At 66.7% G+C, this 55,553-nt stretch carries 35 protein-coding genes and 1 tRNA gene; 13 read left to right on the top strand and 23 right to left on the bottom strand.

The genetic code is table 11. The features are described 5' to 3' along the window. Nucleotides 1-111: 111 nt before the first annotated feature. Nucleotides 112-648: a sigma-70 family RNA polymerase sigma factor gene (locus EPN33_05280; GenBank protein ID TAN23315.1), complete on the bottom strand. Its 537-nt coding sequence runs from the start codon at nucleotides 646-648 to the stop codon at nucleotides 112-114. 90 nt (nucleotides 649-738) lie between these two features. On the opposite strand from EPN33_05280, the gene EPN33_05275 reads away from it, so the two are divergent. Both EPN33_05275 and rpiB read left to right on the top strand, forming a co-directional pair. Further along, nucleotides 739-2,235: a M20/M25/M40 family metallo-hydrolase gene (locus EPN33_05275; protein TAN23314.1), complete on the top strand. Its 1,497-nt coding sequence runs from the start codon at nucleotides 739-741 to the stop codon at nucleotides 2,233-2,235. 50 nt (nucleotides 2,236-2,285) lie between these two features. After that, nucleotides 2,286-2,738, top strand: coding sequence for a ribose 5-phosphate isomerase B (rpiB, locus tag EPN33_05270; GenBank protein ID TAN23313.1), 453 nt, complete (start codon nucleotides 2,286-2,288; stop codon nucleotides 2,736-2,738). 2 nt (nucleotides 2,739-2,740) lie between these two features. Here rpiB and EPN33_05265 read toward each other — a convergent pair whose 3' ends face one another. After that, the gene (locus tag EPN33_05265) at nucleotides 2,741-3,520 is read right to left on the bottom strand and encodes an ArsR family transcriptional regulator (protein ID TAN23312.1); all 780 of its coding nucleotides are present in this window, start codon (nucleotides 3,518-3,520) and stop codon (nucleotides 2,741-2,743) included. 73 nt (nucleotides 3,521-3,593) lie between these two features. On the opposite strand from EPN33_05265, the gene EPN33_05260 reads away from it, so the two are divergent. The 3 genes from EPN33_05260 (at nucleotide 3,594) to EPN33_05250 (ending at nucleotide 7,134) form a co-directional block, all read left to right on the top strand. Then, complete coding sequence (locus EPN33_05260) at nucleotides 3,594-4,013, top strand: NIPSNAP family protein (protein TAN23311.1); 420 nt, start codon at nucleotides 3,594-3,596, stop codon at nucleotides 4,011-4,013. 75 nt (nucleotides 4,014-4,088) lie between these two features. Beyond that, nucleotides 4,089-4,427: a PadR family transcriptional regulator gene (locus tag EPN33_05255; protein ID TAN23310.1), complete on the top strand. Its 339-nt coding sequence runs from the start codon at nucleotides 4,089-4,091 to the stop codon at nucleotides 4,425-4,427. Further along, nucleotides 4,420-7,134 carry an ABC transporter permease gene (locus EPN33_05250; GenBank protein TAN23309.1) on the top strand — a complete coding sequence of 905 codons (2,715 nt, stop codon included), beginning with the start codon at nucleotides 4,420-4,422 and terminating at the stop codon, nucleotides 7,132-7,134. The genes EPN33_05255 and EPN33_05250 overlap by 8 nt, the downstream gene beginning before the upstream one ends. 124 nt (nucleotides 7,135-7,258) lie before the next feature. On the opposite strand, the gene EPN33_05245 is transcribed toward EPN33_05250, so the two are convergent. The 7 genes from EPN33_05245 to EPN33_05215 all read right to left on the bottom strand — a co-directional run bounded on the left by EPN33_05245 (nucleotide 7,259) and on the right by EPN33_05215 (nucleotide 19,075). Next, a complete protein-coding gene (locus tag EPN33_05245) occupies nucleotides 7,259-7,813 on the bottom strand; it encodes a dihydrofolate reductase (protein ID TAN23308.1) in 555 nt (184 codons plus the stop codon). A gap of 32 nt (nucleotides 7,814-7,845) precedes the next feature. Continuing rightward, the gene (smc, locus tag EPN33_05240) at nucleotides 7,846-11,706 is read right to left on the bottom strand and encodes a chromosome segregation protein SMC (protein TAN23307.1); all 3,861 of its coding nucleotides are present in this window, start codon (nucleotides 11,704-11,706) and stop codon (nucleotides 7,846-7,848) included. A gap of 125 nt (nucleotides 11,707-11,831) precedes the next feature. Further along, a complete protein-coding gene (locus EPN33_05235; protein ID TAN23306.1) occupies nucleotides 11,832-12,287 on the bottom strand; it encodes an RES domain-containing protein in 456 nt (151 codons plus the stop codon). After that, entirely contained in the window at nucleotides 12,287-13,039 is a 753-nt protein-coding gene (locus tag EPN33_05230) for a DUF2384 domain-containing protein (GenBank protein TAN23305.1), read from the bottom strand. The genes EPN33_05235 and EPN33_05230 overlap by 1 nt, the downstream gene beginning before the upstream one ends. After that, the gene (locus EPN33_05225; protein TAN23304.1) at nucleotides 12,769-15,954 is read right to left on the bottom strand and encodes a hypothetical protein; all 3,186 of its coding nucleotides are present in this window, start codon (nucleotides 15,952-15,954) and stop codon (nucleotides 12,769-12,771) included. The genes EPN33_05230 and EPN33_05225 overlap by 271 nt, the downstream gene beginning before the upstream one ends. Beyond that, on the bottom strand, nucleotides 15,938-18,529 hold the full coding sequence (locus EPN33_05220; protein ID TAN23303.1) for a hypothetical protein: 2,592 nt from the start codon (nucleotides 18,527-18,529) through the stop codon (nucleotides 15,938-15,940). The genes EPN33_05225 and EPN33_05220 overlap by 17 nt, the downstream gene beginning before the upstream one ends. 27 nt (nucleotides 18,530-18,556) lie before the next feature. Further along, nucleotides 18,557-19,075 carry a hypothetical protein gene (locus tag EPN33_05215; protein TAN23302.1) on the bottom strand — a complete coding sequence of 173 codons (519 nt, stop codon included), beginning with the start codon at nucleotides 19,073-19,075 and terminating at the stop codon, nucleotides 18,557-18,559. An 87-nt stretch (nucleotides 19,076-19,162) separates the two neighbouring features. Between EPN33_05215 and EPN33_05210 the strand changes: the two genes are divergently transcribed. The 5 genes from EPN33_05210 to EPN33_05190 all read left to right on the top strand — a co-directional run bounded on the left by EPN33_05210 (nucleotide 19,163) and on the right by EPN33_05190 (nucleotide 27,902). After that, nucleotides 19,163-22,771: a choice-of-anchor D domain-containing protein gene (locus EPN33_05210; protein TAN23301.1), complete on the top strand. Its 3,609-nt coding sequence runs from the start codon at nucleotides 19,163-19,165 to the stop codon at nucleotides 22,769-22,771. Between the two features lie 57 nt (nucleotides 22,772-22,828). Continuing rightward, entirely contained in the window at nucleotides 22,829-23,419 is a 591-nt protein-coding gene (locus tag EPN33_05205) for a sigma-70 family RNA polymerase sigma factor (protein ID TAN23300.1), read from the top strand. Nucleotides 23,420-23,538: 119 nt separating this feature from the next. Continuing rightward, entirely contained in the window at nucleotides 23,539-26,052 is a 2,514-nt protein-coding gene (locus tag EPN33_05200) for a serine/threonine protein kinase (GenBank protein TAN23299.1), read from the top strand. Between the two features lie 41 nt (nucleotides 26,053-26,093). Beyond that, nucleotides 26,094-27,182 carry a c-type cytochrome gene (locus tag EPN33_05195; protein ID TAN23298.1) on the top strand — a complete coding sequence of 363 codons (1,089 nt, stop codon included), beginning with the start codon at nucleotides 26,094-26,096 and terminating at the stop codon, nucleotides 27,180-27,182. Between the two features lie 9 nt (nucleotides 27,183-27,191). Then, complete coding sequence (locus EPN33_05190; GenBank protein ID TAN23297.1) at nucleotides 27,192-27,902, top strand: class I SAM-dependent methyltransferase; 711 nt, start codon at nucleotides 27,192-27,194, stop codon at nucleotides 27,900-27,902. Between the two features lie 263 nt (nucleotides 27,903-28,165). Here EPN33_05190 and EPN33_05185 read toward each other — a convergent pair whose 3' ends face one another. Together EPN33_05185 and EPN33_05180 are read right to left on the bottom strand one after the other, a co-directional pair. Next, complete coding sequence (locus EPN33_05185) at nucleotides 28,166-30,286, bottom strand: VWA domain-containing protein (protein ID TAN23296.1); 2,121 nt, start codon at nucleotides 30,284-30,286, stop codon at nucleotides 28,166-28,168. A gap of 4 nt (nucleotides 30,287-30,290) precedes the next feature. Then, a complete protein-coding gene (locus EPN33_05180) occupies nucleotides 30,291-33,572 on the bottom strand; it encodes a carboxypeptidase regulatory-like domain-containing protein (GenBank protein ID TAN23295.1) in 3,282 nt (1,093 codons plus the stop codon). 176 nt (nucleotides 33,573-33,748) lie between these two features. Here EPN33_05180 and EPN33_05175 point away from each other — a divergent pair, with 176 nt between their 5' ends. The 3 genes from EPN33_05175 to EPN33_05165 are packed head-to-tail and all read left to right on the top strand — an operon-like array spanning nucleotide 33,749 to nucleotide 41,712. Then, nucleotides 33,749-37,696, top strand: a complete 3,948-nt coding sequence (locus EPN33_05175; GenBank protein ID TAN23294.1) for a DUF3857 domain-containing protein — start codon at nucleotides 33,749-33,751, stop codon at nucleotides 37,694-37,696. After that, a complete protein-coding gene (locus EPN33_05170; protein ID TAN23293.1) occupies nucleotides 37,693-41,526 on the top strand; it encodes a DUF3857 domain-containing protein in 3,834 nt (1,277 codons plus the stop codon). Before EPN33_05175 ends, EPN33_05170 begins: the two co-directional genes overlap by 4 nt. A gap of 3 nt (nucleotides 41,527-41,529) precedes the next feature. Continuing rightward, nucleotides 41,530-41,712, top strand: coding sequence for a hypothetical protein (locus EPN33_05165; protein ID TAN23292.1), 183 nt, complete (start codon nucleotides 41,530-41,532; stop codon nucleotides 41,710-41,712). Between the two features lie 34 nt (nucleotides 41,713-41,746). Here EPN33_05165 and EPN33_05160 read toward each other — a convergent pair whose 3' ends face one another. From EPN33_05160 to tuf, 12 genes are all read right to left on the bottom strand, one after another. Beyond that, nucleotides 41,747-42,796 (bottom strand): hypothetical protein, encoded by a 1,050-nt coding sequence (locus EPN33_05160; GenBank protein ID TAN23291.1) that lies wholly within the window; start codon nucleotides 42,794-42,796, stop codon nucleotides 41,747-41,749. Nucleotides 42,797-43,119: 323 nt separating this feature from the next. Further along, nucleotides 43,120-47,322, bottom strand: a complete 4,203-nt coding sequence (gene rpoC, locus EPN33_05155; protein ID TAN23290.1) for a DNA-directed RNA polymerase subunit beta' — start codon at nucleotides 47,320-47,322, stop codon at nucleotides 43,120-43,122. 133 nt (nucleotides 47,323-47,455) lie between these two features. Further along, the gene (rpoB, locus tag EPN33_05150) at nucleotides 47,456-51,775 is read right to left on the bottom strand and encodes a DNA-directed RNA polymerase subunit beta (GenBank protein TAN23289.1); all 4,320 of its coding nucleotides are present in this window, start codon (nucleotides 51,773-51,775) and stop codon (nucleotides 47,456-47,458) included. A gap of 107 nt (nucleotides 51,776-51,882) precedes the next feature. After that, nucleotides 51,883-52,266 (bottom strand): 50S ribosomal protein L7/L12, encoded by a 384-nt coding sequence (locus EPN33_05145; GenBank protein ID TAN23288.1) that lies wholly within the window; start codon nucleotides 52,264-52,266, stop codon nucleotides 51,883-51,885. A 123-nt stretch (nucleotides 52,267-52,389) separates the two neighbouring features. Further along, nucleotides 52,390-52,920: a 50S ribosomal protein L10 gene (locus tag EPN33_05140; GenBank protein TAN23287.1), complete on the bottom strand. Its 531-nt coding sequence runs from the start codon at nucleotides 52,918-52,920 to the stop codon at nucleotides 52,390-52,392. Nucleotides 52,921-52,933: 13 nt separating this feature from the next. Next, the gene (locus EPN33_05135; protein TAN23286.1) at nucleotides 52,934-53,641 is read right to left on the bottom strand and encodes a 50S ribosomal protein L1; all 708 of its coding nucleotides are present in this window, start codon (nucleotides 53,639-53,641) and stop codon (nucleotides 52,934-52,936) included. Nucleotides 53,642-53,778: 137 nt separating this feature from the next. Continuing rightward, nucleotides 53,779-54,207, bottom strand: a complete 429-nt coding sequence (gene rplK, locus EPN33_05130; GenBank protein ID TAN23285.1) for a 50S ribosomal protein L11 — start codon at nucleotides 54,205-54,207, stop codon at nucleotides 53,779-53,781. Between the two features lie 9 nt (nucleotides 54,208-54,216). After that, on the bottom strand, nucleotides 54,217-54,768 hold the full coding sequence (gene nusG, locus EPN33_05125; GenBank protein TAN23284.1) for a transcription termination/antitermination protein NusG: 552 nt from the start codon (nucleotides 54,766-54,768) through the stop codon (nucleotides 54,217-54,219). Nucleotides 54,769-54,774: 6 nt separating this feature from the next. After that, complete coding sequence (gene secE / locus EPN33_05120; GenBank protein ID TAN23283.1) at nucleotides 54,775-55,029, bottom strand: preprotein translocase subunit SecE; 255 nt, start codon at nucleotides 55,027-55,029, stop codon at nucleotides 54,775-54,777. 45 nt (nucleotides 55,030-55,074) lie between these two features. Continuing rightward, nucleotides 55,075-55,150, bottom strand: a tRNA-Trp gene (locus EPN33_05115). 110 nt (nucleotides 55,151-55,260) lie between these two features. Beyond that, the gene (gene rpmG, locus EPN33_05110; GenBank protein ID TAN23282.1) at nucleotides 55,261-55,413 is read right to left on the bottom strand and encodes a 50S ribosomal protein L33; all 153 of its coding nucleotides are present in this window, start codon (nucleotides 55,411-55,413) and stop codon (nucleotides 55,261-55,263) included. Between the two features lie 10 nt (nucleotides 55,414-55,423). Beyond that, nucleotides 55,424-55,553, bottom strand: a 130-nt coding sequence (gene tuf, locus EPN33_05105; protein TAN23281.1) for an elongation factor Tu, incomplete at its 5' end; no start/stop codon positions are given.

The raw sequence follows: 55,553 nt of genomic DNA, 5'->3' as shown, positions 1-55,553 counted from the left end.
TCGCTGAGCGCGGCTAGCGGAGCCGGGGCGTGGGGCCCCCGGCGCAGCGGCTTTGCGGGCTTGGAGAGCGGGCCGCGCGGCGTAGCCGCGCTGGGTGCCCGCGATTAATCATTAGCTGCAGGCCAACTGGGTGAGGCGCTGGCGGGCACGGAAGAGGCGGCACTTGAGGGTGGAGGGTTTGCAGCCCAGACGGGCGGCGGCCTGGGCGCAGCTCAGGCCGCGGAGCTCGCACAGCACCACCGCCTGGCGCAGCGGCTCCGACAGGCGGCCGAGAAGACGGCGCAGGCGCTCGTGACGCTCGCGGTCGAGGCAGTGGGCCTCGGGGCTGGGGTGATGATCGGCGAACTGTAAGCCGGCGTCGGTGACTTCTTCGAGCGAGGAGGCCGGACGGGCGCGGCGGCGGCGCTGCTGGCCGCGGGCAGCGTTGATGACAATTCGGGTCAGCCAAGTGACCAATTCGGAGCGGCCCTGGAATTGATCGCGATGGCGGTAGGCGAGCAGGAGGGCTTCCTGCAAGGCGTCCTGGGCATCTTCGGGGTTACCCAACTGCCGCAGCGCGATACGGTACAAACGGCTGTGGTAGTGGCTCACGATCGCGTCAAAGTCCGGAAAATCCTTCCGTAAAGACGTAAATGTTGCGCTTTCCATGTCTCGCTCCCTGAATAATGTGTTCCTCTGCGGGACTCACTGCTATGTCTGTTGCAATTGGCAGGCCAAATCATCGGCTATCCTAAGCCCATGCAAATGCGGGGATTGTGGATTTCGGGCTGGGCGCTGGCACTCGGCTTGTGTGTAGTGGCACAGCGGGCGCAGGGAAACCGCCAGGCACTAGCGACGGTGATGGGCGAGGGGCTGCTGCATTCCCAGGCCAACCAAAAGCTGGAATACCTGACTGACCAGATCGGCGAGCGGCTGACGGGCACGGCGGCGGCGCAGCGGGCTATCGCCTGGGCGCTCACGGACATGCGCGGGATGGGGTTGCGCAATGTCCATAAAGAGGACTGGACGATGGCGCATGGCTGGACGCGCGGGCCGATTGCTGTAGACGTCATCGGCCACGGGCATGAGCACCTCGAGGCGGCGGCCATGGGCTGGACGGGGTCCACCCCTAAAGGCGGGGTGAACGCCGATGTCATTTCTGTGAACGCGTATGACCTCAAGGGGGCAGCGGCTCAGGCCGAGGCGAATCCGGGCGCCTGGCGGGGCAAGGTGTTGCTGGTGCGGACGCAAGGAGCGCCGCCGGCGCACTACAACCCGCTGGATTCGTTCCTGGAGCTGACGCCGTTTTTGCGGGCGGCGCACCAAGCCGGAGCTGTGGCCGTGATTGCCGGACAGGGCGCAGGCGCATCGCAAGGCATGAACCTGACGCATACGGGCGTGCTGGGGTTCAACGTGCTGTTCCAGGTTCCGGTAATTAACCTGACGCGCGAGGACCAACTGCTGCTGGAGCGGCTGCTCGATCATGAGTACGGCACGCCGGTGCGGCTGCATGTGGATGTGGAAAACCAGGCGACCGGCCCGGTGACGGCAAGCAACGCGGTGGGTGACATTCCGGGAACAGAATTCCCGAAACAGATGGTGATCGTGGGCGGGCACCTGGATAGCTGGGATTTGGCGCAAGGGGCGACCGACAACGGCACCGGCGCCGTGGCATCGCTGGCAGCGGCACGGGCTATCATGCAAAGCGGCTACCGGCCGCGGCGGACGGTGCGGGTGGTGCTGTTCACCGGCGAAGAAGAAGGGCTGCTGGGCTCGCTGGCGTATTGCGAACAACATAAAGCCGAGATGGCCAACACGATTGCCGCGCTGATCCTGGATGAAGGCCAGGGGCCGATCGCCACCCTGCAGGTGGGCGGGCACGATGCCGCGCTGCCGAAGCTGGAGCCGCTGGCGCAAGCGCTCGAGGCCTTCCCTGCCCCCAGGCTCGAGGACACGAGCAGCTTCGATACCGACACCGGGCCGTTCATCCTGGACGGCGTGCCGGGCATCAACCTGTCGCAGAACTCGCCCAACTATCGCTACACGCACCACTCGCCGGTCGACACCTTCGATCACGTGCGGCAGGATGTGCTGGTGCGCAATGCCGCCGAGATGGCGGTGATGGCGTACTACATTGCCGATCTGCCGGAGCGGCTCGATGCGCCCTGGACGCCGGCGCAGGTGGAGGCGAAACTGAAAGGGCAGGGGCTGGAGGCGGAACTGAAGGCGTTCGGGCTGTGGAAATTCGGGGAGTAGTTGTCAGTTGTCAGTTGTCAGTTTCACAGACGCGGAATTTTCGGAGGCGCATGATTATAGCTTTGGCTTGTGACCACGCGGGGTTTCCGCTGACGGCGAGGATTCGGAAAGAGATTGAAGCGGCGGGGCATACGGTGCTCGATCTGGGGACGGATTCGACCGCGCCGGTCGACTATCCCGACTATGCGCTGAAGCTGGGGCTGGCCGTGCGCGAAGGGCAGGCCGAGCGCGGAGTGCTGGTGTGCGGCAGCGGCGTGGGGGCGTGCGTGGCGGTGAACAAGATTCCGGGCATCCGCGGCGGGCTGTGCCACGACAGTTTTTCGGCGCGGCAGGGCGTGGGCGACGACGACTGCAACGTGCTTTGCCTGGGCGCGCGCGTGATTGGGCCGGAGCTGGCCGCGGATTTGGTGCGCATTTTTCTAGACGCGAAATTTTCCGGCGCCGACCGGCACCGGCGGCGGCTGGAAAAGATTCACGGGCTGGAAACGCGGAGTTGGAAGTAAGCCTAAAGCGAGATTCCGAATTGGGCGAAACGGCGGCGGCCCGCAGGGGTGATTTCGAGAGCACGGGAATCGAGCTCGCGCCGCAGCCAGCGCTGCCGGAGACAGGCGGCGAGTAAGGCCGAGCCCAGGGCTCCGGCCAGATGCGGACGGCGTTCGCTCCAGTCCAGACAGGCAAAGGCGAAGCGGCGGCGAGACGGGGACGTGATCGCGATATCCACGCCCCACGAGTGCAGTCCGGCGCGGCCCGCGGGGGTGAGCTGGTAGGCGGCAAGCCAGCCGCGGGCGAGGAGGCGGTCGTGCAGCGCGACGCCGAGACGGCCGGCGATGTGGTCGTAGCAGGTGCGGGCCAGGCGCAAGGAATCGGGAACGCGCGCCGCCGGAGGTGGCTCGCCACTTTTTGCCCTGGTCGCTCCCGTTGGTCGCTTGGAGTGCGGGCTTCGATTGCCGGCAGGGTCCGACCGCTGGCGCTCAGGGCTCCTCCAAGCTGCCGCCAGCTGCGGAGCGCCGGCAAGCACGCCGAGCGCTTCCAGTGCGCGGGCGGCACCGGCGCCGGCGAGGCGAAAATACCGGTGCTTGCCCTGCACGGCGCGCGTGACCAGACCGGCCGATTCGAGGCGATGCAGGTGGGTGCTGGCAGTGGAGGGCGTGACGCCGCCAGCCAGCGCCAGCTCAGTTGCGGTGCGGGCGGAGCCATCGAGGAGCAGGTCCAGCATGCGCACGCGCGCCGGCTCGGCGATCGCCTGCGCGGTGGCAGCCACGGCGTAACTCCACGCGGTAGGCATAGTTTGATGATAATCGAAGCGTAGGTGAAGCGGGATGGCGATGCTGGAGCGCATGGCTCACGACACTGCTGCTATGAACCGCCGCACCGCCCTCGCCACGCTGGGCACGCTCGCCGCCGCGTCGGCACTGCCCGCCGACCCCGAACCCCTCCGGCGCGAGGCCTGGACCATCACCTGCATCATCCGCTACCAGATTGACCCGTACCAGAAAGAGGCCTTCCGCCAGTATGCCGCGGCGTGGGGGCCGATTATTCCGCGCTGTGGCGGACGGCTGATCGGCTATTTTCTTCCCTACCAAGGCACCAACGACATTGGCTGGGGGCTGATCGCGCTGCCCTCGCTGGCGGCGTACGAACAGTACCAGGCGCGGCTGCGGCAGGATGCCGAGGCGCGCGCGAACTTCGCGTTTGCCCAACAGAAGCGATTCATTCTGCGCGAGGAGCGAAACTTTGTGGAGGGCGTCGCGGGGACGCTGTGCCTGCCGGAGGCTTGAGGGTGGTGAGCCATCAGCCATCAGCCACTTAGATTTGACAGCGCCGGAGCCATGACATATATTGTCTAGCAATATATGACTACGTCAGGGTTTGAGCGGGAACTGAAGAAGGGCAGCGCGGAACTGCTGCTGCTGTCACTGGTGGAGCAGCGGGCGCGGCATGGGTACGAGATCGGCAAGCTGATCGAGACGCGCTCGCGCGGGGCGCTGCGGTTCAACGTGGCATCGCTCTATCCGCTGCTCTACCGGCTGGAACGGCGGGGCTGGATCGCCGGCCGCTGGGTGGAACGCGCCGGCGAGCGGCGGCGGCGGTACTACAAGCTGACGCACGAGGGGCGGAAAACACTTGCGGAGCAGCGCAGTGCGTGGGTGAATTTCGTCGCCGCCATGCGGCAGGTGACCGAACATGCTTGACTGGCGTGCGGAGGTGCAGGCGCGCGCGGGAAATGATGTTGCCGCGGACGTTGCCGAAGAAATGGCGCAGCATTTGGAGGCGCACTATGAGGAGCTGCGGGCGGAGGGGATGACGGCTGCGGCGGCGCGGACGGCGACGCTGGCGGAGCTGAACGGCGGGCGCTGGGACGAGTTGTGGCGCGGGGCGCGGGAGCGCATGGAGGAGGAGTTGCCGCGCCGCGGGTGGGCGGGCGTGGGACGCGACCTGCGCTACGCGCTGCGGCGGCTGCGGCGGAGTCCGGGATTTGCGGTCGCGGCTATCTTGTCGCTGGCGCTGGGGATTGGCGCCAACGCCGCGATTTTTCAACTGCTCGACGCCGTCGCCTTGCAGACGCTGCCGGTGAAAGACCCCGGACGACTCGCGGAGGTGCAGGTGGTGGCACGCTCGCGCACCGGGGACAGCGTCGGCTACCCGGCGCAGCTCACCTACGCGCTCTGGCAGCAGGTGGCAGCGCAGCAGAAGGGATTTTCTGACCTCGGCGCCTGGTATGCCGACAATGCGCACGCGGGCGAGGGGGCGGGGCGGCGCAACGTGCGGGCGCTGCTGGTGAGCGGCGGATTTTTCTCGACGCTGGGCGTGGGGGCGGCACGCGGGCGGCTGCTCGGGCCCCAGGACGATCCGGCCGGGTGCCGCGGCTTTCATCTGGCGGGCGTGGTGCTGAGCTACGCCTTCTGGCAGAGCGAGTACGGCGGCACGCCGGTGCTGGGAAGGACGCTAGCGGTCGAGGGCCGTGCACTGCCGATTCTGGGCGTGAGCGCGGCGGGGTTCACGGGGCTGAACGTGGGGCGGAGTTTTGACGTGGCGCTGCCGCTGTGCGCCGAGCCCCTGGTGGACGGGCCGCCGCCGCTGCTGACGAACGCGGAGGGCTGGTGGCTGGCGGCGGTAGGGCGGCTCAAGCCGGACTGGACGCGGCAGCAGGCTTCGGCGCAACTGGCGGCGATAGGGCCGGCGATTTTTGCCGCGACCCTTCCTGCGATGTACAGCGCGCGCGACCGGGCGACCTACCTGCAGGACAAATTGGCCGCCACGCCGGCGGCTACGGGAGTGTCGCAATTGCGGCGGCAATACGAGGAGCCGTTGTGGCTGCTGATGGCGCTGGCGGGAGTGGTGCTGCTGATCGCCTGCGCCAACCTGGCGAACCTGATGCTGGCACGGGCGGGGACGCGGCGGCGGGAGATGGCGGTGCGGCTGGCGCTGGGCGCCTCGCGCGCGCGACTGGTGCGGCAACTGCTGGCCGAAAGCGTGTTGCTGGCGATCGCGGGAGCGTTGACCGGCGCCGCCCTGGGCTGGGGCGCCAGCCGCGCGCTCACGGCCTTCATGAGCACCGCGGATGCGCGCGTGGTTTTGCACATCGCACTCGACTGGCGCGTGGTGGCGCTTTTGGCCGGGCTGGCGATGGCCGCTTGCATTCTGTTCGGCCTGGCGCCGGCGCTGAAGGCCAGCGGCGCCGCGCCCGCGGAAGCGCTGGGGGCGAGCGGGCGCGGCCTCGCGGCGGGCGGGCGTTCGCCGCTGCGGCGGGGGCTGATGATCGCGCAGGTGGCACTGGCGCTGCTGCTGCTGGTGAGCGCGCTGCTGTTTGCCGGAACGCTCGGAAATTTGCTGGGCGTCGACCCCGGCTTCGACGCGACCGGTGTGACCGTGGGCTACCCGGACTATTCCCAGGTCGCGTCCGCGCGCCTGGCGCAGGAGCAACGGGCGATGCTCGCGGCCATGCGCCAGTTGCCAGGGGTGCGGGCGGCGGCAAGCGCGTCCATTCTGCCACTGTCGGGCATGGGGTGGAACAATTGGGTGGCGATCGACGGGGCGGCAAAGCATCAACACGTGGTGGATCTCAATGCGGTGAGCCCGGGGTATTTCGGCACGCTCGGGATTCCGCTGGTCGCCGGGCGCGATTTCACTACCGCCGACGCGAAGACCGCGCCGGGCGTGGCGATTGTGAACCGGGCCTTCGCGCGCAAGTATTTGCAGGGCGCAAGTCCGATCGGCCACACCCTCCAGATTGCCGGCGGCCGCGGGGTGCTGGGGCCGCCGTTCACCATCGTGGGTGTAGTGGGTGACACCAAATACTTCACGTTGCGGGAACCGTTCGTGCCGATCATCTATCAATGTGTGGCGCAGGATGCCGCAGGCGGCCCACCGGGGCTGGTGCTGCGCAGTCTCCTGCCCCCCGGCGCGGTGGCCGCGGCGGCCCGCACGGCGGCGGAAAAAATCGACCCCAGCATATCGCTGACGCTGCAGGGGCTGGGCGCGGGCATCCGCGAGGGCTTGCTGCGGGAGCGGCTGATGTCGGTGCTGGCGGAATGCTTTGCCGGCCTGGCGGTACTGCTGGCGCTGATCGGCCTCTACGGGGTGATTGCCTACATGGCGGTGCAGCGGCGGCGCGAGATGGGCATCCGGCTGGCGCTGGGCGCGCCCGCAGGCAGTGTCGTAGGGCTGATCTTGCGCGAGGCCTGGCTGCTGCTGGCGATTGGCCTGGCGGCCGGGCTGGGGCTGGCGCTGGTAGCGGGACGGGCGGCGCGGGCGCTGCTGTTTGGGGTCACGGCCAGCGACCCGCGCACGCTGGCGGCAGCGGTCGCGACGCTGGCAATCGCCGGGACACTGGCAGCGCTGGTGCCCGCGCGGCGGGCCGCCGCGGCCGACCCGGTGCGCACGCTGCGCGAGGAGTAGCCGTCAAGAGTGGCTCGCCACTTTTTGCCCTGGTCGCTCCCGTTGGTCGCTTGGAGTGCGGGCTTCGATTGCCGGCAGGGTCCGCCCGCTGACGCTCAGGGCTCCTCCAAGCTGCCGCCAGGCGTTAGGGGCGCACGTAATGGAGCGCAACACAACCGGATCGTAAGGGCTTCGATTCAACCAGCCGCAGCTTCATCGTCTGCGGCAGACTGGCGCCGTCCAGCAGGCGTCTGCCGCCTCCGGCCAGGACGGGTGCTACCACAAAGCGGAACTCATCCACCAGGCCCAGCTCGATGAGTTGGGACGGAAGGCTTACGCCGCCGACCAGAATGCCGGAGCCTGGTTCTTGCTTCAGGGCCGCCATTTCGTCGCGGAGATTTCCGCGGAGGAGGCGCGTGTTTTTGTCTTTGATGGCGCTTAGGGACCGGGAGAAGACCGCTTTGCGGGCGGCGTCAAACGCGTCGGCAAAGTCGTTCTCCGCCTGGGATTCAGAATGGGTTCGGGCGATATCGGGCCAATAAGGAACCATCAATTCATAGGTTTTACGCCCGTAGGCGAGCAGGCTGGCGCCGCGCACAAGCTGCGTATAGTAGGCAAGCAGCTCGTCGTCGGCAATCCCTTTGGTGTGGTCGCAGCAGCCATCCAAGGTGATGTTGATGGCGTAGATTACCTTCCGCATGGGGCCTCCGTAGCGCGGCCGCCGTGCGTCGCTTAGCTGGCGGCGGCTTCGGCTTGTTCTTCCATCATCACCGAGACCAGGCGGGAGCAGCCGGGCTGGGGCATGGTGACGCCGTAGAGGGTTCCAGCGGCTTCCATGGTGCGCTTGTTGTGGGTGATGACGATGAACTGGGTCTCGGCGCTGAGGCCGCGCACCATGTCGGCGAAGCGGGCGACGTTGGCTTCGTCCATGGGGGCATCGACTTCGTCGAGCAGGCAGAAGGGGCTGGGCTGGTAGCGGAAGATCGCCAGGAGAAGCGCCATCGCGGTCATGGCTTTTTCGCCGCCGGAGAGCAGCAGGGCGTTCTGCAATTTTTTGCCCGGGGGCTGGGCGACGATATCGACACCCGGTTCATTGCTTGGCGCGGGCCCCAGCGCGGCTGCGCCGCGCGTCCCGCTTGTGCTCGCGCCGGGTTGGGGGCCCTCTTGCCCCAACCCGGCGCTGCGCCGCCCCTCGCCGGAGTCGTACTCGCTCATGCGCAGGAAGCCCTGGCCACCGCCGAAGAGGAGGCGGAAGCTTTCCTGGAAATTCTCGTTGATGCGCTCGAAGGCTTCGGCGAATTTCTGGCGCGAGATGGTGTCCATCTCCTGGATGGCTTTTTGGGTGTCGGCGATGGAGTCGAGCAGGTCGCGGCGCTGGGTTTCCATGAACTCGTGGCGCTGGCGGGCCTCTTCGTACTCTTCGAGCGCCATCATGTTGATGGGGCCGAGATTTTCGATGCGCTGGCGCAGGGCGCGGACGGATTCTTCGAGGGAAGAAAGGTCTGTCGGTGCTTCGGCCGCGGGTTCGGGTTCGGCGAGCAGGGCTTCGAGCTCGCAGCTCAGGTCGTCGCGGCAGGTCTGGCGGAGGTGCTCGGCTTCGGTTTCGAGGCGGGCGTTGGCGACTTGATTTTCGGCAAGTTCGGCGCGGCGGGCGTCGAGCGAGGCGCGTTGCGCGTGCAGGGCGGCATCGCCGGATTGCGTGGCGGCGCGCGCGGTGGCGAGCGCTTCGGCTTGCGCGGCCTGGGTTTGCTGGGCGGCGGTGAGCGAAGCTTCGAGCCCGGTGGTGCGGGCGAGGCCGGCCTCATGGGCGGCAAGGCGCTGCTGGCGGCGGGCGGCAAGGTCTTCGCCTTCACGCTGCAACTGCTGCAGGCGGGCGTGCAAGTCTCCGAGAAGCTGCTCCAGGCGCTCGGCGGTGGCGGAGGCGGCGCGAGCGCGCTCATCGACGCGGGCCTGCTCGGCTTGGGCGGCGCCCAGGGCTTCGGCGGCGGCGGTGCGGGCGGCTTGCGCGGCGGCGGCCGCCTGCTCGGCCTGCTGCTGCGCGGCGGCAGAATCGGTCTGCTGCCGGCGCAGGGTTTCAGCTTCGGCCTGCGCCGCAGCGAGGCGGTCGCGGGTCGAGGCCTGGGTGGCGCGGGCGCGTTCGGCCTCAAGCTGCGCCTGGGCGAGGCGGGCCTGGGCGCGGGCTTGCTCGTCTTCAAGCTGGCGCACGGCCTGGGCGCTGGTGAGGCGGCGGGTGTCGAGCTCGTGCAAAAGCTGGCGCTGGCGCTCGCGGTCGCGCTGCGCGGTTTCCGATTCGCGGGTGAGCAGGGCGGTTTGCTGCTGATGCCGGCTCAGGGCAGCGGCATCATCCTGCTCCTGCTGACGCAACTCGCGCAACTCGCGCTTGAGGCTGAGGGGGCCGGCACCGCGTCCGGCGCCGCCGGTGAGGGTGCCGCGGTGGTAGCAGGCTCCGTCGGGAGTGAGGAAATAGGCGTGGGGATGGCGCTCGGCAAGCGCGCGGGCTTGTGCGGCATCGGCCACGGCGTAGGCGTCGCGCAAGCGCGGCAGCAGCGCGCCCAGACCGGAGTGAAAGCCGTTGAGGGCTTTCATGTGGTCGAGCAGCGGCGTGGCGCCGCTTTCCTGGACGGCGATGGACGCGGGCACGGCAGCGACTTCGTCAGCCTTCTCGTGCACGAGGAAGGTGGCGCGGCCGCGCTGCTCCTGGCGGAGGAGAGCGACACCGGCTGCAGCAGCGTCCCAGTCGCCGACGACGACGTAGTTCAGCTCGTCGTGCAGGAACTGCTCGACCAGGCGGTCGTAAGGCGCCTCGGCTTCGATGAATTCGCCCAGCACGCCGGTGGAGGCGACGCCGCTGCCGCTGAACAGGCGCTGCACGGCTTCACTGCTGTAGCCGTGGCCGGCGACGATTTCATCGAGCGAGCGGCGGCGGGCTTCGGCGCCGGCGAGGTGGGTGCGGACCTGCTGTTCGGCGTCACGCTCGGCGGTGAGAGCCGCGGCGAGGCGGGCGCATTGCGCCTCGAGCGCCTCGACGCTTTCGCGCAGGCGGCCGGCTTCGGATTCCTGCTCCTGAAATTCGAGAGCAAGCTGGCCGCGGCGGGCGCCGCTGGCGTCGAGCTCGGCGCGGGCGGCCGCGTCGTCGCGGCCGAAGCGCTCGAGCAGGCGGTCGAGTTCCTCCAGGCGCGTCTGCTCCTGGGTGGCGGTGGTCGTGGCCTGCGCGGCACGCTGCAACAGGTCCAGGCCCTGGCGGCGGGCGGTGGCGCTGGCCGCGGCCGCGGCCGATTCGTCCGACTGCGCAGCGGCGTAGGCCTGCTGCCGGGCGTCAAGCGCTTGCTGCGCTGCGGAGCGGGCTTGGGCGGCCGAGGCACGGGCGGCTTCGGCCTGGGTGTGTTCGGCGTCGAGTTGCCGGCGCTGCTCGCCCGCCTGCGCCTGCGCCGCCTGGTTTTCGACCGCGCGGGTCGCGAGGTCTTCGGCCTGCTGCGCATCGTAGGCGGCTTGCTGGCGTGCGGCGTCGGCTTCGCGGCGCAGGCCGGCGGCGGATTCGGCCGCGGCGCGCAGCTCGTCTTCGAGCGTCTGGCAGCGGGCGAGCGCGGCGGCGCGGGCGGCCTCGAGCGCGTCAACTTCGGCCTGGGCGGCGGCGACGGCAGCGTCGAGTTCGGCGCGGCGCGCAGCCAGATCGCCGGCGGCGGCGGCGAGCGCAGCGGCGCGCAGGCGCAGGAGCTGGCGCTGCTGCGCGTCGTATTCCTGCTTGTACTGGCGGTAGCGCTCGGCTTTGGAGGATTGGCGCTTGAGCGAGGCGACCTGTTTGGTGACTTCTTCGAAAATGTCGTTGATGCGGGCCAGATTCTGGCGGGCGGCTTCGAGGCGCGCTTCGGCCTGGCGGCGCTTGGCCTTGTATTTGCTGATGCCGGCGGCCTCTTCGATGATGGCGCGGCGGTCGTAGGGCTTGGAGCTCAAGATTTGGCCGATGCGGCCCTGTTCGATGATGGCGTAGGACTCGGGGCCGAGGCCGGTGCCGAGAAACAGCTCCTGGATGTCGCGCAAGCGGCAGGGGCGGCCGTTCATGAGGTACTCGCTTGCGCCATCGCGGAAGAGGCGGCGGGTGACCTGGATTTCGCCGCGCCGGTTGCGGGCGCGGAACTTGCGGCGTTTGCGAAAGGTGAGAACGACAGGGGATAGGGGCGAGGGGCCAGGGGTCAGGTCGGGCTCGGGGGCGTCGTCGGACTCGGGTTCGGAGACGGCCTCGGAGGGTTCGTCGCCCCAACCGGGGGTCATGATCTCGGCTTCGGGTTCTTCTTCGCCGGCTTCGGCGACGCCGAGGGCGTATTCGGCGGGATCGACGAGCGTGAGGCTGACTTCGGCCATGCCGGTCGCGGCGCGGTCGCGCGTGCCGGCGAAGATGACGTCCTCCATACGGCCACCGCGCAGCGACTTGGCTGACTGCTCACCGAGAACCCAACTGATGGCGTCGGCAATATTGGATTTGCCGCAGCCGTTGGGTCCCACGATACCCACCACACCGGAGCCGGAAAACTGGACCTCCGCGCGTTCGTAGAAGGATTTGAAGCCCTGGAGTTGCAGTTTTCGTAATTTGAGCACTCAGACCCCCTCCAACTACGTTGGATCACTCTCTTGGAGGCATGTTATCCGGCACTTGACCTCGAATCAAGAGAATAAACCAAACAGGGAGTGTGTGATAGCAAATGACCACTACATCTAGTGGTCTAGGAGCGGGCAAACATGCGGGGGTCGAAGCGGAACGGAACCGGGCGGTGGGGGTGGAAGCGGCGGAAATCGGGGTGGGCGGGGTTCAGCAAGACATTCCATTCACCCAGGACGGCGGCGGACGGGACGCGTAGAGCAACGCTGCTGGCACGGCGAACCCAATCGTCGCCGAGCGCTTGCAGATGCTGCGAGGACGACTCCAGCCAGCGCGGAGGCAGGAGCGGCGTTGCGACAGCAACGTCGTCATCGAGGTCTCCCGAGCAGGCTTGCAAATCGTCGGGCGCGGAGACGGGATCGAGGTGCACGAAAAACTCCATCGCCGCGAGCGCGAGCGTGGTACTGGTGTAGACGATACGGACATGGCGCGAGTTCCAGCGCGCGCCGAAGCGCCAGGCGCCTTCGCCGGTCCACATGTCGGCGGCGAAGCGCGCCGGACAGATGCGAAACAGGCGCACTAGCTGTAGCCACCGTACGCGATGCGGCCGAGAACATCTTCGACACCGATGGCGCCGGGATCAGTGTCAAGCTGATCGAGCGGGCGGGCGCCGCGCAAGGCGCGATTTTCGCTGCGCAACCAGGTCACGGCTTTGGCTTCGTCGCCGATGGTGGCGACGGCAATGGTGAAGACGCGCGCCAGGCGGGCGGCGCGATCGGATTCGGCGGGCGTGAGGCGCGAGCGGCTGCTGAGGCGGCGGCTGAAGGTGCGCGGCGCGATGCCGAAGGCTTGCGCGGCGGCGCGGTGATCCAGAGCGAGGCGCCCGGCCAAGCCGCGCACACTGGCGGCGGGAAGACCCTGGCGAATGAGCGCGGTGAGATCGTCGCCCGTGCGGACGATGCGTCCGAGCAGTTTCGCGCCGCCCAAGGCCTCGGCGGTGGCCTGGGCGGGAGTGAGAAGGGCACGTGCGGGTGTCGCCATATGGCAATTATAGTTTGCGGTTATGGCTGCCAGGAGAGAAAAGAGGAGAGGAGGGGGAAGTAGAGAGCGCAGTGGACGGAGTGCAAGGGGTCCAGGGAGTATAGAAAAGCGCCATAGGCATTGAGCTGCGGCTGATAGCGCAACTTTTCCTGAAACAGGAATGCCTCGAGACGTGTCCCTTGGTGGGTGGAGAGCTTGTAGTCGATGATCCAGCGGATACCGTTGGCGAGGAAGCTGCGGTCCAGGATGGCGTGCTGAAGCGCACCGCCGCTCAGGCCGCTCAGAGTCCATTCGGTGTGTGCGTCTTCGTGAGGGGAAAGAATCCAGCGGCCCTGCTCGTCGGCCAGAGTGCGGTCGAGCGCGGCGGCGGCCTCGGTGTGGGCGGCGGCGAGGTCCGCGGTGGTGACACCGGCGTTGCGGAGGCAGAGGTCGAGGCGAGCGGGGTCCCAGGCGAGGGGTTCGACGTCGGCCATGGCTTGCAACATGGCGTGGACGGCGACGCCGATGCGGCGCGAGAGTGCGCCGGCGACGTGCAAGGCTTGCGGCGCTTCGGACGGCGGCGTGGCCCCGGATACGGCGTGCCAAGGCAGGTCGGCGGGCAGCGTTGGGCGCCAGCCGGCGGCCACGCGGCGCAGAGCGGACGCGGGCGCGGCGGCGGGAAGTTGATGCGCGGCGGCGAGTGCGGCAGCGGCAGCTTGCGGATCAGTGAGGAAGGGACGGTGCGGAGCGAGAAATTGATCTCTCACCGCGTGCCAGACGCACGCCAGAGGCGAGCGGGAATCGGGCTGAGGATCTTGCTTGGCGTGCGGTGGCAGGGCCGCGAACAGGTGCAGCCGCTGGCGGGCGCGGGTGGCGGCGACGTACAGAAGGCGGAGCTGCTCCTGCTGTTTCTGGCGGACGCGGCGGCGGCGTACGAACTCGACGTGGCGATTGTCGCCGCCGCGTGCCGCCTGCGCGGCGAGCAGAAATTGGCTGGCGGCCTCGCGATGCGCGGGCGCCGGGCAGTCGATCCAGTCCAGCAGACGGAGGTCGTCAGGACGGGAGTAGCGGGTCAGCGAGGGCAGGAGAACGACGTCAAACTCCAGGCCTTTGGCCTGATGTACGGTCATGATTTGCAGGCTGGCGTCGGCGCGGGGATCGGGCGGTGCGTAAAGATTCGCCAACGATGCTTGCAGGGCGGCCGGCTCGAGGCCGCCGGGAGTGCGCCCGGCCAACTCTAGTTGATCGAACACCGCAGCGGCATCGGCGGAATTGGCACGCGCGGCACAGGCCGGACCGCCGAGTTCCCGCCAGCACCAGGCGACCAGCGCACGCATCGAGATCCGGCCGCGCTGGGCGGCGGCCGCGGACACAATTTCGCAGACGCGCGCGGCGCGCGTCTGGCCGTCGGGGGACAAATGGGCGCGGCGCGCGTGCCAGAGTTCGGCGACGGTGGAGGCGGCATCGTCCTGACAGAGGTCGTGCAGGTCGGCGAGGGTGAGGCCGCACCAGGGCGCGCGCAGCAGGGCCAGCCAGGCGACACGATCGGCGGGATCGAGCACGGCCTGGGCCAGCGCCAGGATATCGGTGGCCACCGGGCTTGCGGCGAGCGGCGCCAGGCGCACGCCCTGGGGATGCAGACCGCGCGCGGCGAGCGCGGGCAGGAGGGCGGCGGCATGGTTGCGGTTGTGGACGAGAATGGCGATGGAGGCGTCCGGATGCGCCGCACGCTCGCGGGCGGCGACGGCGGCGAGTTCCTGGGCTTCCAGTTGCGGATCGGAGGCGATTAGCGGATGCAGGATTGCGGCGGCCTCGAGCTCGGGGTGGACGGCACTGGCGTGGGTGGCAAACGTCGCATTGAACCACTGCACCAGACCTTGGTGGGAGCGGAAATTGGCAGTGAGATCGAGGGTTTCGAGTCGAATCGCGCCCAGGCCGTGCGTCGCCGCATGCTCGAACAAATCGGGACGGGCGTGGCGGAAGGCGTAGATGGACTGCATCGGGTCGCCCACCAGGAAGAGTGTGCGGCCGTCGTCCGGCTGCCAATCGCTCACCAGCTTGTGCAGCAGGGCGAACTGCAAGGCGGAGGTGTCCTGCACTTCATCGACGAGCAGATGCTGGAGGCGTCCGTCAAGAGCGAAGGCGAGCACGGACGGGTTGCCGGCTTCGCCCAGGGCGGCGAGCGCGGCCAGTGTGCACTCGGTAAAGTCGCAGGCGCCACGGTCGCGGAAGACGAGCTGGAGTTCGGCCGCCGCCAAAGGCAGAAGCTGCAACAGGTCGCGCAGGCGCTCCCAGGCGGCGTCATCGAGCGGCAACGGCTGCAGGCGGCGCGTACGGTGCAAGGCCTTGCAGGCGGGCTCGCTGAGAATGCAGGCGGGATTGCGCTTGCGGAGGGTGCCGGTTTTGGTCAGCACGCTCTCGGCCAGGAGCTGCCACTCGGGCAGCGCGGCCACCGCAGCCGCGGGAAGTTGCGGCGGCGCACCGGGATCGGCCGCGATGCGGGCGCGAGCGTCGGCGAGGTCGAGTTCAAGCTGATCCTGAAAGGCCTGCTCCAGACGCTGGCGGGCATTGGCCGCTCCGGCATGGGCGGTGAGGGGCAGCCACTGCTCGCGGCTGGCGAGCAGTTCGGCGAGCAACTGCACGGCGCGCTCAAGATTGTTGTCCAGCCGCAGCAGCAGCGAGCGGATCGCGGCGGCGACCTCGCTGCCCGGTTCCTCGTCCAGGCGCTGCAGCAGGGCACGGGCGGCAGCGCGATAGAGAGGCGCGGCGTCTTCGGTGGGCTGCGGCGGCGCGCCCAGGCGCGACAGCCAGGGCATGCGGCCGGCGAGCGATAGGGCCAGCGAATCAAGCGTCATGACGCGCAGGCGCGCGGGGGTGGCGGCGAGATCCCAGCCCCGCGCGCGCGCCTGCGCCTGTGCGGCAGCGGCATAACGCCACGTTTGGCGCTCGTGAGGCGCGGCGGGTTCCGGGCCGCTGGCGGCGGCCAGGGCGGCCAGCACGCGCGCGCGCATCTCGGCGGCCGCTTTGCGGGTAAAGGTGACCGCGAGAATGGCCTCGGGCTCATGCACGACGGCGAGCAGCGCCAGCACGCGCTGGACGAGCAGTTCGGTTTTGCCCGAACCGGCAGGAGCGCGAACGAGCAAGGAACGGTCGACGGCGAGGGCGGCCGCGCGGGCCCGATGGTCGGGCGGCAGGGCGGCAGTGGGAGCTTCAGCCGGCTGCGGCATCCGCTTCCTCCTCCTCGCCGGGATCCGGCGCCCGGCGCTCGCGGATGCGGCAGAGGGCGTGGAGATCACAATGCTCGCAACTGGTGCGCTGGCGCGGCTCAACACGGGCTTCGCCGCGCAAGTATTCCTCCGCCAGCGCGTGCAGCTCACGATCCCAGCGTGCGCGCTGGTCTTCCCAGGAAAGCATCCATTTCGGATGCGCGAACGGTTCGGACAACAGCGTGCCGGGGGAACGCTCGACACCGACCAGCGCCATGTCGCCGCTGCGAACTTGCGCGAAGGTGATCGCAGCCACCTGCGCGCGCCGCGGCTCGGTTACCAGATAGAGCGGCAATTGCGGCTGCTCGGGATAGGGTCCGGCCCAGGCGCCGGTGGAGCACTCACCGGATTTGTAGTCGAGCAGGACAAGGCTGCCCATGGCGCTGCCGTCTTCCAGCTCATCGATGCGGTCACGGCGCAGATGCAGCTCCAGGCCGGCGAAGGCGGCGGTGAGGCAATCCTCGGTGGCCAGGACGTGGAAGGGCCGGCGCTGGCGCTCGATCGCGCACCATGCGAGCACGGCGGCAGCCAGCCGTGCGCCTTCGGTGGCGGCGAGGCCCGGCCTGCCGGCGAGGCGACGCTCCGCCGCGACAGCGGCAGCGGCCAGGCGCTCGATGCGCGCGGCGGAAAAGTCGCCCGCATCCGGCCCAGCCCAGAGATCGCACAAGACGCGATGCAGCAGCGCGCCGCGAACGGTCGCGGGCAGACCAACGGCGAGCGCGGGCGCAGCGCGGGCGTGCAAACGCTGGTGGGCAAAGGCGCGGAAAGGGCAGGCGGATTGATCGAGAAAAAGTCCCGAACCGGCGCGGCGCTCGGGCTCCGTCGCGGGCGGAGCGAGATGATCGTCCAGGGTCTCCTGGTCTGCGGTTTGGGTGGCAGGGAGGACTGCGGGGGAGTGGCGGAGCGGCAGCCCAGCCAGCAGCGGGCTGGGCAACTGCGGGCGGCCCTCGCCATCGGAGGCGGCAAAACTCGCCTGCACATCCGGGCTGCTGCAGAGCAAGCGCTGCCACAGGCGCTGCGCCACTTCGGCCTCGCGCGCCGCGCTGGCATGCGGCAGGTTGCGCTCGCGCTGCAGGGCGAGGGGCAGGAAGGGATGCGGGTGCGGCGGCGCGGGCAACGTTTGCTCGTCGAGACCGCAGATCCAGAGGTGCGTGAATTCCAAGCCGGAGGCTTCAAGCCAGCCCAGAATCTGCACCGGCGCAGGCGCGGCCTGCGGCTGTAAGGGGCGTGCCGCGGCGGCGCGGCGCAAGCGGGTGAGCGCCGCGGCGCTATCGACCGGCGCCGGGGCGACCTGATCGAGGCGGCCGAAGTCGTCGAGCAGGCGCTGCCAGGCGGCGATGGTTTGCCAGCCGGCACTCTCGACCGGGCGCTCGCCCGGCCAGCCGAGCGATTCCCACAACGCGGCCCACGATTCGGCCCAGGGTTGATGCGCTTGCCGCTGCGGCCAGCGGCGGACGACGGCACGGGCGCGGCGAAGACTCGCAGCGAGTGCCGGACCGTGGCGGGCGGTGAGACGCGCGAGATCGTACCAGCGCCAGAGCTCGCGCTGCTGGCCGCGGATCTCCTGCTCGAGGCGGGCGCGGGCGGCGGTTTCGGTCTCGCTCCCGGCAAGAAACGGCGAGCGGATCCAGGCGAGGGCGGCGGACGATTCGACCAGACCGCGCGTGGAGAAAAGCTCGACCAACTGCAAGGCCGCAGCGATGGCGGGAGCCTCGGCGAGGGGTGGGCCGAGGGAAAGATGAAAGGCGCGGGGCGCGTCATCCCAGGGCGGGCGGCGAGGATGGAAAACCTCAAGAAAGATGCGCTCGACGGTCGAGCGGTGGGCGGCGAGGCCGGGAACGACGACGCCGATGTGCGCCGCCGGGTTTTGCTCGACGAGGTTGCGCGCCCAGGCGGCTACGGCTTGCAGCTCGGCACCGGGATCGGAGAACTGCGTGACCTCCGGGCAGACTGGCTCGGCGCTTGGTGTTGCGACATCGACGCTGACACCGGCGGTGCGGAGGGCGCTCACGAGTTCGTGCAACTGCGGCGAGAGTTCGTCGAAGCCGACCCATTGCATCGCGGCCGGCAGTGCAGCGGCCGGCAAACGCGCCGCAATGGTGGCGGGCAGTCCGGCGGTGGTGATCCATTCCTGCCGCCGGCAGGCACGCTGAAACTCCTCTGCCCAGACCGAAAAGGCGGCGGTCTCTTCCCTTTCCTGGCACGCCTCGCCGGTGAGCGGCAAGTTCCAGTGCTGCGCCAGGCGCCAGGCGTCGGCAGCCGCGGCTGCGGTGGCATCGAGATCGAGCAGCTCGCGACCGGCAGCGTGGGCGGCGATGATCTGGTGCCAGAGCAACTGTTCCTGCAGGTTGGTGAGCAACATGCGGTCGCCCCCCGTTGCCCAGAGGCGCTCGAGCCAGGCGTCCAGCGTAAAGATGGGCGCGGTGGGCCAGCTTTGGCGGCCGGCGGCGCGCTGACGCTCGTCGTAAGCCGCGCGCAGACTGTGCGCCAGGCGGGCGTGAGCGCAGAGCGTCAGCGGGAGCGAGGGCACGTCCATGGCTATTCAGTTTAGAACCGGAAGCAGTCAGTGGGCACACTGCGTGCGCGCGGCGGGACCGAGATGCTGGAGCTGGGTGACCAGTTCGGCGTAAGTCGTGCCGCTGGTCTCGATCAGCAAATCCCACGCGCCTTGGGCGGCCGCGTTCGGCGTGCAGTGCAGGGCAGCGGCAAACGCGCGCTGGATGACGGCGGCGCGGGCTGCGGGAAATCGCTCCAGAAAAAGTCGCTGCTGGCGCACCAGCGCCTGCTCGGTCTGCACGCGGGGGTCGTTCGCCGGCACGGCAAGCCAATAGCGCAGCTCGTCTGGGCCGGGCGAACGGCCTAGAACCTGCTGGAACGCCTGCTCGACCAAGGCACGGCGTCCTGGCTGCTGCGCCAGTGGCTCGCCACTTTTTGCCCTGGTCGCTCCCGTTGGTCGCTTGGAGTGCGGGCTTCGATTCCCGGCAGGGTCCGCCCGCTGGCGCTCAGGGCTCCTCCAAGCTGCCGCCAGCAGAACCACGGCCAAGGCCAGACCCAGCAGGGTCAGGACACACCTTTTCCCCATGTTAGAGAACGCGCAAATGGCCGCCGCAGGCTGCCAGTGGCAGCCTTTCGCGGCGGAAGCCGCGTTAGTGGAGTGAGAGGGAAACTTATGACCCGTAGCTTCCACCCCCTGAACTGGCTGGCGCCCGCCGTGGCACTGGCCATTGCCTTGCCCTTAGCCGCGCAGCAGATTACGGTGAAGACCGTCGCCGGCGGCGGGCCGAACAATATTCCGGCAACCGCTGCCAGCCTGAGTCGCCCCGGCAACGGGGCGGCGGATGCGTCCGGGAACTTTCTGTTCCGGGATGAGCAGCACGTGTTCCGGATTGACTCGAAGGGAATCATTACGATCATCGCGGGTACAGGGGCATCCCTGGAATGTGGTGCGAACGGGGATGGCCAGCCGTGTCCGGACAATGGCGACGGCGGTCCAGCGACGGCGGCAACGCTGAGCGATATCTTCGGGATGGCGGTGGATGCGGCGGGCAACATTTATGTCGCCGATTGGGGCAATGGAACGGTGCGGAAAATTGATGCCTCGACTGGCGACATCAGTACCGTAGCCGGTGACGGCACGGTGGGGTTGGCAGGCGACGGCGGACTGGCGCTGAAGGCGGAACTACAGGATCCGGAAGGCCTGGCCGTAGACAGCAGCGGCGATATCTTCCTGGCCGATGAGGCTGGCGGCCGGGTGCGGGAAGTATCGGCGGCGACCGGCAACATTTCGACTATCGCGGGTGGCGGAGGGAGCGGTACGCAGGCGCTGGCGTATGCGTATAAGGAGCCGTCTGCGCTGGCCCTGGATCCCAGCGGCAAGAACCTGTATGTAGCCGACTACATCAACGGCAATATCACGGAAATCAATCTCAGCAACGGCAACGATACCGTGATTGCCGGCGGCGGAAGCGGCGCGGCGGCGGCGGGCATGGCGGCGACCGCGCCGGCGATTACGGGCATCAGCGCCCTGTACGTGGATGCCGCCGGCGACCTGTACTTCGGCGCCGACTCGAGCAGCGGGCAGGTAGTTTGGGAAATCAAAGCGGGGGGAAACACGCTCACCGCGGCGGCGTCGGGGGCCAATCTTGGGACGCATACGCTATACAACATCCGCGGCATATTCGTGGATGGCCATGGGAATCTGGATATAACCGACAACGATGGCCCTTACGTGTACCAGATCCCTGCCGGAGGAACGGCGACGATTCTGGCGGGAAACGGACATTTTTTCAATTCGTTTGTTCACACAGGGGCATCGGATCCGACCTACACGGCGCTGGACTCGGCCATCAACTCCACCGGGGTGTGGCCGGATGGGAGCGGGAATTTGTTGCTGGCGGTGGAGGGCAGCGGCGGCGGCGTGGACGAGATGACAGCGGATGGAAATATCCACAGTATTGCGAGCGACACGGGCACCGGAGCGAAACTCAATGATCCGGAAGACGTGGTCGAGAACGCGGCGGGCGATTTGTTTGTGGGCGACGGCAGCGGCTGCGCGGTCGAGGAGATTACGCCCGCGGGCAGCCTAAGCCTGTACGCCGGAACCGGCACCTGCGGCTATGGCGGTGACGGCGGGCCAGCAGCCAGCGCGGAAATCCATGGTGCTTACGGGTTGGCGATCGATAGCGCGGGCAATCTCTACATTGCCGACTCGAACAACTACCGAGTGCGCCGGGTGGACGCCAAAAGCGGCGTGATCACGACGGTAGCGGGCAACGGGACGTATGGCTTCAGCGGGGATGATGGCGCAGCCACGAGCGCCGAGCTCCTGGGCCCGAACACGATCGCGGTGGACGCCAGTGGCAATTTGTATTTGGCCGACAGCGACGGCGGCACCGACGACGAAGGAATGACCACCGACGTGAAAGGACGCATCCGTGAAGTGAGCGCCAAGAGCGGGGTCATCACCACCGTCGCCGGCTGCGGCTGCGGGACTGCGGGCGCGGGCGATGGCGGTCTGGCCACGGCGGCGACGCTGACGTTTACCGACGGCATCGCGGTCGACGGCGCGGGCAATATCTACGTGGCCGACTCGGGGGCAAGCCGGGTGCGGGAGGTGATCGCCGCGACGGGAAATATCGAAACGCTGGCAGGAACCGGGGTGGATGACTATAGCGGCGAAGGCGGCGCGGCCAGCAAGGCGCACCTCGGCGATCCGGAAACCATACGCCTCGACAACAGCGGCAATTTGTTTGTCGTCGATAACAGCTCCGACCGGGTGCTGGAGATTGTGAATGCGGCCGGGCTGCCCGTACCGGCACCGGCAAGCCTGAGTTTCAGTGCGCAGGCGACGGCGAGTACGAGCGCGGCGGAAACGGTGACGCTGACCAACCCTGGGCTGGCGGCGGAGACAATCACGAGCGTCGCCGCAACTGGGGATTTTGCCGCAATCAATACCTGCGGAGCGTCGCTCGCGGCGGGCGCGAGCTGCACCGTTTCGGTGACGTTCAAGCCCACCGCGACGGGCTCGCGGACCGGCACGCTTTCGGTGCAGACCAATATTGTCACGAATGCAGTGACCGTGGCGCTGAGCGGGACGGGAGCGGCGCCGGCGACGGCAACGCCTTCAGCCACGTCGCTCACGTTCGCCGCACAGGCGACAGGCACGACCAGCGCGGCCCAGAGTATCACCCTGACCAACAGCGGCGGGGTGGCGCTGGCGATCAACTCGATCGCCCTCACCGGACCGTTCGCCCAGACCAATACCTGCGGCTCGAGCGTGGCTGCGGGCAAGACGTGCAGCTTCGCGGTGACGTTTGCGCCCACGGCGACCGGTGCGGCCTCGGGCACGCTCACGGTGAACGACAGCGCCGCCGGTTCGCCGCAGTCGATTGCGCTCAGCGGCACCGGCGTTCTTTCGCAGTTGACGCTGTCGCCCTCGTCGCTGACGTTCAGCGGCGAGCTGGCCGGCTCTACGGCCGCGGCGCAAACCATCACGATCAGCAACGCGGGCAGCGCGGCGATTCCGGTGACCGGCATCACCGTCTCGGGCGATTTTGCCGAGACCAACACTTGCGGCAGCTCGGTGGCGGCAAGCAAGACCTGCACGGTTGCGGTGACGTTTACGCCTACGGCAACCGGCAGCCGGACGGGCACGCTGACGGTGAGCTTTACCGGCAGCGGCTCGCCGGCGACGGCGGCGCTGAGCGGGACCGGAACGGATATGACGGTCGCGGCGGCGAGCGGGTCGGCGACCTCGGCCAGCGTGACCGCGGGCAACTCGGCCAGCTATAGCCTGCTGTTCACGCCGCTCGCAGGCGCCAGTGGCACCTTCAACCTGACCTGCACGGGGGCGCCACAGGGAGCGACTTGCGCGCCCGTACCCAACAGCTTCGGGCTGGGCAGCACCGCGGTACCGGTGAGCGTCAATGTAACCACCCAGGCGCGCTCGGGCGGGCTGATCGCGCCGCCGGCGTCACCAGCACCGCCGGCAGGCTGGCCGGAGCTGGATGGGCTGCTGGCGGCACTCGCCCTGGGCTTACTGGGCGCGGGCTGGCGCGGGCTGGCCGGCCGGCCGCGGGCGCGGCGCTGGCTGGCGGCCGTGGCGGGCATGGGCGCCCTGAGCCTGATGGTAGCCTGCGGCGGCAGTAGCCCCATTCTCGGACCGACGCAACCGACGAGCTCACCCTCCGGCACGCCCGCGGGCACCTACACGCTGACGCTGACGGCAACGGGCACCACCGGAAGCCGGTCACAACAACTCACTCTGACTGTCAATTAGCCGTGGGACAACTCCGGGGCCTCAGTCAGTGTAGAATGCTGGCGAGAGGCCCCCGGAATGAGCGCGGAAGCCGGCGAAATCACGCTGCTGTTGCGCGCCTGGCAGCAAGGCGAGGAGGGCGCGTTCGACCGCCTGGCGCCGCTGGTGTACGAGGACCTGCGGCGCATTGCGCAGCGGGCGCTGCGGGGCGAGCGCGCGGCGCCGACGCTGCAGGCGACGGCGCTGGTGCACGAGGCCTTTCTGCGGCTCAGCCGCCAGAGCGCCGTGGACTGGCAGGAACGGCAGCAGCTCTATGGCGTGGCGGCGCACATGATGCGGCGCATTCTGGTGGATCATGCGCGTGCGCGGCGGGCGGCGAAGCGCACCGCGCCCGAGGCCTGGACGCTGAGCGAATCGAGCGTGGCGCCGCGCGGCGCCGATCTGCTGGCGCTGGACCTTGCCCTGCAAAAACTGGCGGCCATGGATGCGGAGAAATGCCGGCTGGTGGAGCTGCGCTACTTTGCCGGCCTGACGGTCGAAGAGGCAGCAGAGGTGCTGGGCATTTCGTCGCGCAGCGTGGCGCGGCAGTGGACCTGGGCGCGGGCGTGGCTGTACGGGGAGCTGGAGGGCGGCTGCAAAGCGGCTGCAGCCGAAGGCGATGCCGGATGAGGTGAGCGCGGAAGTCCTGTTGGCTGAGCTGGTCGAGCTGGCGCCGGAGGAACGGGTGCGGGGGCTGGCGAGCGCGCCGGCGGCAATCGCACGCGAAGTAGCGCGGCTGCTGGCGTGGCATGATGCCGCGGGCGCTTTTTCTGGAGCCGGCGCTGCCGCCGCGCATTGGACCCTACCGGCCGATTGCCGAGCTGGGGCGCGGCGGCATGGGGGTGGTGTACCTGGCGCTGCGCGCCGATCCGCCGCTGGAGCGCCCCGTGGCGCTCAAGCTGCTGCCGCGGCTGTCGGGCGCGCGCAGCGCGGAGGCGCGGGCGCTGGCGCGGCTGGAGCATCCCCACATCGCCCGCTTTCTCGACGCCGGCACGGCCGAGGACGGCCGCGGCTATCTGGCGATGCAATACATCGCCGGCATCCCGATCGACGCCTGGTGCGAGGAACAGCGGCTGAGCGCGCCGGAGCGGGTGAAGCTCTTCCTGAAGGCGTGCGCGGCCGTGAGCTACGCGCATCAGCAACTGGTGCTGCTGTGCGATCTGAAGCCGGCGCACATTCTGGTCGATGCGGCGGGCGAGCCGCAACTTCTGGATTTTGGCATTGCGCGGCTGCTGGACAGTCATGCCGCAGGCGAGGGTGGCGGCGGGCTGGCGGCCTACATGACGCCGGGCTACGCCAGCCCGGAACAGACACGGGGCGAGCCGCTGACCACGGCGAGTGACGTGTACGCGCTGGGAGCGATTCTGCGGCGGGTGCTGGGGCCAGCCGGCTCGCCCGACCTGGAGGCAATTGCGGCCAAAGCGCAGGCACCGGATGCAGGAGCACGCTACAGTTCGGTGGATGCGCTGGCGCAGGATTTGCGGCGCTCTCTCAACTTCCGGCCGCCGCTGGCGCGGGCGGGGCCGTGGCCGCACCGGGCGCGGCTGCTGTTCCGGCGCCAGCGGACGCTGCTGCTGGCGGGCACGCTCTGGCAGATGCGGCGCGCGCAGCGGGCAGCGCGGCTGGCGGAACAGCGCGGGACGGCGCTACAACAGTTGGCGGCGGCCGATCTGCTGCAACTGGATAGCGCCATTGCGCGCCTGCCGGGCGGCACGCGGGTACGGGAGCAAATGGTGGACGACAGCCTGGCGCGCCTCGAGCGGTTGGCGCGGGAACCAGGCGCGAATGCAGCGGCGCGCTACGATCTGGCCCTGGGGTATCTGAAGCTGGCGCAATTGCAGGGGGCGCCGTACCAGGCCAACCTGGGGCGCACGCAGCAGGCGCTGGCCTCGGCGGAGCAGGCCCTGAGGATGCTGCGGCCGCTCGACGCCGAACAAGCGGTCGAGGCGGAGATGCTGGTGGGACGGATCGAGACCCGGCTGGAACGCTATGCCGCGGCCGAGTCGACGCTGCGGGAGGCGCTGCGGGCCGCCGCGGCGGCGCTGCAGCAAAGACCGGCGGATGCGGCGGCGCAGCAGCAAGTAGCCGCGGCGGCGCTGGCGCTGGGCGATCCGCTGCTGTATCAGCAACACTTGCGGCAGGCGAGCCGGCTCTACGCGCGCGCCCTGGCGCTCAGCCGCGCGCTGGCCGCGCGCGCGCCCAGCGACGTGAACGCGCTGTACGGCCTGAGCACGGCCTATTACCGCCGTGCGGGAGTGGAGTTCGACGAGGCGGAGGCCCTGCGGCTGAGATTCGGGCAACCGGGGGCGGCAGCACCGCAGTACCGGCGCGCGGTGAGCGATTACCGCCGCGCCCGCGATCTGAGCGTGGTGCTGCTGGAAGCGGCGCCGGGGCGGGAGGAGTATCAGCGCTGGAATGCGGGCGTGGACTGCGATCTGGCCGCGGCACTGGCCGCCGCGGGCGCGTATCCGGCGGCGCTGGCGGCGGCCAGCAAAGGCGTCAACGGCGCCGCGGCGCTGGCGGCGGCCGATCCCGCGAACCGGGAAGCTGAGTTCGATCTGGCGGTTGCCTATGGCGCGCGCGCCCAGATGGAACTGCAACGCGCCCCGGCGGCGGCGCGAGCCGATTTCGAACAAGCGGAGGCGCTGGGCGAAAAGCTGGCTGCGGCCGACCCGGCGGACGTGGAAAACATCGGGCGCCTGCGCGGGATGCTGCTTATCGATCTGGAGCACCGGCCGGCGGGAAAGAAGCGCAACCGGCTGGCCCGGCGGGCGTTGGGGTTGGCGCAGCAGAGCGAGCGGCTCGATCCCCTGCGGCCACTGGCGGCAGCCAGTGTTGCCGACAGCGGTGCCGATCTGGCGGCCAGCCTGCTGGCCGCCGGCGATGCGGCCGGCGCGCGAGCGCGGCTGCAGCAGGCGCGGCTGCGCATGGAACGGCTGGCTCGCCGGCCGGCGGCCGATGTCAACCTGCTGCTCAGCGCAGCCCGGATCGAAGCGGCCGCGCCGGCGGTGGCCCGGAGCCGGGAAGCCGCCCGGGAGTTTCTGCAAGAGGCGGCAAACGGGGGCGGCTGCACGAACGCCTTCGATTGCGCGACGGTGAGTGCGGCCAATTGGAAACTGGGGCGCGTGGAGGCGGCACTGGGCGACGCCCGCCGGGGGCTGGCGGCGCTGCCCGATCCTGTCAAGCTGAGCGCGGCGCAGATGGAGCACGGCCTGCAGCGGCTGTGGGGCAGCGCGGGAAGCGCGCGGGCGGGCCATCCCTGAAAGCCGCCGTGGCACGAGAGCATCGGGTGTAGTGTAGGGGCATGCGGCTACTTAGGTTACGTTCGCTTGTCCTTGGTGTGGCTTTGGCGGGCATGGTGGGTTTTGCGGCGGGTCAACAAACGGCAGCGGAGAAGACCGCCGATCAGGTTTTCAAAAATATTCAGGTCTTCCAAGGCAAGCCTGCCAATGAGCTGCGGCCGACGATGGACTTCATCGCCAGCTCGCTGGGCGTGCACTGCAGCTTCTGCCACAACACCGCCGACTTCAGCTCTGACGCCAAACCACCCAAGCGGCGGGCACGGCAGATGGTGGAGATGGTCTACGCCGTCAATAAATCCACCTTCGACGGCCGCGAGGAGGTGAACTGCTACACCTGCCATCGTGGCAGTCCGCATCCGGAAGGGCGGCTGAGCGTGGCCAGCCTGGTGGCGACCTCATCGCCCGGCATTGGCGAACGGGTCTCAGGCGAGGGCGAGGCGCAGGCCTCCCCGGCACGGTCTCAGTTGCCGAGCGCAAAGGACATTCTGAACAAGTACCTCGCGGCCATTGGCGGCACCGACGCCCTGGGCGCGGTGCATGCGGAAACGGTCGAAGCCGAGCGCGCAGGGTTTGGCCGGAACACGCCGGTGACGCTGACGCGCGCAGACGGAAAGCTGCTGCTGGTGGCAGGCACGGCGAAGTCCGGCTATGACGGCGCTCAGTTCTGGACAGTCGGGCGGCGCGGAACCGATCTGGACCCAGAAAGCAGCACCGTCGCGCAGTTGCGCACCGATGTGCCGCTGTATCCGGCAGCCGGGCTCGACGCCGCCAAGGCGCGCGTGTTTGGCGTGCGGACGGTGAACGGCCACAAAGCCTATGTCGTCGCCGTGCGCACCGATCATGGCTTTGCCAGCTACGATTTCGACACCGAAACCGGTTTGCTGCTGCGCTACACCACGGGCGCGCCGACCTATCTCGGCATGCTGCCACTGCAGGTGAACTACGACGACTACCGCGCGGTGGGTGCGATCAAGCTGCCCTTCGCCATCACCTACGCCAACCATGAGTTCCACTGGGAGCGCAAGGTAACGTCCGTGAAGCTGAATCCATCCGTGGATCCGGCCCGCTTCGCAGCACCGTCAGCGAAATAAGCAACCTCGATTGCCGCCCGCCTCATCGGGGCGGAAGTGGACTACGACGCGCTAGCGCCGGTGTACGAGCGTGTCTTCGGGCCGGAAGCGGCCGAGGGCACCTGGCGCACGCTGGAGCGGCTGCTGCTGCCTCACCTATCGCCGCGCGCGCGGGTGCTGGATTTGTGTTGCGGCACCGGCGAAATCACGGCGCGGCTGCTGCGCGCCGGCTTGCGCGTAACCGGCGTCGACCGCTCGCAGGCGATGCTGGCGTACGCGCGGCAGCGGGCGCCGCGGGCGCGCTTCCTTAAAGCCGATATGCGGGAGTTCTGTCCGGAGCCGGGGAGCTTCGCTGCCGTGGTATGCGTTTATAACAGCCTGCCGCATCTCACCAGCACGCGCCAACTCCAGGCGGTGTTCCGAATGGTGGCACGGGCACTGGCGCCAGGCGGGCGCTTCGTTTTTGACCTCTATCCGGAGGAAGCATACAGCCATGGCTGGCGCGGCGTCCGTCCTGCGGATGGTTGCGTGCTGGCAGCGCGCTACGATGCGCAAACCGCCCGCGCGGTAACACAGATCTATTGGGAGGGCGGCAGCGCGGAGCTGCGTATCCGCTGTTATGGCCGCGCGGACCTGCGGCGCCTGTTGCGCGCTGCTGGTCTGGCGGAGGTTCGCAGCTACGCTACCGGCCGTGCCACCGACGGTCGTCAATTCTGGGTCTGTGGCACTGGGCGGAGCTGAAACTCCCGCTCGCTTGGCGAAGGCGACGGCGGTGGTCGCGGTCGGCAGGGTGGCCGGAGCGGCGCACGTGGCGGCAGGGGGAGCCAAATACGGGGTAGACAGTGGTGCGGACCTGGTCCTGAACCCAGCTCGATGCGATCGCCACCACGATCCAGCCCAGAACCCAACCCGCGTCGCGGAGTATATGTATCATAAAATTCATATATGTTAGATGACCTTATAACTCACGGAGTTGCCTGGGCGGCGCCGCTATTCCGGTACGGCTACTTCCCGTCGCTGGTGGGGCGGACGAGCACGGGGACGCGGGGGAAGGCGAAGCGGGTGGCGGAGGGGTCGACGGCATTGACCTGGCAGAGGTAGTAGCCGGGCTTGAGCTCCGACAGGGGGACGTCGAGCTCGATGACCGCGGCGCCGCGGCGCGGGTCGGTGAGGCGCTCGGTGGTGGTGGCCTGGCTGGTGAAGGCCTTGACGCGGCCGTGGTAGAAGGCGACGTTGGTCAGCAGCTTGATGGCGTCCTCGGAGTGGGCCTTGCCTGGCGCGCGGTCGCGCTTGAGGAGCTTGGGATCGTAGACCTCAAAGTACAGGTAGAGGTGCTGGCTGGAAGAGAAGACGTGGCTGACGCTCATCACCAGGGCGCGGCCGGAGGCCGTGAGCGGGTCTTCGGCGTCGGGGCGGACCGCACGGAATTGCGAGCCGACCAGCACCGGACTCATGGCGAGCACGTGCGGCTGCTGGGTTTCGTCGGCACCGACGTTGGGGATGGTGAGCACGGTCTCGAAGGCGCCCATCTGGCCGGTTTGATTTTCACGGACGGCGAAGCGGATTTGATATTTTTGCCCGGGCGAAAGCACAAAGCCGGTGGTGTACTGGAGGTTTCTGGTGCGTAATTGCTGGCCCGGACCGGCGATCTCGGGCGTGAGCCTGATGGTCTGGTAGACGTGATCGAGTTTTCTCCCCGCTTGGTCGATGACTTCGCCGGCAACGTCGACTTCCGGCGCCGCCTTGGGGTCGATGCCGTGCAGCGGAACTTCATCGCCGGGAACGGTGATGGCGACGGGGACGAAATAACGGAAGGGGCTGAGCCGGAACCAGGCGTCGGCGAGGTAGAGATCGAGGGAGTGGTCGGCAACGTCGGCGTTGAGCTCTTCGTCGAGCTGCTGGCGGCGACTGGCCGTATTCATGTGGTGGATGTCGCGCGGTGCGAAGTAGCCCGGGCGCGCCGTAACGCGCGCGCCGGGGCGGTCGATGACGATGCGGATTTTGCGGTACTTGCCGTCCTCGGCGTGATTGGTGCTGCTGTAGCCAAGCAGGTAGTAGGAGCGAGTGTCGCGCTGCACCTGGGTGTAGACGCGGCCGAAATCGTTGGAGGCGAGGAAGGCGCGGCCGCCGGTATCGGTGGCCAGATTGGAGATGGTTTCCTGCTGGGCGAACTGGGCGTTGAGCGTGGCCGACTGTGCGCCGCCGTTGAAGGCGGAGCGGCCGCGGATGCTGCCGGCGTCGGCCGCGCCGCCGGGAGGGTTGGCCTGCAGGCCGCGGGCATCGACGCTGTAGATGGAAGCGTTGGATTTGACGCAGGAATTGACCGCCGAGCGCAGCGTGATTTCGTTATCCACGCCGGAGCGCTGGATACCGCTGGAGAAGTAGATGAGCGATTTTTTCTGGTCGACGCCGCGCAGCATGTCGCAGATGGATTCGACCGCTTCGAGGCTGCGGTCGGCGTTGGCGATGTTGAACTCGGTGTCGTCGGCGGCGAAGCTGTCGCCGTTATCGGCGGTGCCCTCGGTCGTGCCGGTGGCACCAGCGGCGTAGCCGGCAGCGGTAGCGGGATTGAGGCCGCGCAGCGTGTTCCGCAGCGCCGTCTTGTTGCTGGTGAAGTCCTGGTTGACCTGGAGCGAATTACCCAGCGTGGCGATGGCAACCAGATCGGCGGGCTGCATTTGCTTATTGACGAAGGCTTCGGCCTGCTGCATGACGTTCTGGACGTCGTCAGGCTGCATGGTGGTGAGGTCGAAGTACAGGACCATCAGGCGGCGGTTCTGGAAGCGGCTCGCGCCGCCTTTAGGCGGGGCTCCGCCCCGGGCCTCCCGCTGGTCGGCCTCCCCGTTGGTGACCTCGCCAAGGGGGCGGTTGTTGGCTGCGTCGGCAGTGGCTGGGGCCGTCCGCGCATCGACATTTTCGAAATCGAAGCTGAGGATGTGCTGCGGCTTGCCGTCTTCGAGCAGGGTGATGTCGCTGGGCTTGAGATTGGTGATGAGGTTGCCATGGGCGTCGCGCGCGGTCAGGTTGACCAGCACCAGATTGGTGGTGGCCTTGAATTTGAATTGCGGCGCTTGCGCCGCGAGCGGGAGCAACAGCAGGCCAGCGAACAGGAAGGCGCGTTTCATGGCGTTAGAACCTGTAACGGGCGGTGAAGGTGATCTGGCGCGGCGCGCCGAAGCCGGTGATGTCACCGAAGGTAAGGGAGTTGAGGTTGGTGTCCAGACCGGCCCAGTTGGGATGGTTGAGCACGTTGGTGCCGGCGAAGCGGACTTCGAGCGAGCGGAATTCGCCCATGCGGAAGGTTTTGCTCAAGGTGGTGTCGAGATCGATCTGGCCGGGACCGATGATGAGGTTGCGGCCGGCGGTGCCGTAGGCGCCGGCGGCGGGAGCGGTGAAGGCGGCGGTGTTAAAAAAGCCGGTGAGCGAGGGATCGGCCTTGGCAACGGCGGCGCCGGTGACATCGGCGCGCAGGGGCGCGGAGACGCCCAGCGCCTGCAAGCCCTGGGCATTGGAGAAGACGTTGCTCACCAGCGGGGTGAAGGGCTGGCCGCTATCGGCGGTGAACGAGCCGGTGAACTGCCAGTCCCCCAGCACCGAACTCCAGAAGGAGGCGCGGTCACCCCAGTGATGATTGAGGCCGTAGGGAAGCTGCCATTCGTAGGCGAGATGCAAGCGCTGCGTCTGGTTGCCGCTGGAGAGCGCCCATTCGTTGGCGAGGTCGAGATCGTTTTGGGCGATGAGGCCGCCTTCGCCGCCACCGCCGCCGATCTGGGAGGCGTCGTCCATCATTTTGGACCAAGTGTAGGTGGCGCGTAGGCCCACGCTCTGGCTGAGGCGGCGGCTGACGATGAAGCTGCCGCCGTTGTAGAGCGAGTTGCCGCCGGTGGTGTCATAGAGGAAGGGCGGCAGGTTGGGATAGAGCAGGCCGGTGGGGGTGCGGTTGGGGGCGCGCAACTGATCGAGATGAATGCCGCGCGCGCCACTGTAGTCGAGATTGAGCACCCAGACCTGCGCCACCGTGCGCTGAAGATCGATATCCCAAAGATAGGAGTAGCCGATCTGGTAGCCGGGATTGACGCCGTAGGTGTTGACCGCGGTGGAGGCGCCGGCAAAACCGTTGGTCAGGCTCAGCGGTGTGGCCGCCGTGCCGAGGTTGGCCTGATTGACGATGAAGGGCGACTGATAGGCGAGGGCGGTGGCGATATTGGCGTAGGCGCCGGTGTTGTAGGCCATGCCGAAGCCGCCGGTGACGATCATGTTCGCCCAGGAACGCCAGGCGAAACCGAGCGTGGGGCGGAAGTGGCCGTACTCGGGCTGCACGATGGTTGCGGGTACGCCCGCAGCGCCGGCAACTACTGGCGTAAGCGAGCTGAAGCTGGAACCGACGAGGAGATTGGTGAGCCGGTTGTCGAGTTCGGAGTAGGGCGAAATGTATTCCCAGCGCAGGCCATAGTTGAGGGTGAGATTGCCGAGCACCTGCCAGTTGTCGTTGAAGTAGAGGTCGGGCTCGATCTGGCGGAAATAAAACACTCCGCCGCCGAAGCGCTCGGAAGTCTGTTGCGGCAGGCCCAGCAGAAAATCGGCGAAATCGAAGCCGCTGTACTGACCGTCAAAGCTGAAAACGCCGTTGGGGGCGGGATCGGTGTCGGGGTTGCTCTGCAGCCAGCGGAAGTCGCCGCCGAAGCGGATGTTGTGGCGGCCCATGCGGCGGATCATGCCGTCGCTGAGGGAGGTGGTTTGGGAGCGGACGAAATTGGGCGCGATGTCGCGCAGCGGCGTGAAGCCGGAAGCGGTGAAGTTGAGCGTGGGCAGGCCCCAGGCGTTGGAGTCCTGCGCAACGCCCTGAATGCCCGCCTGCGCGGCGACGTTGCGGACATTGGCGTAGAGATTGTTGGCGTCGCTGCGGTTGCGGTTGTAGCTCAGGCTGAACCTGTTGATCCAGCCATCGAGCGGCTGCGTATAGCCCAGGCGCGTATTGATGCCGCGCGTGTTGGTCACGCCGGCGACGTAGGGGAAAAAGACGCCGGGCTGATTGGCGTGCCCGCCTTCGTAGTTGAGGCTGAAGCTGAGGTTGCGGCCACGGCGGAAAAAGCCCGGGCCTCCGCCGGAGGAGGAGCCGAAGCTATGGTTCACGCGCACCGAGATGCGGTTGCGGGTGGTGAGCGAGTTGACGGTATTGGTGTAGTTGAAGTCGCCCACCGCGCCGGGCGTGGGCAGTGGCACGAAGGCCAGCAACGCCGCCGCTGCGGCCGAGATGTCGCCGGTGGGAATGGTGTTGCTGTTGAAAGGCTGGCCGGTCTGCGGGTTGGTGATGGTGATAGGCGTGCCGCTGCGGCTGGTCAAACCCTGGAAATCGCCCTGGCGCTCGAGCCGCGTCGGCACCAGGGCGCTAACGTTGCTGAGCTCGGCATCATGGGCGCCGCTGTAGCTGAAGAACAAATGCGTCTTGCCGTGATCGTTGAAGACGCCGGGAATGACCAGCGGCGTGCTGACGGAAGCCGAATAGGACTGGTTGGCGACGTTGGGCGGATGCACAGTCGAGGAGCGGCCGTTGAGGGAATCGGGCAGGGCGTTGAGGGCAGAATCGGCAAGCGAGTAGCTGAGGCTGCCGTGGGGCTGATTGAAGCGGCTTTGGAAGCTGCGAAAGTTGAAGCGGCCGCCGCCGCCGCCGAAGCCACCACTGCCCCGGCCGCCAAAGCCGCCGCGTCCCCCGCCGCCGGCAGGGGCGCCGGGGATGCCGCCGTTGGCGTGCAGCATCGCCTGAATTTGCCGGCCATTCATGGGTTGCTCGTCCTCGCTGGCGGCGCCGGCGACGACGGTGGCATCGGTGGCGGCGGTGTCGCTCATGCCGGCGATGCCGCTGTCGACGGCGCCAGCGTCGGCGTTGCCGGTGATTTCGCCCGTCTGGCTCACGTCGAGCTGCCTGTAGCGGCTCGCGCCACCACTAGAGGAGCTTCGCCCCGCCAACCTGCCACTGGCAGGCTGGCCCCGTTGGTCGGCCTCCCCCTTTGCCGCGCTGCGCGGTTGAATCTGCGCCACGGTAGTCGCCGTAGGCCCGGTTGCCAGCGCCAGTTGCAGTTGCAATGGCGCTGGGGCAGCGCCGGAGGATGGGACGGTCACCTGCGACTTGAAGGGCGCAAAGGCGAGCATTTCGGTCTCGATGGCAAACACGCCGGGATGGGCCACGCGGGCAGTGAAACGGCCGGCCTCATCCGTGGTGGTGACGTAATGCTGGCCGGTGGCGGGATCGGTGATGGTGACGGTAACGCCGGGAATGGCCAAACCGTCAGCTTCGACGCGGCCCGAGATTTGGGCGGCAAAGACCGGTTTGCCGGTCTGCCCAATAAGCGGCAGCGTTGCGAGCGCGGCTGCCAGGAACGCAACATGATAAAACCGTAGAGGCGGGCGCATAGGCTCCTCGTGGTTCGGATGGACACTAATACGTCCCGCCGATACGCCGGTTACGGCCGCAACTTTTATTGGCGCGGGACCGCTGCGCGGCCCGCTTACCGTTGCGTCAGGCCGGGGACCCGCGGCCCCGGCCCGGTGCAACGGGCCGGAGTTGCTAAACGTATAATTAAGGCAACATGCTTCAACCCCGGGTGAAACGCTCTTTCGCGCCCCGCCGCCCGCTCCTGATCGCCTGCCTGGCCTTGCTGCTGGGCGGAGCTGCGCTTGCCCAAGTTGGCATCTCAACGCCGGCCGAGCGGGTGCAGAGCGAAGCGCAGGCGTTTACGGCGGCGCAGGGGCCGGTGGCCAAACTGATTTGCGTGTACCGCATCGGACGGCTCATGCGGCTGCTGCCGCTGGAGCAGCAGCAGGGCGTCTGGACGAAACTATTGACTGGCGCGGGGCCTGGCGTGGCTGCGCCACGCCACCCGCTTGACGCTCGGCCGGGTTGGGGGCCCCGGGTGCCCCAGCCCGACCTACGCGTGGCGGCGGAAGCGCAACTCGATCCGCTGGTGCAGGCGGAGATCACCTCGCGGGAAGCGGCAGTGGCGCTGCGGTCGGGACGGGCGGAAGAGGCCGCAGCGGACTGGAAGCGGCTAGGCACGGTCGAGGCGTGGCGCGTGGTGGGGCCGTTCGACAATTCCTCGGCAGGAGCCATTACGACCGCGGAGGGCCCAGAAAAAGGGATTGACCTGACCGCGAAGTATCAGGGCAAGCAGCGGCAGGTGAGCTGGCGCGTGCTCCCCTACAGCGCAACGCTGGGATCCATGAATCTGGGAGCATTCTTGAGTCCCGCGCAGAGCGCCTCGGCATACGCGGTGAGCTGGGTGCGGAGCGACAAGGCGCAGCCGGTGGCGCTGCGGCTGCGGGATGACGGCGCGACGCGGCTATGGGTGAACGGACAACTGCAGTTCACCGAGCAGGGCGCGCATCCCAGCTTCGGCTTCGATCAGCACGCCGTCGGCGCGCAATTGCAGGCGGGCTGGAACGAGATTCTGGCGAAAGTCGGCGATGGAGAAACCGGCGGCTGGAGCTTTGCGCTGCGCATTACCACGCCGGAGGGCAAACCGCTGGAACTGGAGACGAGCGATGTGCCGCACGAAGTCAGGTCATCAGTCATCAGTCATCAGTCAGCAGTCGGCAGCCAGCAGCCGGCGGCGGTCCAGGTGCGGGATTTGACCGAGCTGGCAAAAGCGGCTGCCGCGACGCCGGCGGGCAAGCTCGATTACGCCTGGGTGCTGGCGCAGAAGCAGAACTTCAATACCGGCGATCACAGCGACACCAGCGCGTTTCTCGACGCGATTGCCGCAGCTCCTGACAATGCGCAAGCGGTGATTGATTTTGAGGAGCACGATCAGGACACGAGCCGGCGCTATCAGTATTTGGAGCAACTGCTGGAGCAGTCTGGCCTGGGCGCGGATTATCGCGGACAGGCGCGCCTGGACCTGGGATTCATCGAGCTTAACCGGGGAGCGTACTGGCCGGCGCGCAGTGATTTTTGGCTTGCCCTAAACCCGCAGTCGGCTGATGTGCCGGCAAACGGACTTATGGCGACGGACAAGGGAGCGATTGCCTCAGCGGCGGCGATGCAGAAGGCGCCGATGGCGGCGGTGGGGATGCTGCAGGTGTACGCCGATGTTGGGCTGCGGCCGCAGGCGCTGGCCTGGGCGCAGGCACTGGAGGCAGCGGGAGAAATGACCGTGGCTGAGGTGGCGCAGCCGGTGGGAATCACGCTGCGGCGCACGGGACCGTTCCGCGTGGCGGAGAAGTGGCTGCAGGCAGGGCTCAACGCCGATGCGGCGAATTTGCACACCGGACTGGATCTGGCCGACCTGCTGCAGCGCAGCGGCGACAACGACGCGGCGCTGGCGACAGTCGAGCGGCTGAGCCGATTGGTCGGCCCGCAACCGCATTTGCTGGACGTGGAGGCGCGCGCGCTGGCGGGGCTGGGGCGCGGGCCGGCGGCGCTGGCGCGGATTGGCGATGCGGTGAAGCTCGCGCCGGACGCGCCCGAGTTTCACGTGGCGCAAGGTGAGATCGAGCGGCATTTCGGGCATCATGCGGCCGCAGTGGCCGCCTGGCAGGAGGCGCTGAACCTGAACCCGCAGGACGCCAGCCTGCGCGACCGGCTGCAGTTGGCGCGCGGCGGCGAAGCCGCGGTCGAGGCCAGCTTCGAGCGGCCCTATATGCAGGATTTGACCAAGACCATTGCCGCCTATAAGGCACTGCCGGCGAGCCAGCAGCAGACGCTGGAGGGCGGACCGGTGGCGGTGCTGGCAGACACGAACGTGACCAATATTTTTCCGTCGGGCAACACCGGCCGCTACGTGCAGCAGATTTTCCGCGTGAACAACGACAGCGGCGCCAATGCGCTGAGCGTCTACCCAGTGACCTACGATCCGGACAACGAGGAAGTGCATTTTCTTTCCGCGCACGTGGTGCATGCGGATGGGAGCACGGCGGATGCGCCCCAGGCAGGCGATCAGCCCGTCAGCCAGTCGGTGGGCTACGAGACGTTCTATAACGTACGCAACAAATATGTCGTCATGCCGGCGCTGCGGGCAGGAGATTTTGTCGAGATCGCCTACCGCGTGCTGCCGACTACGCTGGAATCGCTCTACGGTGATTACTACGGCGCCGTGGATTCGTTCGGCAGCAGCTCGCCTACGCTGTTCCAGCAGTACGTGGTGATTTCGCCGGCCAGCAAGCCGCTGTACTTCCACGCCGTGCGGTTTGCGGGTGAGCATACGGTCGCGACCACCGGCGGCCAGACGGTGTATCGCTGGAGCGCGCGCAATCTTCCGGCTCAGGTGAGCGAGCCGCTGGCGACGCCCGATATCGAGCGTGACCCGTACGTCGCGGTTTCGGAGTTCAAGACCTGGGATCAGTTCGGCGCCTGGTACCGGCACCTGATCCGCAACACCTTCGTGCTCGACAGCCAGATCCGGCAGACGGTGCGGGAGTTGATCCAGGGCAAGACGACGGAGGCGGAGAAGGTCGACGCCATTTACCAATGGGTGATCCAGAACACGCACTACGTGGCGCTGGAGTTCGGCATTCACGGCTACCGGCCGTATCCGGTGACGCAGGTGTTTCACCGGCGGTTTGGCGACTGCAAGGATAAGGCGTCGCTGCTGATCGCCATGCTGCATGAAGCGGGTATCGAGGCCGATTTCGTGCTGGTGCGGATTCGCGATCTGGGGCTGGTGGACGCGACGATTCCCTCGGTGGCGGATTTTGACCACGCCATCGTTTACGTGCCTAACCTGAATTTGTATCTGGACGGCACGGCGGAATACAACGGCACGCACGAGCTGCCGGCGGGCGATCAGCGGGCGTTCGTGCTGCGGGTTCCGGTCGCAGCAGACCTCGGGGCGGACCCGGCGCCGGCGAATAAAATGGCGGCGCTGGCGCCGGTGGTGACGCCGGAGCTGGCGCCCACGACGAATGTGACGGAGCGATCGCTGACCGGGCAACTCGATGCGCAGGGAAACTTGCACTTTGCCATGAACCTGGAGCTCGCCGGCGGCGATGCGCCCCTGTACCGGGCAGCGATGGAAATTCCCGACCGGCAGGCGGGGGCGTTGCAGGCGATGCTGCACGACCGGCTGCCGGGCATCAGCGTAAACTCGGCGACGGTGACCAACGCGCACGCCTGGGATAAGCCGCTGGAAATTGAGTTTGAGGGCACCATCCCTAACTTCGCCACCGTGAACGGGAACACCCTGCTGGTGCCGCGGCAGATCGTACCGCGTTCGTGGCTGCCGCGGCTGGCAGCGCTGAACCAGAGGACGTCGGACCTGCTGTCAGGCCCGCCGGAAATTCTGGTGGAACAGATGCACCTGGCGCTGCCGGCCGGTTTCGCAGCGCGGTCGCTGCCGCCGGTGAGCAACCGGAATCAGCCCTTCGCGGATTTTCAGGCCGTTGCTTCGGTCAACGGCAACACGCTGACGCTGCGCAGCCGGATCGAGATCAAGAAGTCGCTGATTACGCCGGCGGAGTATCCGGCCTACCGGAGCTTCTGGGCGCAGGTGGACGGGGCGCTGGGGCGGAGCGTGAGCCTGACGACGGGAGGTGGGCAGTGAAGAGGCCATCAGCCATCAGTCATCAGTCATCAGTCGTGCGTGGCAACGGATGGGGCGCCAGAGGCGCGGGGATAGCCGCGGCTTTGCTGGTCATGTTGCTGGCGCTGCCTGCGGCAGCGCAACGGACGAGTTTGCTGGACCGGCTGCCGCGGGTGGAGGCGGGACATTATCAGCAGGCGCTGGCGGCGGCGCAGGCGCGCGGCGAACGGGGGCGGGCGGAGGCGATCTGGATCGAGCTGTTCTACGGCAATGCCAAGGCCAAGGCGGAGGCGTACCAGGAGCTGGCGCGGACGCAGGATGAATCGCCGGAGATGGAGTTCGACCGGTTTGTGGCCGCCTATAGCCGGGGTTCGGATCGCGCCATGCTGGAGGCGGCGCTGCGGCTGACGCGGGCGGCACCCAATGACGTGGCTACGGAGCTGGCGGTGCGGGCGCTGAGCGGACAGCTTGAGAATCAGGGACGGCAGTTGCTGGACGCGCTGCCCAGCCTGGAGCGCACGTTGCAGGAACCGCTGGCGGATCCGGTGACCAGCTACATGCTGGGGCGCTCGGTACTGGCGGCGGTCCATGCGCCCGGCCTGGCACTGACCGAGACGCGGGCGCTGCAGCTCGCCGGGCGATTGCCGCACTGGCAGCTCTGGGGGCCGCTTGGCGATTACGAGAACCTGGGCTTTGACCAGACGTTTCCGATTGCCATGCGTCCGGAAAGCGCAGCCGGGCGGCGGCCGCAGGCCTTCACCAGCAGCGGGAACGGCGTGCATTTCCCGCTGGACTGGGGCACGGATGGCATCGACTTTGCCGTGACCTACGTGCAGGCACCGCGACCCACGCGGGTGCTGCTGCGTTTGTACTCGCAAGCCTCCAGCGAAATCCTCATTAACGGGGTGACGGTGCTGCGCAACGACCGGCGCTCAAGCTATGTGCCGGCGACGGCAACCGCGGCGGTGGAGCTCGCGGCCGGCTGGAACCGGGTAGTGCTGAAGCTGGGCGGCGAGGCCTCGCGCGACTTTGATTTGATGCTGCGGCCGGCGGCGGGAGGGGAGTTGCAGAATGCCGCGACGCTGCCCGCGGGCGCTGCGCTGGCGGCAGCGCCGAAGCTGGCGCCGGCGCCGGTGACGCTGGCCGGCTGGAGCCAGGAGCGGCTTAAAAGCCATCCCCGGGATGCGATCGCGTTGTGGGTACAGGGATTGCGGCGCATGCAGGATGAGGATCCGGAAGGGGCGCGGGTCGCGCTGCTGGCGGCGTCGAAGCTGGCGCCGGATGCGGCGCCGGTGTGGCTGGATTTGGCGCAAAGCAACGGCAACCTGACGGATGCCAGCCAGAGCTGGGCAGCGGCAGAAGTGGAGCGGACGGCGCGCAAAGCGCTCGAAGTCGCACCCGAAGCACTGCGCGCCTACGACCGGCTGGGACATGTGTACGAGTCCGAGGGCAAGACGACGCAGGCGGCAGAGCAATTCGCGCACTGCACCGACAAGGGCTACGCCGATTGCGATTGGTCGCAGTTCCATCTGGCCGCGGGCAAGAACTGGCGGCCCGAGGCAGCCACGGCGCTGGAACATGCGCTGGCGGAGTCGGGCTCGGATTGGGGCGGCATCGCCAGCGGGCTGGAGTTCTATTCGAATCTGGGCGACGCCGCCAAAGTAGCGCAATGGATGCGGGTGCTGCAGGCCGACCCGCGCGCCGCGGCGGCGCTGGGCGCCTACCAGCTGCGGCATGGCGATGCCGCCGGGGCGGCGCAGTCGCTGGCGACGGCCATCCGGCAGGATCCCTCGTCGGCGAACTTGCAGCGCGAACGGATCGAGGCGCTGCTGGCGGCGGGCGAGATCACGCAGGCCGCCACCGCGGCGGCGGCGGCGATGGAGAAATTCCCTTACGACTGGCGGCTGGCGGAGACGGCCGATGACGTGGCGCTGCGGCAGGGCGTGCAGCCGGGCGTGAGCGCGCTGCAGGCCACCGACGCCCATCGCAACCTGCTGCGGCAGCAGGCGGACTTTCTCGCCGGCAACCGCTTCTGGACGCCCTGGTACCATTCGGCGCGCAGCATCATCGCCAACGCACCGGATGCATCGGAATATCCCAGCGCCAGTTCCCTGCTGGTGTTCGACCAGATGGTGAACCGGATCAACCCGGATTCGACGCAGGATCAATACATTCACCAGATCTATAAAGTCTTGAACGCGGCTGGGGTGCAGCAAATCGGCGAGGTGACGTCGATTCCGCAGGGCGCGGAGCTCATCCGGCTGCGCACCATCAAGGCGAACGGGCGGCGGGTACTGCCGGAGAGCATCCGTAACCTCACCGACGTGACCATGCCGGATCTCGCGCCGGGCGATTACATCGAGATCGAGTTCGTGCAGCACACGGGCGATTCGCAGATCATTCCCAACACCCTCGATGACAGCCAGTTCTTCGTTTTCAACTCTTCGAAGCAGCCTTACAACTATTCCGAATACGTGGTGCTGACACCACCCAATTATCCGCTGCTGGTCGATCAGGAGCGGTTCCCGGCCGCGCCGACGACGCAACTCATGCCCGACAGCTACACCGCGCACACCTGGCTGGTGCAGAAGACGCGGATTCTGGTGACCGAGCCGCTCATGCCGCCGGAGGAGAATCTGGTGCCCAAGGTGTGGATCAGCACACCCCGGGAATGGAGCCAGATCAGCCGCTACTACGCCGACCATGACTTCGCGGTGCGGCGCACGACGCTGGAGATGCGGCAGAAGGCGGCGGAGTTGACCGCGGGCAAGGCAAACGACGTCGCCAAGGCGAACGCGATTTTCCAGTGGGTGGCGGCGAATGTGCAGCCCGGGCCGGGCAGCATTCTGAGTCCGGCGCGGCAGTTCTTCACCGACCGTTCAGGCAATCGGGTGGCGGTGTTTCTGGGCTTGCTGTCGGCGGCTAAGGTGCCTTGTCAACTGGTGCTGGCACGGGCGGTGACGGACGACAGCTCCATCAGGATCCCCAGCATTTTTCAGTTCCAGTACCCGCTGGTGCACGTGGGCAGCGGCGCGGATGCGAGCAATCCGGCCTCGGGGTGGTACGACCTGATGGGACGCTTCGCGCACCTGGACTACATTGCGCCGGGCATCCGGGGCGGCATGGCGATTGTGGCGAGCGCCAACGGCAGGGCGGGGTTCATGCATTTGCCGGCGTTCGAGTCGCCGCTGGATGGATTGGTGGTTAGCGTAACCGGAGCGGTGGCGGATTCCGGCGATGCCAAGATACACCTACAAATGGAGTTCCGCGGACCGGCGGGCGAACAGGTGCGGCATGAGCTGGCGAGTCTGCCGGACTCCAGCCTGCCGCAGATCTACCAGCAGCTATTGCTCGCCAGCTATCCGAATGCCAGCGCGACCGGCGGCGCCATCGAGAACCGCAATGCCAAGGACAAGCCGCTGATTTTTTCCATTGAGGCGACGGTGCCGAACTTCATCAACGTGGATGGCAATACGCCCGGTTCGGGCTGGGATATTCAGCACCTGACGGGTGCCGTCGGTGTGCAACGACGGTACGCGCCGCTTCCCTTCCGCAAGGAGCCGCTACTCATTAACGGCGACAGCTTCGAGCAGACCAACGTCACGCTGACGCTGCCGGCACGGTTCGGCCAGGCGAATCTTCCCAAGGCCGCCAACATCAGCAACGGTTTCGGGCGGTTCGATTCCAGTTTCGTGCAAACCGGCGGCACCCTTGCGTTCCATCGCACGCTGTTCCTGAAGGCGAACCGGATCGCGCCGGCCGATTACGGCAGCTTCCGCGCGTTTGCCGAAGCGGCGGACGCGCAAGACCGCCTGCAGCTGACCGGCAAAATCCATGGCGCAGGCCACTAGCGCATGGCGGACGCCAGGCGTCAGCAGAGCTCCAATGACGAGCACGGCGTGGACCGCAGCCTGATCCGCTGGATGCTGTCGCTGACGCCCGCGCAGCGGCTGGAATTTCTGGAACAGCAAATCGAGGGCATCGAGCAGGTCCGGGCACGGAATGGCTGGCGGTCAGCCGTCGCACCGCTGAACTGACAAACTGAGCTACTGAAATACTGACAAACTCACCCTAGCGCTGGCCGAGTTGGATCGGTTGGTTGAGAGTCACGGTGATGGGCGTACCGGCGGGAAGATCGAGCGCGCCGTTACGGCTGGCGAGGACAACACCGAGACCAGCACCGACGGCGGTGCCGATGCCGGCGCCTTTGCCGCCACCAGCGATGGCGCCGATGAGCGCGCCGACCGCGCCGCCAGCGGCGGCAGTGCCGACGGTGCGGCGGGTTTTCGACTGTTGCACGCCGCCTTCATTGGTGGTGGACGGCGTGCCGGTGATGGCGCCACCTACGCCTGAATTCTCATTTACATTACTGAGTTGGGCACTCAGAGGAAAGCTTTGACCATCCGGCAGCCGAAGTTGATCGAAGGCGAGCTGCAGGCGAGCGGTGCCAGAGATGCTGCCGCTGCGCACCACGGATTCTACCTTGCCTTCGACCGTGCTGCCCACGGGAACCACGACGGTGCGTCCGTCAGAACTGGTGACGGGTTGTGTGACCGTAGCCGTGAAGGTGCTGCCGGGGGTGCTGCTGCGCGTGCTGAGGGTATTGTTCAGCTTCAACTGCAGCGCGGTGCCCGCGGGGATGGTGGCGTTGCCGGGAGCCTGCGACTGCGCTGGAGCGGCGGCGGCACGGCTGGGCACACGAGCGGAGGTCTCGCCGCTGTAGGCGCGCTGGCGCTGGGCGTTGCTGTCACTGCTGCGGCCATAGAAGCCGTCATCGTAGCCGTGCTCGAAGCCGGTCTGGAAGTTTATCTTGTAGGTCTGCTCGCTGATGCCGTTGTTGGGCGAGTACCCCAGGCTGGCGCTCTGGTAGACCGGATGGCTCTGAAAACTGTAACGTGCGTGCGAGCGATAGTCGGTGACGCCGTCGCGGAAACCGGCGTTATAGCCCTGCTGCTGGATCTGCTGCAATTGCTGATTCTGCATCTGGTCTTGCACGGGCTGAATGTTGCCGCCCTGAGCGAGAAGACCGGCCGGGACGCAGAGACAGAGCACGAGCACGAACCACGATGGCATGCGCATAAAGACCTCCCGAACGTGACTGGAGATGCGCGGCGCGGGCATAAGGTTGAGCCGGTGTGGACATGGAGCCACGCAGGCAACTAAAATGAAAGCTAAATGGGGCAAAAAGGGCGCCGCGGGTGGCTCACCATCACGCTGATCGTGATTGGATTAATCCTTCTGGCCGCCCTCGGTCAGATTTACGGACGCTAGCGCGTTTCTGCCAGTGGATCGATGTGGCGCGCTGGAGGCGCTCGTGTCGGAGTGGCACGCGCTCACACGGGCGAACATCGAAACCCTGACGCATTACTCCGCGCCGAGGTCTTCGAGGTCGTCGTCGCCGCGAACGACGCACAGCGTCGTTCGCCGTTACGGAAGAGGTCCGGCTACTCGGCGCCGAGATCTTCCAGGTCGTCGTCGCCGGTGTCGTTACGGAATAAATCCAGGGCGCGCTCGGCTTCCTCGTAGGGCGAGGGCGGGAGCTGGACGGCCTGGAGGGCGGCTTCTTCCTCTTCCTGCTCGCCGATGAGGCGGACGTTGCGGTAGTGATCGAGACCGGTGCCGGCGGGGATGAGGCGGCCCATGATGACGTTCTCTTTGAGGCCGCGCAGGTAGTCGATCTTGCCCTGAATCGAGGCCTCGGTGAGGACGCGGGTGGTTTCCTGGAAGCTGGCGGCCGAGATGAAGCTGTCGGTGGACAGCGACGCCTTGGTGATGCCGAGCAGCAGCGGACGGCCGGTCGCCGGGCGCTGGCCGAGGGCGATAACGCGCTCGTTCTCTTCGCGGAAGTGGAACTTGTCCACCTGCTCATCGACCAGGAACTCGGTGTCGCCGACATCTTCGACGCGCACCCAGCGCATCATCTGGCGGACGATGGTCTCGATGTGCTTATCGTTGATGTTGACGCCCTGGAGGCGGTAGACCTCCTGGATTTCATTGACCAGGTAGGCCTGCAGTTCCTTTTCGCCGAGGACGGCAAGGATGTCGTGTGGATTGCGGGGGCCATCCATGAGGGGATCGCCGGCGTGGACGCGCTCGCCTTCCTGGGCGGCGATGCGGACGCCGCGCGGCAGCAGATATTCGCGCTCGTCGCCCTTGTCGCTGATGACCAGGATCTTGCGCTGGCCCTTGCTGACTTCGCCGTACTTGACGGTGCCATCGATTTCGCTGATGACGGCGGTTTCGCGCGGCTTGCGCGCCTCGAACAACTCGACGACGCGGGGCAGACCGCCGGTGATGTCCTTGGTCTTGGTGGTTTCGCGGGGAATCTTGGCGAGCACGTCGCCGGCCGAGACCTCCATGCCGTCGGTGACCATCAAGTGAGCGTGGGAGGGCATGAGGTACTTGCGGTTCTTCTTGCCTTCGCCGATCAGGATCTGGGGCTGACGCTTCTCGTCGGTGGATTCGGTGACGACCCAGTGCGAAAGGCCGGTGACATCATCGACCTCCTCGTGCAGGGTCGAGCCTTCCTCCATGTCCTTGAACTTCACCGTGCCGGCGATTTCCGTGAGGATGGAGAAGGTGTAGGGGTCCCATTCGAGCATGACCTCGCCCATGGCGACCGGATCGCCTTCGTTCTTCTTGAGGCGGGCGCCGTAGACGGCGGTGTAACGCTCCCGCTCGCGGCCCTTGTCATCGACGACGGCGATCATGCCGTTGCGGTTCATGACCACCAGGCCGCCATCCTTGGTGCGGACGGTGGCGAGGTTGTGGAACTTGATGAAGCCGGCGCTGCGGGTTTCCTGGCGGGACTGCTCGCTGACGCGACTGGCGGTGCCGCCGATGTGGAAGGTGCGCATGGTGAGCTGCGTGCCGGGCTCGCCGATGGACTGCGCCGCGATGACGCCGACGGCTTCGCCCATCTCGACCACCTTGCCGGTGGCCAGGTTGCGGCCGTAGCAGTTGACGCAGACGCCGCGCTTGGCTTCGCAGGTGAGCACGGAGCGGATGAGCACCTTCTCGATGCCGGAGCTCTGGATGCGATGGGCCAGCTCCTCGGTGATCAGGCCGTTGACATCGACGATGGTGTGGCCTTCGAAGTCCTTGACACGTTCGAGGGAGACGCGGCCGACGATGCGGTCGCCGAGGCTCTCGACGGTCTCGCCGGCATCGACGATGGCGCCGACGTGGATGCCGTCGACGGTGCCGCAGTCGTCGTCGCTGATGATGACATCCTGAGCGACATCGACCAGGCGGCGGGTGAGATAGCCGGAATCGGCGGTCTTGAGCGCCGTGTCGGCCAAGCCCTTGCGGGCGCCGTGGGTGGAGATGAAGTACTGCAGCACGGTGAGGCCTTCGCGGAAGTTGGCCGTGATCGGGGTCTCGATGATTTCACCCGATGGCTTCGCCATCAGGCCGCGCATACCGGAAAGCTGGCGGATCTGCTGCTTGGAGCCGCGGGCGCCGCTATCGGCCATAACGAAGACGGGGTTGACGAAGCCCTCGCGGTCCTGTTTTTCGAGCACGGAGAACATTTCGTCGGAGACGCGCTCGGTGATGTTGGACCAGATTTCGACGACCTTGTTGTAGCGCTCGCCGTTGGTGATGGCGCCGTCGAGGTACTGCTTCTGGACCTCGACCACCTGCTTTTCGGCGTCTTTCACCAGCGATGCCTTGCTGGCGGGGATGACCAGATCCTCGATGCCGATGGACATGCCGGAGCGGGTGGCCGCCATGAAGCCGAGGGACTTGATGCCGTCGAGCATCTTGACGGAATCCTCGAGGCCGAAGTTGAGGTAGGCGAAGTTGACGAGCGAGCTCAGGCCCTTCTTCTTGAGCAGGCCGTTGACGAAGGGCATGCGCTTGGGCAGGTGGTCATTGAGGATGACCGAGCCGACCGTAGTTTTGATGTAGTAGTTGGTGACGTTCTGGACTTCGGCATGGACCACGTCCTGGGAGTCATAGGCCGAAGGCATGTCGATGAGCTTGCCGGTATAGCGCAGCCGGATGGGGGTCATGATTTCGACCTCGTTCATCTCGAGCGCGATGAAGACATTCTCAGGATTGCCGAAGGTGCGGCCGGCGCCGGGGGCCGTGTCATTACCCTTGGTGAGGTAGTAGACACCCAGGACCATGTCCTGGGTGGGGACGGTAATGGGCTGTCCGCTGGCGGGCGAGAGGATGTTGTTGGCGCTGAGCATGAGGACGCTGGCTTCCACCTGCGCCTCCGGCGACAACGGAATATGCACGGCCATCTGGTCGCCGTCGAAATCGGCGTTGAAGGCGGTGCAGACCAGAGGATGAATCTTGATGGCCTTGCCCTCGACCAGCACCGGCTCGAAGGCCTGGATGCCGAGGCGATGGAGGGTAGGAGCGCGGTTGAGCAGGACGGGGTGGTCCTTGATGACCTCTTCGAGGATGTCCCAGACGATGGGTTCGGACTGCTCGACCATCTCCTTGGCCTGCTTGATGGTGGTGCAGTGGCCGGTCTGCTCGAGGCGGTGATAGATGAAGGGCTTGAAGAGCTCGAGCGCCATCTTCTTGGGCAGACCGCACTGGTTGAGCTTGAGGTCGGGGCCGACGACGATGACGGAGCGGCCGGAGTAGTCGACGCGCTTGCCCAGCAGGTTCTGGCGGAAGCGGCCCTGCTTGCCCTTGAGGGTATCGGAGAGGGACTTGAGGGGGCGGTTGTTGGCGCCGCGCAGGACGCGGCCGCGGCGGCCGTTGTCAAACAGGGCGTCGACGGCCTCCTGAAGCATGCGCTTTTCGTTGCGCACGATGACTTCCGGGGCGTGCAGCTCCATCAGCTTCTTGAGGCGGTTGTTGCGGTTGATGACGCGGCGGTAGAGATCGTTGAGATCGCTGGTGGCGAAACGGCCGCCATCGAGGGGCACGAGGGGGCGCAGCTCGGGCGGGATGACGGGCAGAACTTCGAGGATCATCCACTCGGGCTTGTTCTGGCTTTTGCGGAAGGCGTCGACGACCTTGAGGCGCTTGGCGTACTTGATGCGCTTCTGGACGCTGGTCTCACTGCGCATTTTTTCGCGCATTTCCACGGCCAGCTCCGGAATTTCGACGCGCTTGAGCAGCTCGCGGATGGCTTCGGCACCCATCAGCGCGGTGAAGTGGCCCGCCATGCCCTCGCCGATGAGCTTGCGGTATTCGTCCTCGGTGAGGACCTGGCGCTCCTTGAGCGCAGTGTCGCCGGGATCGACGACGACGTAGGCTTCAAAGTAGAGAACTTTTTCGAGCTCGCGCAGGCTGATGTCGAGCAGATGGCCGATGCGGCTGGGCAGGCCCTTGAAGAACCAGACGTGGCTGCACGGGGAGGCGAGCTCGATGTGGCCGAGGCGCTCGCGCCGGACCTTGGAGAGGGTGACTTCGACGCCGCACTTGTCGCAGATGACGCCGCGGTGCTTCATGCGCTTGTACTTGCCGCAGAGGCACTCCCAGTCGGTAACGGGACCGAAGATGCGGGCGCAGAACAGGCCGTCGCGCTCGGGCTTGAAGGTGCGGTAGTTGATGGTCTCGGGCTTGGTGACTTCGCCGTGGGACCAGTCGCGGATCTTCTCGGGCGAGGCGAGGGAGATGCGGATGCTGTCGAAGTCGGCAATCAGATTGGCGCGGTCGTAAGGGCTGCTGCGGTACATATTTGCGATCTCCTGGAGGATGGGGCTCCTGAGGTTTTGTCTCTCCGGCCAAGGGGCTATCAGCAATCAGCGGTCAGCTTTCAGCCGTTCTGTGCTGGCTGATCGCTGACGGCTGATCGCTGAAAGCCGTTTTCTAGTCGTCGGCGGCGACGGCCAGTAGTTCGGGTTCTTTGTGGCTTTTCATCAACTCGACATCGAGACACAGCGATTGCAATTCGCGGATCAGGACGTTGAAGGATTCGGGCACGCCGGGCTCGATGGCGGCCTCGCCCTTCACAATGGCTTCGTAAATTTTGGCGCGTCCGTAGACGTCGTCGGATTTGGCGGTGAGCAGTTCCTGGAGGATGTAGGCGGCGCCGTAGGCCTCCAGCGCCCAGACCTCCATTTCGCCGAAGCGCTGGCCGCCGAACTGGGCCTTGCCGCCCAGCGGCTGCTGCGTAATCAGCGAGTAGGGACCGATGGAACGGGCGTGGATCTTGTCATCCACCAGGTGGCTGAGCTTGAGCATGTAGATGTAGCCGACGGTGACGGGCTGCTCGAACTTCTGGCCGGTGATGCCGTCGCGCAGGCGGGTCTTGCCGGACTCGGGCAGGCTGGCCTTGCGCAGCAGCTCCTTGATTTCGTTTTCGCGGGCGCCGTCAAAGACGGGTGAGGCGAAGGTGAGGCCGAGAGCGCGGCCGGCCCAGCCGAGGTGGGTTTCGAGAATCTGGCCCACGTTCATACGGCTGGGAACGCCGAGGGGGTTGAGGACGATCTCCATGGGGGTGCCATCGGCCATGTAGGGCATGTCCTCTTCCGGCAGGATGCGGGCGATGACGCCCTTATTGCCGTGACGGCCGGCCATCTTATCGCCCACGGAAAGCTTGCGCTTCATGGCGATGTAGACCTTGACCATCTTGATGACGCCGGGCGGGAGCTCGTCGCCGCGGTTGAGCTTGTCTTTGCGCTCGCGGTAGATCTTGCCGAGCACGTCGATCTGGCGGCTGGTCAGCTCTTCGATTTCGTCCACCTGTTCGTTGATGCGGGCGTCCTTGCCGTCATAGCGGGCGCGCTTGAGATTGCGGGTGGAGATGGACTCGATGGCTTCGCGGGTAAGGGCGTCGCCCTTGCCGAGCAGCTTCTTGTTGGTCTTCTCGTCGTGCAGGTCCTGGGTGAGGACCTTGCCGCCGACCAGACTGAACAGGCGCTTGGTGCGTTCGTCGTTGAGAATGCGGACCTCGTCGGCGTAGTTCTTGTCGAGGCGGGCCTCTTCGTCGGCATCGATGGCCTTGGCACGCTCGTCTTTTTCCGCGCCCTTGCGGCTGAAGATTTTGACCTCGACGACGGTGCCCTCGATGCCGGGCGGGCAGTAGAGGGAGGCGTCGCGGACGTCGCCGGCCTTTTCGCCGAAGATGGCGCGCAGCAGCTTCTCCTCCGGCGTAAGCTGGGTTTCCCCCTTGGGCGTGACCTTGCCTACCAGGATGTCGCCGGGCTTGACCTGGGCGCCGATGCGGACGATGCCGCTCTCGTCCAGCTCCTTGAGGAAGGTTTCGCTGACGTTGGGGATGTCGCGGGTGACTTCTTCGGGGCCGAGCTTGGTGTCGCGCGATTCGAGCTCGAACTCCTCGATGTGGATGGAGGTGTAGTAGTCCTCCTTGACCATCTTCTCGCTGATCAGGATGGCGTCTTCAAAGTTGTAACCGCGCCAGGGCATGAAAGCGACCAGCACGTTGCGGCCGAGCGCCAGCTCGCCCTGATCGGTGCAGGGACCATCGGCGAGGACGCGGCCCTTGATGACGCGCTCGCCTTCCTTGACCACCGGTTTCTGGTTGATGCAGGTGTTCTGGTTGCTGCGCTTGAATTTGGTGAGCTGGTAGATATCGCTGCCGACTTCGCGCGACATCTGGCCGGCGTGGGTTTCGCCCTCGATGCGGACGATGATGCGTTCGGAGTCGACCGAATCGACGATGCCGCCGCGCTTGGCGAGGACGGTAGCGCCGGAGTCACGGGCGACCACGGCTTCCATGCCGGTGCCGACGACGGGGGCTTCGGCGCGCAGCAGGGGGACGCTCTGGCGCTGCATGTTGGCGCCCATGAGGGCGCGGTTGGCGTCGTCGTTTTCGAGGAAAGGCACGAGCGCCGCGGCCACGGAGACCAACTGCTTGGGCGAAACGTCGATGTAGTCGACCTTGTCGCGGGAGACAAGGACGAAGTTGCCAGTCTGGCGGGCGTTCACCAGCTCGTTGACAAAGCGGCCCTGGGCGTCGAGCGCCACGTTGGCCTGGGCGACCACGTACTTGTCCTCTTCCCAGGCGGACAGGTAGAAGGAGAAGGGTTCGTAGTCGATGTGCTTCTTGTTTTTGGCGGCGGCGTTCCAGGCGTCGGCTTCTTCGCGCTCGAGATGATCGCCGACTTTTCGGGAGCTGTCACCGGCGTTGGTGACGGTGACGTAGTCGATGACGCGGCCCTCGCGCACCTTGCGGTAGGGGCTTTCGATGAAGCCGAACTCGTTGATGCGGGCGAAGCAGCTCAGCGAGGAGATGAGGCCGATGTTGGGACCTTCCGGCGTCTCGATGGGGCAGATGCGGCCGTAATGGGTGGGATGCACGTCGCGCACCTCGAAACCGGCGCGCTCGCGCGACAGACCCCCCGGCCCGAGGGCGGAGAGGCGGCGCTTGTGGGTGATCTCGCTCAGGGGATTGGTCTGATCCATGAACTGCGAGAGCTGACTGGAACCGAAGAACTCGCGGATGGCGGCCATGACCGGCTTGGCGTTGACCAGGTCATGGGGCATGGCGGTGGCCATTTCCTGGAAGACGCTCATCTTTTCCTTGATGGCGCGCTCCATGCGGACCAGGCCGATGCGGAACTGATTTTCGAGCAGCTCGCCCACCGCGCGGACGCGGCGGTTGCCGAGGTGATCGATGTCATCCACCGAGCCTTCGCCGCGCCGCAGCTTGAGCAGGTAGCGAATGGTGGCGTAGAAATCCTCGGGATCCAGGGTGCGCTTGTCGAGCGTAGTGGCGGAGGCGGAGTCGTAGAGCTTGATGTTGAACTTGAGGCGGCCGACGCGGCTGAAGTCATACTTGCGGGCGTCGAAAAACATGCCGTCGAACAGCGAGCGCGCGGTATCCAAGGTAGGTGGATCGCCGGGGCGCAACTTGCGGTAAATCTCGATGAGGGCCTCGTTCTGGGTCTTGATGCCGTCCTTGCGGAGCGTGGCGGAAAGGATATTGCCCACCACATCGCGATCGGGGAAGAACACCTGCAGTTCGGCTGCGCCGGCGGCAGTGTATTTTTCGAGATCGGCCCACTTGAGCTCAGTGTTGGCCTCGAGCACGACTTCGCCGCTGTCGCGGTTGACGATGTCCTGGACGGTGAAGGCGCCTTCGAGATCGGCCGGATCGACTTCGAACTCGGTAATTTTTGTTTTGGCCAGCTCGCGCAGCAGCGGGGCACGGAGCTGACGGCCGGCATGAACGACTTCTTCGCCCTTGGCGTTGACGACGCGGTGGGTGAGTTTCTGGCCGAGCAGGTTGGTCTGCTTTTCCGGCTCGCGGGCGCCGTCGAACTGCCAGTAGAGCTTACCGTTGCGGGCCACCAGGCGCTCGACGGTATAGAAGGTGCGGAGGATCTCCTCGTCGGTTTTCAGGCCGAGGGCGCGCAGGAAAATCGAGGCCAGGAACTTGCGCTTGCGGTCGATGCGGACGTAGAGCAGATTCTTGGTGTCGAACTCGAATTCGACCCAGCTTCCGCGGTAGGGGATGATTTTGCCGAGGAAGTAAGTGCGCTGGTTGGCGGTTTCAAAAAACACGCCGGGCGAACGGTGGAGCTGGCTGACGATGACGCGCTCGGTACCGTTGATGATGAAGGTGCCGTTCTCGGTCATGAGCGGAATGTCGCCGAAGAAGACTTCCTGCTCCTTGATGTCGCGGATGCTCTTGACGCCGGTTTCCGGGTCCTTGTCGTAGATGGTGAGGCGGATGGTGACCTTGAGGGGGGCGGAGTAGGTCGAGCCCTTGTCCTCGCACTCGGCGCGGTCGTTTTTCAGTTGCAGGCCGACGGGATCGCCGCACTTCTGGCAGAAGGTGGGCACGTTGGCGTTGTAGGTGCCGCAATGACGGCAGAGGATTTCGCCCGCCTGGAAGGGGTTGGTGATGATGGTGGCTCCGCAGCCGCGGCAGGTGGAGCGGAGATGATGCAGGCCGCGCAGGTTGCCGCACTTGCACTCCCAGTTGCCGATGGCGTAGTCGACGAAATCGAGCTGGCTGACGCCGCGGAAATCGGAGATGGGGAAAACGGAGTTGAACACCGACTGCAGGCCGCCGTCATCGCGTTCGCCGGGGAGCAGGTCCATCTGCAGGAAGCGCTCGTAGCTCTGGCGTTGAACCTCGATGAGGTTGGGGATTTGGATGGCAGTCGGGATTTTGGAAAAATCGGTGCGGATCGGGGTTCCATCCGGATGAAAGGGCATATCAACTCCAAAAAGCCAGTAGCGGGTAGCTAGTAGCTGGTAGCGGCAATGGGCGCCCGCACGAGCACGTACGGGCGCCGGAAACGGGGACGGCCGAAAAGGGCAATCTACTTGACTTCGACGGTGGCGCCAGCGTCGGTGAACTTCTTCTTGATGGTCTCGGCCTCTTCCTTGGGCACGCCTTCCTTGACGGTCTTGGGCGCGCCGTCGACCAGGTCCTTGGCTTCTTTCAGGCCCAGGCTGGTGACTTCGCGGACCACCTTGATGACGTTGATCTTGTTGGCGCCGACGGCGGTCAGCACGACGGCGAACTCGGTTTTCTCCTCGGCCGGGGCCGCGCCGCCAGCGGCAGGCCCGCCGCCGGCGACGACCACGGGTGCGGCCGCGGCGGCGGAGACGCCCAGCTCTTCCTCGAGTTGTTTCACCAACTGCGAGGCCTCAAGCAGGGTCAGGTTCTTGATCGAATCTACGAGCGTTTGCAGGTCAGCCATTGTTTCTCCTCAAAAATGGTCGCCAGTATTCAGTCATCAGTTTTCAGTACGGAACGGGCGCCCGAACGGGGACGTTCGGGCGTAACCGCCGACTGACGACTGAGAACTGAAAACTGAGAACTTTTACTCATGAAACTTGTTCGCTTTCACACCTTGATCGATGACCACGGCGGTGTTGCGGCCGGTGGCCTGAAGGACCGTCACCAGGCGCTGCGCGGGCGCTTGCAGCAGCCAGAGCAGCTTGGCATAGAGCTCGGGTTTGGACGGAATCGAGGCCAGTTGCTCGACGCCCCGGGCGTCGACGACCGCGCCCTCGACGACACCGGCATGGACCACCAGGGCGGGATTGTCCTTGCAGTAATCGCGCAGGACTTTGGCCAGGGCGACGCCGTCGCCGCTGGTATAGGCGATGGCGTTGACGCCGGTGAGTTTTTCCAGCACGCCGGCGGCGCTGCTCCCCTGGGCGGCGCGGCGGGCGAGGGTGTTCTTGATGACGCGGAAGTGGCCGCCGGCGGCGCGCAGGCGCTTGCGCAGCTCAAAATCCTGCGCCACGGTGAGGCCGCTGAAGCCGGTCACGATGAGGGTGGATGCGTCGGCGAGCGCCGCTTGCAGCGAATCCACGCGGGTCTGTTTCTGTGCTTTGGTCAGTGCCATGTCGCCGAATCCTTTATGCCTTGGCCACCGCTTCGACGGCGGCGGTATCGAGCGCAATGCCCGGGCCCATGGTCGAGCTCAGGGTGATGCTGCGCAGGTATTTGCCCTTGGCCGCGGGCGGCTTGGCGCGGGCGATGCTGTGCAGCAGCGTCTCCGCGTTTTCCACCAGCCGCTCGGGCGGAAACGAAATCTTGCCCACCGCCGTGTGTACCAGCCCCTGCTTATCGGTGCGGAACTCGACCTTGCCGGCCTTGATCTCCGCGACCGCTTTGGTCAGATCCGTGGTGACAGTGCCGGTCTTGGGGTTGGGCATGAGGCCGCGCGGGCCGAGCACCTTGCCCAGCTTGCCCACCAGACGCATCATGTCGGGCGTGGCCACGACGGCGTCGTAGTCGGTCCAGCTCTCTTTCTGGATCTTGTCGACCAGTTCTTCGCCGCCCACGAAGTCCGCGCCGGCGGCTTTCGCCTCGGCGGCTTTTTCACCGCTGGCGATCACCAGCACGCGCTTGCTTTTGCCCAGGCCGTGGGGCAGCACGACAGTGCCGCGCACCATCTGATCGGCATGCTTGGGATCCACGCCCAGGCGGATATTGAGCTCGACGGTTTCGTCAAACTTGGTGTGCTTGACTTTCTGCAGCAGGGGAACCGCCTCGGCGAGCGTGTAGGCGCGCGTCTCGACCTGTTCGCGGGCTTTCTGAATCTTTTTTCCGGTATGAGGCATTGCTTTCCTTTATCGCGGGCACCCGGCGCAGCTACGCCGCGCCGCCCGCTCTCCCTCTTGGGCTGGCGCGCCGCTGGGGGCCCCTGCGCCCCAGCGCCACGCCATTCCTGAATTGTGGACAGTCATTGGCAACTTCTTCAACCTATTTCGATTCCCATGCTGCGGGCCGTGCCGCTGATGCTGGCGATAGCCGCCTGCAGCGAGGCGGCGTTGAGGTCGGACGCTTTGGCGCGGGCGATCTCCTCGATCTGCGCCGCGGTGACCTTGCCCACCTTGTCCTTGTTGGGCGCGGCCGAACCCTTGGCGATGCCGGCGGCGCGCTTGAGCAGATCAGCCGCGGGCGGCGTCCTGGTAATAAAGGTGAAGGAGCGGTCGTTGAAGATGGTGATCACCACCGGCACGTTCATGCCTTCCAGATCCTTGGAGCTGGTCTTGGCGTTGAAGGCCTTGCAGAACTCCATCAGATTGAGGCCGTGCGGGCCGAGCGCGGTGCCCACCGGCGGCGCGGGCGTGGCTTTGCCGGCCGGGATTTGCAGTTTCACTTCCGCTTGAACTTTTTTGGCCATGAAAAATTCCTAAACCTTTTCGACCTGCGAGAATTCGAGCTCGACCGGCGTCTGGCGGCCGAAGATGGTGACCATGACCTTGAGGGTTTCGCGGTCGTCGTTGACCTCGTCGACCACGCCGGTAAAGGTGGCAAACGGGCCGTCGGTGATCTTGACGGTTTCGTTCTTGTCGAACTGGACCTGCAGGCGCGGCTGGGCGCCGCCGGTTTCCACGCGATGCAGGATCTGATCGATCTCCTCCTGGCTGAGCGGCGTGGGCGACTGTCCGCTGCCCACGAAGCCGGCGACGCGCGGGGTGTTCTTGATGACGTGCCAAATCTCGTCTTCGATTTTGCCGTTCTCATCCGCCGCCAGCTCGACCAGCACGTAGCCGGGATAGAACAGGCGGGTGGACTGGACCTTCTTGCCGCCGCGGTGCTCAATGACCTCTTCGGTGGGGATGAGCACCTGACCGATCTTTTCGGCCAGGCCAAACGCCTCGATACGGCTCTGCAGGCTCTCGGCGACCTTGCGCTCGAAGCCCGAATAGGCGTGAATGATGAACCAGCGTTTGTCCGCCATGAAGTCCTAGTGCGTAAAGTGCTTGATGATGCCGTTGATCACCCAGGACAGTCCCAGGTCACAGAGGTAGAAGAAAACGCCGAAGACGGCTACGGTGATGAGCACCACGATGGTGGTCGACTGCACCTCTTTCCAGCCGGGGGCAGTGACTTTTTTCATCTCCGAGCGGACGTCGACGTAAAAACCCTTCAGCCGCTGGGACAGGTCCTTGACCTTGCCACGGCTTGGAGAATTTGGTTCGGTTGCAGCGCTCACGGGCATATAAAAACAGTGATTAGTGGTTAGTGGTTAGTGGTGAGAAGAGAATGGCAGGGGCAGAGGGATTCGAACCCCCACTCGCGGTTTTGGAGACCGCTGGTCTAGCCGTTAAACCTATGCCCCTGGAAGTCATCAGTTCACAGTTTTCAGTTCTCAGTTCACGCCCGTCGCCGGAGCGCGAGCGCTCGGGCGTCACCGCCTGGCTGAAAACTGATAACTGATGACTGACAACCTTCATTTCGTTTCCTTGTGGGCTGTGTGCTTGCGGCACTTCGGACAATACTTTTTGAGCTCCAGGCGTTCGGTCGTGGTCTTGCGATTCTTGGTCGTGGAGTAGTTGCGATTTTTGCAATCTGGGCACTGTAAGGTAATGATTTCGCGTGGCATCGCTCTCCTCCTATTGCATGATCTCGGTAATCGTTCCGGCGCCGACGGTGCGGCCGCCTTCGCGGATGGCGAAGCGCAGGCCCTTCTCCATGGCCACCGGGGTGATCAGCTCCACCACCAGCGCCACGTTGTCGCCCGGC

This window comes from Acidobacteriota bacterium (assembly GCA_004299485.1).
In the GTDB taxonomy this organism is placed as follows: Bacteria; Acidobacteriota; Terriglobia; order Terriglobales; family SCQP01; genus SCQP01.
Note: the sequence above shows the minus strand (reverse complement) of the source record. Positions and strands in the feature narration are given on the sequence as shown.

Excerpts from the sequence above, each read along its gene's own strand:
- EPN33_05165 (TAN23292.1), top strand. The coding sequence starts at position 41,530 with ATGGCGGACGCCAGGCGTCAGCAGAGCTCCAATGACGAGCACGGCGTG.
- EPN33_05230 (TAN23305.1), bottom strand. The coding sequence starts at position 13,039 with ATGGACTCTGAGCGGCCTGAGCGGCGGTGCGCTTCAGCACGCCATCCT.
- EPN33_05185 (TAN23296.1), bottom strand. The coding sequence starts at position 30,286 with ATGAAACGCGCCTTCCTGTTCGCTGGCCTGCTGTTGCTCCCGCTCGCG.
- EPN33_05225 (TAN23304.1), bottom strand. The coding sequence starts at position 15,954 with ATGCCGCAGCCGGCTGAAGCTCCCACTGCCGCCCTGCCGCCCGACCAT.
- EPN33_05140 (TAN23287.1), bottom strand. The coding sequence starts at position 52,920 with ATGGCACTGACCAAAGCACAGAAACAGACCCGCGTGGATTCGCTGCAA.
- rpoC (TAN23290.1), bottom strand. The coding sequence starts at position 47,322 with ATGTACCGCAGCAGCCCTTACGACCGCGCCAATCTGATTGCCGACTTC.
- EPN33_05205 (TAN23300.1), top strand. The coding sequence starts at position 22,829 with ATGAGCGCGGAAGCCGGCGAAATCACGCTGCTGTTGCGCGCCTGGCAG.
- EPN33_05210 (TAN23301.1), top strand. The coding sequence starts at position 19,163 with ATGACCCGTAGCTTCCACCCCCTGAACTGGCTGGCGCCCGCCGTGGCA.
- EPN33_05200 (TAN23299.1), top strand. The coding sequence starts at position 23,539 with ATGATGCCGCGGGCGCTTTTTCTGGAGCCGGCGCTGCCGCCGCGCATT.
- EPN33_05195 (TAN23298.1), top strand. The coding sequence starts at position 26,094 with ATGCGGCTACTTAGGTTACGTTCGCTTGTCCTTGGTGTGGCTTTGGCG.
- EPN33_05250 (TAN23309.1), top strand. The coding sequence starts at position 4,420 with ATGCTTGACTGGCGTGCGGAGGTGCAGGCGCGCGCGGGAAATGATGTT.
- secE (TAN23283.1), bottom strand. The coding sequence starts at position 55,029 with ATGCCCGTGAGCGCTGCAACCGAACCAAATTCTCCAAGCCGTGGCAAG.
- rpoB (TAN23289.1), bottom strand. The coding sequence starts at position 51,775 with ATGCCCTTTCATCCGGATGGAACCCCGATCCGCACCGATTTTTCCAAA.
- nusG (TAN23284.1), bottom strand. The coding sequence starts at position 54,768 with ATGGCGGACAAACGCTGGTTCATCATTCACGCCTATTCGGGCTTCGAG.
- rpmG (TAN23282.1), bottom strand. The coding sequence starts at position 55,413 with ATGCCACGCGAAATCATTACCTTACAGTGCCCAGATTGCAAAAATCGC.
- EPN33_05160 (TAN23291.1), bottom strand. The coding sequence starts at position 42,796 with ATGCCCGCGCCGCGCATCTCCAGTCACGTTCGGGAGGTCTTTATGCGC.
- EPN33_05215 (TAN23302.1), bottom strand. The coding sequence starts at position 19,075 with ATGGGGAAAAGGTGTGTCCTGACCCTGCTGGGTCTGGCCTTGGCCGTG.
- EPN33_05255 (TAN23310.1), top strand. The coding sequence starts at position 4,089 with ATGACTACGTCAGGGTTTGAGCGGGAACTGAAGAAGGGCAGCGCGGAA.
- EPN33_05175 (TAN23294.1), top strand. The coding sequence starts at position 33,749 with ATGCTTCAACCCCGGGTGAAACGCTCTTTCGCGCCCCGCCGCCCGCTC.
- rpiB (TAN23313.1), top strand. The coding sequence starts at position 2,286 with ATGATTATAGCTTTGGCTTGTGACCACGCGGGGTTTCCGCTGACGGCG.
- EPN33_05220 (TAN23303.1), bottom strand. The coding sequence starts at position 18,529 with ATGGACGTGCCCTCGCTCCCGCTGACGCTCTGCGCTCACGCCCGCCTG.
- EPN33_05180 (TAN23295.1), bottom strand. The coding sequence starts at position 33,572 with ATGCGCCCGCCTCTACGGTTTTATCATGTTGCGTTCCTGGCAGCCGCG.
- EPN33_05275 (TAN23314.1), top strand. The coding sequence starts at position 739 with ATGCAAATGCGGGGATTGTGGATTTCGGGCTGGGCGCTGGCACTCGGC.
- rplK (TAN23285.1), bottom strand. The coding sequence starts at position 54,207 with ATGGCCAAAAAAGTTCAAGCGGAAGTGAAACTGCAAATCCCGGCCGGC.
- EPN33_05260 (TAN23311.1), top strand. The coding sequence starts at position 3,594 with ATGAACCGCCGCACCGCCCTCGCCACGCTGGGCACGCTCGCCGCCGCG.
- EPN33_05145 (TAN23288.1), bottom strand. The coding sequence starts at position 52,266 with ATGGCTGACCTGCAAACGCTCGTAGATTCGATCAAGAACCTGACCCTG.
- EPN33_05245 (TAN23308.1), bottom strand. The coding sequence starts at position 7,813 with ATGCGGAAGGTAATCTACGCCATCAACATCACCTTGGATGGCTGCTGC.
- EPN33_05135 (TAN23286.1), bottom strand. The coding sequence starts at position 53,641 with ATGCCTCATACCGGAAAAAAGATTCAGAAAGCCCGCGAACAGGTCGAG.
- EPN33_05280 (TAN23315.1), bottom strand. The coding sequence starts at position 648 with ATGGAAAGCGCAACATTTACGTCTTTACGGAAGGATTTTCCGGACTTT.
- EPN33_05265 (TAN23312.1), bottom strand. The coding sequence starts at position 3,520 with ATGCCTACCGCGTGGAGTTACGCCGTGGCTGCCACCGCGCAGGCGATC.